A 55106-nucleotide genomic window follows, 5' to 3' on the forward strand; every position below is an offset into this window, starting at 1 on the left:
CGCCGAGAATGCCCTCCTGGCTGTCGAGGAACATCGAATTCCGCACGACGAGGTTGCCCATCTCGGTGCGGATGCCGGCGCCGTTGCCGTCGGACACGCGGATGTTGCGGAACACAAGCCCGTCGACGACCGACGACAGCCCGCGCAGCACCAGCACCGCCTTGCCCTCGCACGCTTCGCCGTCGAAGATCGCGGTACCGGGCTGCGCTGCCTTGAAGGTGATGTTGCCCCCCGCCTGGACCGCGCATTGGCGGTACACGCCGGGCGCGATCAGGATCGTCGCGGTGCCCATGCGGATCGATTGGACCGCGTCGTCGAGGTTGGCGAAGCCCTGGCCGGTTTCCTGCACGGTGAACGGCGCCGAGGCGGACTGCGCGGCAAGCGGCTCGCCGGGGGCGAGGGCGAGGGCGAGCGGCAGCAGAGCGATGAGGGCACGGCGCATGGCGGGTCTCCTTGATCCGGTGCATCGCCGCGCGTCCTCGATGCCGAAAGCCGCATAGACGGTTAATTGCCGTCACCAGGCGCCGATCACCGCTGGCATCGATGAACGCCCTTGCCTTCCGACCCATTCCGGGACGGCCGAGTCGGTTCCCCGAAGGTCACGAAAGTCACGGCACGTGACGATCACATTGCGACGAACCGAGTGGTGGAGGCTCGCCCACATCGACGCGCAAGCAACGTGTCAGGCGAACTCCAACATTGCCAGCCTTTAATCGAGGTTCGGCCGCAGCCAGCGCTTGACCGTTTCCATGTCCGCGCCGCGCCGCGCCGCATAGTCCTGAGCCTGGTCCATCCCGACGCGTGCGACGCCGAAATATTCCGACTGCGGGTGCCCGAAATAGAAGCCGCTGACCGCCGCGGTCGGCAGCATCGCGTAGCTTTCGGTCAGCGAAATGCCCGTCGCGTGGTGCGCGTCGAGCAGTTTGAACAGGGTCGGCTTCAAGCTGTGATCGGGGCAAGCCGGATAGCCCGGCGCGGGGCGGATGCCACGATATTGCTCCTTGATCAGCGCTTCGTTGGTCAGCTGTTCGCCCTCGGCATAGCCCCACAAATTGGTGCGGACGTGCTGGTGCAACCGCTCGGCCATCGCCTCGGCCAATCGGTCGGCGAGCGCCTTGAGCAGGATGTCCGAATAATCGTCGATCGCCGCCTTGAACCGAGCAAGGTGCGGCTCGATGCCGTGGATGCTGACCGCGAACCCGCCGATCCAGTCGCCCGCCGGGTCGATGAAGTCGGCCAGGCACATATTGGCGCGGCCTTCGCGCTTGGCGATCTGCTGGCGGAGGAACGGCAGGCGGACGTGGCTTTCGTCGTCGGGCAGGTTGAGCAGGTCGAAGCTGCGCAACTGGTCGGCGGTCCAGTCGCCCTCGGGCGCGACCACCACGTCGTCCTCGTACCGCGCGCACGGCCACAGCCCGACCACGCCGCGCGCGGTCAGCCATTTCTCGGCGACGATCTTGTCGAGCATCGCATTGGCGTCGGCGAACAGCGACGTCGCGCTCTCGCCGACCAGCTTGTCCTCGAGGATCGCCGGGTACACCCCGGCCAGTTCCCAGGCTCGGAAGAACGGCGTCCAGTCGATCACCTCGCGCAGATCGGCCAGGTCCCAGTCGGCGAAGACGTGACGGCCGGGCTGGCTCGGCGCGGGTGGCTTGAGCGCCATGTCGGCCTTGAAGCCATTGTCGCGCGCGACCTGCAGCGGGATCAGGTCGCTTTGCGACCGGCCGGCGCGGGCGACGCGAACGTCCTCATATTCCTGCGCGATCTTCGCGACGTAGTCGTCGCGGATCGTGTCGCTAACCAAAGTCGTTGCGACCCCCACCGCTCGGCTGGCGTCGAGCACGTGCACCACCGGCCCGTCATAGGCCGGCGCGATGCGCAGCGCGGTGTGCACCTTCGACGTCGTCGCCCCGCCGATCAGCAGCGGCATCGTCATCTTCGACCGCTTCATCTCTTCCGCGACGGTGACCATCTCGTCGAGGCTCGGGGTGATCAGCCCCGACAGCCCGATCATGTCGGCATCGTTCTCGTTCGCCGCCTCGAGGATCTTCGACCACGGCACCATCACGCCGAGATCGACCACTTCGAACCCGTTGCACTGGAGCACGACGCCGACGATGTTCTTGCCGATATCGTGGACGTCGCCCTTGACGGTCGCCATCACGACCTTGCCCTTGCCCTTCGCGCCGGGCTCCTTTTGCGCTTCGATGAAAGGCAGCAGATGCGCCACCGCCTTCTTCATAACGCGAGCGCTTTTAACGACTTGTGGTAGAAACATCTTACCCGATCCGAAGAGATCGCCGACGACGTTCATGCCGTCCATCAACGGGCCTTCGATCACTTCGATCGGGCGCGCGGTGAGCAAGCGGGCTTCCTCGGTATCCTCGACGACGTACTGGTCGAGGCCTTTTACGAGCGCATGTTCGAGCCGCTTGGCCACATCCCAACCGCGCCATTCCTCGGCGGCCTTTTCGGCGGCCACGTCGGTGCCGCGGAAGCGCTCGGCGAGCTCGATCAATCGGTCGGTCGCGTCGGGGCGATTGTCCCAGATGACGTCCTCGCACGCCTGGCGCAATTCGGGGTCGATCTGGTCGTAAATGTCGAGTTGGCCGGCGTTGACGATCGCCATGTCCATCCCGGCGGGGATCGCATAATAGAGGAACACCGAGTGCATCGCGCGACGCACCGGCTCGTTGCCCCGGAACGAGAAGCTCAGGTTGGACAGTCCGCCCGAGATATGGACGTGGGGGCAACGCAACTTGATCTCGCGGCACGCATCGATGAAGTCGACGGCGTAGCGGCGATGCTCGTCGATTCCCGTCGCGATCGCGAACACGTTCGGATCGAAGATGATATCCTCGGGCGGGAAACAGATACCGGTCAGAAGCTTATAGGCTCTTTCGCAGATTTCGACTTTACGTTGCTGCGTATCCGCCTGACCCGTCTCGTCGAACGCCATCACGACGACCGCGGCGCCGTACGCCATGCATTTGCGCGCGTGCTCGAGAAATTGTTCCTCGCCCTCCTTCATGCTGATCGAATTGACGATCGGCTTGCCGGAAACGCACTTCAGCCCCTCCTCGATGACGTGCCATTTCGAGCTGTCGATCATCACCGGCACGCGCGCTATGTCGGGCTCGGCGGCGATCAGCTTGAGGAAGGTGGTCATCGCCTTGACCGCGTCGAGCAGTCCTTCGTCCATGTTGACGTCGATCACCTGCGCGCCGTTCTCGACCTGTTGGCGCGCGACTTCGACGGCTTTCGCATAGTCGCCCGCCATGATCAGCTTCTTGAACGCCGCGGACCCGGTGACGTTGGTGCGCTCACCGATATTGACGAAGGTGGAGGAGGTGTTCTGGGTCATCATGCCTTCTTCTCCCCTCCCTGCTTGCGGGAGGGGTCGGGGGAGGGCCTGTCTTGAGTCCAGCGCTAGGAGGACAGGCCCTCCCCTAGCCCCTCCCGCAAGCGGGAGGGGAATTTACGCCGCCATGAACATCGGCTCGAGCCCCGCCAACCGAGTCCGCACCGCCGGCGTGGGCATCTTGCGAGGCGCCAAGCCCTTCACCGCCTCGGCGATCGCCGCGATGTGCGCAGGCGTCGAACCGCAGCATCCGCCGAGCACGTTGACCTGGCCCGCCTGCGCCCATTCGCCGACCAGCGCGGCCGTCGTCGCCGGCGCCTCGTCATACGCGCCGAGCTCGTTGGGGAGCCCGGCATTGGGATAGACCATGATCAGCGTGTCGGCGATTTCGCTGAGCGTCTTGACGTGCGGGCGAAGCTGCTCAGCGCCGAACGAGCAATTGAGCCCGATCGTCAGCGGCCGTGCGTGGCGCACCGCGTGCCAGAACGCCTCGACCGTGTGCCCCGACAGGTTGCGCCCGCTGAGATCGGTCAGCGTCATCGACAGCATGATCGGCAAGTCGCGGCCGAGCGCCTGCCCCGCTTCGATCGCCGCCATGACGCCAGCCTTGGCGTTGAGCGTGTCGAACACGGTCTCGATCAGCACGAAATCGACCCCCCCCTCGACCAAAGCGTCGATCTGCTCGCGGTACACGTCCTTGAGATAATCGAAGTCGATCTCGCGGTAGCCTGGGTCGTTGACGTCAGGCGATAGCGACAGCGTCTTGTTGGTCGGGCCGATCGCGCCCGCCACGAAGCGCGGCCGGCCGTCCTTCGCTTCGAATTCGTCGGCGACGCACCGCGCCATCCGCGCGCTCTCCAGGTTGATCTCGCGGACCAATGCTTCCGCGCCGTAATCGGCCTGGCTGATGCGGTTGGCGGAGAAGGTGTTGGTCTCCGCGATGTCCGCGCCCGCTTCGAAATAGGCGCGGTGGATGCTCTCGGGCACCTCGGGCTTGGTCAGCGCAAGAATGTCGTTATTGCCCTTCTGATCGTGCGTCAGGCCGAGGTCGCCGGCGTAATCGGCCTCGGCGAGCTTCCAGTTCTGGATCTCGGTCCCGAACGCGCCGTCGGTGACCAGGATTCGCTTCTGCGCTTCCGTGAGCAGTCTTTCTCTAGCCGTCATGTCTCTTCTCAATCCTCCCCGCTTGCGGGGAGGGGAACCGCTCGCAGAGCGGTGGAGGGGGCTCTCCAGTTCGGTTCCGCTAGTGGAGAGCCCCCTCCACCAGCTTCGCTGGTCCCCATCCCCGTAAACGGGGAGGATCTACGCCGCCTCCGCCTTCGCCGCGCCTTTCGGTCGCAGCCCCAGCAGATGACAGATCGCGTAGCTGAGCTCGGCGCGGTTGAGCGTGTAGAAGTGGAAGTTGCGCACCCCGCCCGCATAGAGGCGCCGGCACAGCTCCGCGGCGATCGTCGCGGCGACCAGTTGGCGCGCGGCGGGATGGTCGTCGAGGCCTTCGAACAGATGCCCCATCCACGCTGGCACTTGCGTGCCGCACATCGCGGACATGCGCTGGACGCTGGCGAAGTTCATCACCGGCATGATCCCGGGCACGATCTCGGCGTCGATCCCGGCCGCGGCCACCGCGTCGCGATAGCGGAAGAAGGTCTCCGCCTCATGGAAGAACTGCGTGATCGCGCGGGTCGCGCCGGCGTCGAGCTTGCGCTTGAGATTGTCGATATCCGCCGCCGCATCGAGCGAGTCCGGGTGGCACTCCGGATAGGCCGCGACCGAAATCTCGAATGGGTGGAGCTTGCGCAGACCGGCGACCAAAGCGGCGGCGTTCTCATACCCGCCCGGATGCGTCGCATAGCGCTCGCCCGGGCGCGGGGAGTCGCCGCGCAGCGCGACGATATGCCGCACGCCCGCGTTCCAATATTCGTTCGCGACCGCATCGATCTCGTCCCTCGTCGCCTCGACGCAGGTGAGGTGCGCGGCGGCAGGAATGTCGGTCTCGCGAGCGATCCGCGCCACCGTCGCGTGGGTGCGCTCGCGCGTCGATCCGCCGGCGCCATAGGTCACCGAGACGAAGCGCGGGCCGAGCGGGCGGAGCGTCTGGAGCGACTCCCACAACGTCTCCTCCATCTTCTCGGTCTTGGGCGGGAAGAATTCGAACGACACTTGCGCGTCGCCCGCCACGTCGGCGAACAACGGCGTCGCCAGCGCGCGCCGCGCCTCCGCCATCTGCTTGACCGAAACCATCACGCCGCCTCCACGATACGCACGTTGGGCTCGCCGCTCTTGCGCGCCAGCCACAATTTCACCGTGAGCTCGCCGCCCTCGAGCGTCTCGATCCGCGCCGGGATCAGCCCCGCGGCATCGAACCAGCCGAGCATCTGTTCATCCGAAAAACCGAGCCGCGCATGCGCGTCGCGAGTCCGCAATTCCTCGCGCCCATGCGGCGCGAAGTCGGCGATCAGCAGCCGCCCGCCCGGCCCAAGCACGCGCGCCGCCTCGGCGATCGCGGCATCGGGGGTCTGCGCGAAATGGAGCACATGGTGCAGGATCGCGAGGTCGGCGGCCCCGCTGTCGAGCGGGAGCGCGTAGAGATCGGCCTGGCGCAATTCGGCATGGTCGAGGCCGCGCTCGCTCAGCTTGGCGCGCGCCAGCCGAAGCATTTCGGAGCTGCGGTCGACGCCGAGCGCGTGCGTCGCCTGACCACCGAACAATTCGATCATCCGCCCGGTGCCGGTGCCGATATCGACCAGCCGCTCGACCCCGCCCTCCCCCAGCACCTCGGCCATCGCTGCCTCGACCTGGCTCTCTGCAATATGGAGCGAGCGGATCGCGTCCCACTCGCCGGCATTCACCTCGAACCAGCCCGCCGCATGCGCCGCGCGGTCGGCGCGCACCGCCGCCAAGCGTGCCGCGTCGGCCTCCGCGCGGGCCTGTGCGCGGTCGCCTTCCCACGCGTCGAGCGCAGTGCATAACGGCGCCGTGACATCGGCGGCGCCCATCGCGACGAACACCCACGACCCTTCCTTGCGGCGCTCGACGATCCCGGCATCGGCCAATATCTTCACGTGGCGGCTGACGCGCGGCTGACTCTGCCCCAGCACTTGCGCCAGTTCGCCGACCGACAGCTCCATCGAGCGCACCAGCGCGACGATGCGGAGCCGAGTCGAATCGGCAAGCGCGCGGAAGATGTCGAGCGTGTTCGGCATGTCGCTTATAGATATAAAGATATCTTTATATGCCGTCAACGCGTTGCACGCGGAACCACCGCGCGATAGCGCAGTTGCCAGCCTCGACCTTCAGGAGATTTGCGATGAACAAGGCCTTGATCCCCGCGCTGATCGCGACGCTCGCGCTCGCGGCATGCAGCCACAAGGCGCAGGACGAGCTCGGCCAGGCCGGCAACACGATGTCCGCCGACGCCAATGCGACGATGGCCAAGGCCAGCCGCGACGTCGATGCCGCCGCCGACCAGGCGTTCGGCGCCGCCGAGAACAACATGGACAAGGTCGGCAACGTCGCCGCCGACGCCAAGGACAAGGCCGGCCAGGCGCTGAAGGACACCGGCAACGAGATCCAGGATTGATGCGCCTTCCCCTCGCCCTCACGGCGCTCGCACTGCTCGCGGCGTGCGGGCACAAGGACGATCCGGTCGGCGCCGCCTCCCCCGAGGAAGACCGCATGCTCAACGAAGCGGCGTCGAGCCTCGACGTGACGCCGGATAACGCAGCGATCGACAATACCGCCCAGCCCACCCCGCAAGGAAACGCACAATGACCGAAGTCCGCCGGCTGGGATCGAGCCATCTCAAGACGCCGCGCTTGTGCCTCGGCGGGAACGTGTTCGGCTGGACCGCCGACAAGGCGACCAGCTTCGCGATCCTCGACGCGTTCGCCGACGCCGGCGGGACGCTGGTCGACACCGCCGACGTCTATTCGGCGTGGGTGCCGGGGCACAAAGGCGGCGAGTCGGAGAGCGTGATCGGCGAATGGCTCAAGTCGAGCGGCAAGAAGGTCGGCGTCGCGACCAAGGTCGGCATGCTTCCCGGCGAGGGCGGCGAGAAGCTCGCCCCCGCGCGGATCGCGGCGGCGTGCGACGCGTCGCTCCAGCGGCTCGGGGTCGATCAGATCGCGCTCTATTACGCGCACCAGGACGACGAGGCGACGCCGCAAGAGGCGTATATGGAGGCGTTCGCCAAGCTGGTCGAAGCCGGCAAGGTCGCGACGCTCGGCGCGTCCAATTTCCACGCCGCGCGGCTCAAGTCAGCCAACGATATCGCACGCGCCGCCGGTGGCCCGCATTTCGAGGCGCTCCAGCCCGAATACAATCTCGTCACTCGTCACCGATTCGAGGGCGAGCTCCAAGATTATTGCGTGGAGCACAATATCGGCGTGCTCCCCTATTACGGGCTCGCCTCGGGGTTCCTGACGGGCAAGTACCGCTCGGCCCAGGATTTCGGAAAGAGCGTGCGCGGCGGGCGGATGCAGGCCTATCTCGACGGCAAGGGACCGGCGGTGCTCGCGGCGATGGACGAGGTGGCGGCCGAAACCGGGGCGACGCTCGCGCAGATCGCGCTTGCCTGGCTGGCCGCGCAGCCCGGGGTCACCGCCCCGATCGCAAGCGCGACCAGCGTCAAGCAGCTCGAGGAGTTGCTGCCGGCGATGGACCTCGACCTCACGCCAACGCAGCTCGAGAAGCTCGACGCCGCCGGCGCTTGAGCCTGGCGGTTCAGGTCTCGCCGTTCTTCTTGTCGATCTGATACGAAAGCCAGCGCAACAGCATGCCGGCGATCGATAACGCCATGCCGGCAATCAGGCACACCAGCGTCAGCGGGTGCTCCGACGCACTCTTCCACGCGACGGCACCGAGCAGAATGACGCTGACGGAGGAGATCAGATAGCCACTGGTTTTGACCGCATTCGCTCTGATCATGGCGATCAATCGCATGACGGGCGGGTCGTGTTCCAAACAACCTCTGTCGAGCTGCCGACGAACAAGGCGACGCGTAGAGGTCGCGCAGACTTTGCTGGCGCGCAAGTAGAGCTTTCCGGCTTGTGCCGTAACCACTTAACACACTAGACTGGCCCCGGGTTCGGAAGGGGAACGGCGTGACCGGCGTGCTTGAATTGACCGGCGTCACCAAAAGGTTCGGCGACGTGCTGGCGGTCGACGACCTCAGTTTCGCGGTGGCGCAGGGCGAGGTGTTCGGCTTCCTCGGCGGCAACGGGGCTGGCAAGACGACATCGCTCAGGATGGTGCTCGACATCATCCGCCCGACCAGCGGAAGAATCTCGGTGCTTGGCAAGCCGCCGGGGCGCGAGAATAGCGGCAGCATCGGCTTCCTGCCCGAGGAGCGCGGGCTGTACCGGTCGATGACGGCGCTCGACACGATCACCTATTTCGGGCGGCTCAAGGGGATGACCGCCGCCGACGCGCGGTCGCACGGCCGCGAATTGCTTGCGCGGTTTGGGCTGTCGGGCTCAGAAAAGACCTCGGTCGACAAGCTTTCGAAGGGCATGGCGCAAAAGGTCCAGCTCGCCACCGCGGTGGTCAATCGTCCCCAATTGCTGATCCTCGACGAGCCGTTCTCGGGGCTCGATCCGGTTAATCAGGGCTTGCTCGAGGAAGAGATCAAGCACGCGTCGCGTGACGGCGCGACCGTGGTGTTCTCGACTCACGTCATGCAGCACGCCGAGCGGTTGTGCGACCGGCTGTTGCTGCTCGCGCGCGGGCGCAAGCGCTTCGAGGGGTCGCAGGATGCGGCGCGCGCGACGCTGCCGGTGCGGCTGTCGGTGGTCGCGCGCTCATCGCCTATCGCGCTGGAGGGCGTCACTGCCGCGACCCCGTCGGGCGCCGCGCAGGACGGCTGGCAGGAATGGGATGTCCGGCTCGATCCCGGTGTCGATCCCGGCGACGTGCTGCAACGATGCAGCGAGGGCGGCATCGCTTTGCGCCGTTTCGAAACGCAGCGCGCGACGTTGCACGACGCGTTCATCCATATCGTCGGTCCTGAAGGGGAAACCGCATGATCCGGCACATCCTTCTCGTCGCTGCCCGCGAGTTCCGCCAGATCGCGATGACTCGCAGTTTCTGGATCACGCTGCTGATCCTACCGATCGCGCTCGCCGTCGGCCCGCTGACCCAGCGCTTCATGAGCAAGGACGAGCCCGACCGCGTGATGCTGATCGATCGCACCGGCGGGTCGACCGCGCAGGCGATCCAGCAACGCTTCGAACTCGATCATCAGCGCGACGTGCTTTCCGATTTGTCGCGCTACGTTCAGCGCTATCACCTCGACGCCGCGGCGCCGAATGCGTTGTGGAGCCAGCACGACCGTTGGTTCGCCGATAGCGATGTTGCGCGGTTCGTCGCGGAGGGCGGATTGCCCGCCGCCGAAGCCAAGCTCAAGCCCGCGACCCCGGCCGGAACCCCCGCCTACACCCCGCCCAAGGCGGATTACACGTTCCTGCCAGTGCCGCCCGATGTTGCCGGCGCTAGCGACGCAGCGATCGACGGCAAGCTGCAGGCGTTGCTTCACCCGACGGGCAAGGACACCAAGCCGCTCGACTATGCCGTGCTCATCCCTGCGGGATTCGGCGCCAGCCCAGTGGTGCGGCTTTGGGCGAACGGCGACCCGGCACCCGGTTTTATCGGCGTGCTCCAACCGGTGCTGACGCAGGAATTGCGGTCGCGCTATCTGCAGAGCAACGGCCTCTCGCCCGAAGCGGCTCGCGCCGCGGGAAGCATCGCGCCGGCGCTGTCGATCAGCTCGCCCCCGCCCGGCGGCGGCGCGCGCGAGCGTGTCCTGATCCGCTCGATCCTGCCGCTGGTGGCGGCCTACATGCTGATGATGAGTTTGATGCTGTCGGGCAGCTGGATGCTGCAGGGCACGGTCGAGGAACGGTCGAACAAATTGCTCGAAACCGTGCTCGCCTGCGTCAGCCCCGAGGAGCTCATGTACGGCAAGCTGGTCGGCACGGTCGGGATCGGCCTGTCGATGATCGCGGTGTGGATGCTGTGCGGGATCGGGGCGGGGTACGCGACGCAAGGGTCGATCGCCGACATGATCCGTCCGGCGCTCGAGCCGCTCAACTCGTTCGGCGTGATCGCGACGATGATCTATTTCTTCGTCGCGGGATATGTCGCGATCGCGATGTTCTTCCTCGCGATCGGCGCGATGAGCGATTCGATGCGTGACGCTCAGGGCTATCTGACGCCGGTGTTGATGGCGATCCTGATCCCCATCACCATCCTGATCCAGGCGGTCCTACGCGGCGGCGGCGGGATCGGGATCGAAGTGCTGACCTGGATCCCGATCTACACGCCGTTCGCGGTGCTGGCGCGGCTCGGCACCGGCATCGCGCAGTGGGAAGTGGTCGGCACCGGGCTTTTGCTGGCGGTGTTCATCGCGATCGAGCTGGTCCTGCTCGGGCGGCTGTTCCGGGCGAGTTTGTTGGCGACGGGACAGAAGGCGAGCCTGGCGATGGTCGTGCGCCGGATGCGGCGTCAGAGCGCGAGCTGAGCAAGAGGCTCAGATCTGATCCTTTCCGTTCGTGCTCCGGCGAAGGCCGGAGCCTGGGCGATCGACGGTCGACGCTTGCCAACGCTCCGGCCTGCGCCGGAGCACGGCCGGCGCGCAACTTGACTGAGACACGCTAGCCTTCGCGTCGCGGCAAAGCCGCGTCGTCGGACGGGAGCGGCTCGCCGCCCCGCCGGCCGGGCGTGTCCGTCTCGGGGGCAGCACCGCTGCCCCGTGCGGATCACGCCGCGAACTGATTCATCGTATTCTGCGCGCCGCCGGCCTTCAGCGCCGCCTCGCCCGCGAAATATTCCTTATGGTCGTCGCCGATGTCCGAGCCCGACATGTTCTGGTGCTTCACCGCGGCAATGCCCTGGCGGATTTCCTGCCGCTGGACGTTCTTGACGTACCCCAGCATCCCCTGCTCGCCGAAATATTCGCGCGCGAGGTTGTCGGTCGACAGCGCGGCCGTGTGATAGGTCGGCAATGTGATCAGGTGATGGAAGATGCCCGCGCGCCGCGACGCATCGGCCTGGAACGTGCGGATCCGCTCATCCGCTTCGGCGGCCAGTTCGGTGCCGTCATAGTCGACCGACATCAGCTTGGCGCGATCGTACGCCGAAACGTCCCTCCCCGCTTCCGCCCAGGCGTCGAACACCTGCTGGCGAAAATTGAGCGTCCAGTTGAAGCTGGGCGAATTGTTGTAGACCAGCTTCGCTGTCGGGTGGGCCGCGCGGATGCGGTCGACCATCGACGCGATCTGTTCGATGTGCGGCTTCTCCGTCTCGATCCACAGCAGGTCGGCGCCGTTGTCGAGGCTGGCGATGCAATCCATCACGCAGCGATCCGCCCCCGTCCCTTCGCGGAACTGGAACAGGTTCGACGCCAGCCGCTTGGGGCGCATCATCTTGCCGCCGCGGTTGAGAATGACGTCGCCGTTCTGTGCAGTCGCCGGATCGATCTCCTCGCAGTCGAGGAACGAATTGTATTGGTCGCCGAGGTCACCCGGCGCTTTCGACACCGCGATCTGCTTGGTCAGCCCGGCACCGAGCGAGTCGGTGCGGGTGACGATGATCCCGTCCTCGACGCCGAGTTCGAGAAAGGCGTAACGGCACGCGCGGACCTTCGCGAGAAAGTCTTCGTGCGGGACGGTGACCTTTCCGTCCTGGTGCCCGCATTGCTTCTCGTCACTGACCTGGTTCTCGATCTGCAGCGCACACGCCCCCGCCTCGATCATCTTCTTCGCCAGCAGATACGTCGCCTCGGCATTGCCGAACCCGGCGTCGATATCCGCGATCACCGGGACGACGTGCGTCTGGTGGTTCTCGATTGCGTGGAGGATGCGTTGCTCGGCAAGTTCGTCGCCCGCGTCGCGCGCCGCATCGAGATCGCGAAACATCCCGCCCAGCTCGCGCGCATCCGCCTGCCGCAGGAAGGTGTAGATCTCCTCGATCAGCGACGGGACGCTGGTCTTTTCGTGCATCGACTGGTCGGGCAGCGGCCCGAACTCGCTGCGCAACGCGGCAACCATCCAGCCCGACAGATAGAGGTAGCGGCGCTCGGTCGATCCGAAATGCTTTTTGATGCTGATCATCTTCTGCTGGCCGATGAAACCGTGCCAGCAGCCGAGCGACTGGGTGTAGTTGGCTGGGTCGGCATCGTATGCCGCCATGTCGCGGCGCATGATCGCCGCGGTATAGCGCGCGATGTCGAGCCCGGTCTGGAACCGGTTCTGCAGCCGCATCCGCGCGACCGCTTCCGCGCTGATCCCGTCCCAGGTGCCGCCATGGCTCGCGATGAGCTCGCCGGTTGAAGCGATCGATTGCTGGTAGGTCACGTGGACACCCTTCATTGTGTTGCAGGTGACGAATGTACGCAGGTTTACACATCAAGCAGCCGTACGAGCGCCTCCTAGGCGGGTCGCTATGTCGACAGCGCCGGTTCAAATCATGTCTGCGTGTAAGGTATTTTCAAACCACCCGATTTGCTATTTCGGCCCCGTGCGCGCATATAGGTCGCGCTACAGTCGCATATCGACGGTCTTCGGCGCTTTGCGGCTCCTTCCTCCTTCTTTCCCTGCTTCCCAAAGCACCGAGCCGGCCGGCATGCGGCTGGCTCGTCTGGAAACAAGGACGAACTACAATGGCAATCACCGGCACCGTGAAATTCTTCAACGCCGACAAGGGTTACGGCTTCATCTCGCCCGATGGCGGCGGGCAGGACGCGTTCGTGCACATCAGCGCGCTCGAAGCCGCTGGCATGGGCCCGCTCAACCAGAACGACCGAGTCAGCTACGACCTCGAAGCCGACAAGCGCGGCAAGCAGGCAGCGGCGAACCTCAAGCACGCCGAATAAAACGTTTCGCTGGGGCGGCGCGTTACCACGCGCCGCCCTTGTCCCTCTCTCCAACCCGAAGGAACCAGCGATGGCCGATACCCCCGAACTTTACCGCAACCGCGCCGCCATGGAGCGTGCAAATGCAGACGCTTCGTCGCTCGACAATGTGCGCGATCGTTGCGAGCGCGCCGCGCGCGCCTGGGAAGACATGGCCTCTCGGCTGGAACGCACCGCGGCACTGCGCATCGAGCGCGAAAATGCCAGCGCGGCCACGCACGAACGCATGCTCGTCTCCGCTGGCGAAGCCTAGCCTCAATCCCCCGCAAAGGTGAACGCGCTCAGGCCGCGTTCGCGCTCGTTGATCAGCAAAGCCCGGCCTGCCGGCGGCGCGCTGCGTTGCGGGCAGGCGGGCCGACGGCAAGCGCGGCAGCCTAGGCCGATCGGTGTCGCCTGCCCTTTGAGATCGATACCTCGCGCGGTGGCAAGGCTGCCCGCGAAATCGGCGGCGACGCCTAGCCCGATCGCGAATTCGGCGCGCACCACGCCGTAGGGGCGGCGCTGCGGCGTCACCGCGCGCGACAGCGTTAGCCACCGCGCGCCATCCTCAAGCTCGACCAGTTGCACCGCCAGCTGGGCCGGCCTGTCGAACGCGTGGTGCACGCGCCATAACGGGCAGCGCGAATCGCTCTCGGTCAGCGGCGACCCGCTCGCACCCGAAAACCGCTTCGATGCTTGTCCGGCACGGTCGATCCGCACGAGGAAGAACGGCAGCCCCCGCGCGCCGACTCGCTGCAACGTCGTCAGCCGGTGCGCGACTTGCTCGAACCCGGCGCCGAAGCGCGGCTGGAGCAATTCGAGATCGTATCCCGTCGCCTCGCACGCGCGCAGGAAGCGGGCATAGGGCATCATCACCGCGGCGGCGAAATAGCCGCTCAAATACCGGCGATAAAGGCGTTCCGACGCGCGATCGGCGAACCCCGCGCCCCTTACCAGCGCCTCGATCGCATCGCGCGCTTCGATCTGCGCGAGCTGGTACGCCGCGGCGAAGGTGCGGCTCGCCGGATCGAGCGTTTCGCTTAGCTGTAACTGGCGGGCATGGAGGTCGGTGCGACGCAGCAGGTCGGGCATCACGTCGACGGGCAAGATCCGGATGGTGAGCTGATGCTTGATGCGCAACCGCTCCGCGATCGCGCCGTAGAGGTCGCCGGCACCGAGCCGCAATTCGTCCGCCAGCGCCTCCGCGGCGGTGTCGAGGTCTGCATAATAGCCGCGCCAGCGCTCGATTTCGCGGCGAACCTCGGTCACCGGATCGGACGCCGTTTCGCCCGGCGCCACGCCGCCCACGCCAAGCCGGTCGAACACCCGCGCGAATGCCTCCGCGCCGCCAGGCGCCCCGGCGAGCCATTCCTCAACCTCGTTGCGGTCGATCTCGAGGTCGGCGAACATCGGATCGGCCAGCCGCCGCCGGACCGCCGCGGCGCCGCCTCCGGGCTCGCCGGCCGCCAGCGCGCGCGGATCGAAGTCGAACGTCTCGACGAGCTTGACGAGCAATGACGCCGACACCGGCCTCTGGTTCTTTTCGACGAGGTTGAGATAGGACGGGCTGATCGTCAGCATCTCCGCCATCGCCGCCTGAGTCAGCCCTTCGCGGCGGCGCAGTCGCCGGATCGCATGCCCCGCCAGCAACTTGCGCTCGGCCATCATCGCTCCTGTAAATATCTTACAGTATCACTGATCATACAGCTGGCGTTTGCACAACCCTACCCGTCATATCGCGCACTGTCTGAGCTTTTCGAAGGGGGTGCGCGTATCCCATTCGTCAATGAAGACGCTTCGATTAGCGACAATTGTAAAGGAACCGACATGCCCAACGAACCCCAGCGCGCTCGCGCCGTCTTCTCGACCGAGGATTTCGGGCTGATGAAGGAAGCGGTCGGCGCGTATGTCCGCCAGATCGCCGACGATCCGAAATCGGCGAAATTCTCCAACCTCTACCACCGCCTAGGCCGCGTCGGCTGACGCGGTCGGCCGCGATCACGGCGCCGGAGTTTCTTATTATGCGGGGACGACGTGATCGCGGAACCAGCCGGTCAGCGGCTCTACCGTCAGCTCGCCCGCTGCCAAGCCCAGGAACGTCGTCACCAATTCGACATCGTCGCAGTCGAGCACGAAGCCGTTGAGCACCAGAAAGGTTTCGCTCACCACCGCGGCGGTGCGCTTGTTGCCATCCACGAACGGATGATTGCGCGCGATCCCGAACGCATAGGCCGCAGCGAGATCAGCTATGTCGGGATCGCCGTACGCGACCAGATTGAGCGGCCGCGCCATCGCACTTTCCAGCATGTTGGGGTCGCGCACGCCCGACGCGCCGCCATGCTCGGCGAGTTGTTCGGCATGCGCGGCTAGCGCAACGCTGGTATCGACCCAGATCCACGTCTGCATTTCACTTGGCCAGCTCGCGCAGGGCGTTGCGCCGCCGCTTCATCACGTCACGCGCAACCCGCATCTGCTCTTCGAACCCGGCATCGTGGCGGCGAAGCTCGATGCCCTCGGGCGTATTGGTGATGCTGACCTCCTCCCCCAAAGCGACGCGCAACCGGGCGAGCACGTCCTTGGGCAGGATCACGCCGGTCGAGTTTCCGATCTTGATGAGCTTGAGCGGCTTGTTCATACAGATGTTATAACAGCCGCCGCCGCGATGATCAATCAGGCCGCGGTCCAGCCGCCGTCGACCGACAGATTGGCACCCGTGATCGCCTTCGCTTCGTCGCGGCACAGGAACAGCGCGAGCGCCGCGACCTGTTCGGGCGTCACGAATTCCTTGGTTGGCTGGGCGGCGAGCAGGACGTCGTTCATCACTTGCTCGCGGGTTAGGCCCCGCGCCTTCATCGTATCGGGGATCTGGTTTTCGACCAGCGGCGTCCAGACATAGCCGGGCGAGATGCAATTGGCGGTGATGCCGTGCGTCGCGACTTCGAGCGCCACCGATTTGGTCAACCCCGCGACCCCATGCTTGGCGGCGACATAGGCCGATTTGTTGGGGCTCGCGACCAGGCTGTGCGCCGAGGCGGTCGAAATGATCCGCCCCCAGCGCTTCGCCTTCATGTGCGGGATCGCGGCGTGCATCACATGGAACGCGCTCGACAGGTTGATCGCGATGATCGCGTCCCATTTGTCGGTCGGGAAGTCGTCGACCGGCGAGACGAACTGGATGCCGGCATTGTTGATGACGATGTCGGGGCCGCCCATCTCGTCGTGGCAACGCTCGACCATCGCCGCGATCTGGTCGGGCCTGGTCATGTCGGCGGAATCGTAGAGCGCAGCCGCCCCGCCCGTCTCGGCCAGCGCGGCGCGCTCGACTTCGATCGCGGCCGCGTCGCCGAAGCCGTTGATCATCACCGCCGCGCCCTCGGCCGCCAGCGCCTTGGCATAGGCAAGCCCGATGCCTGACGTGGAACCCGTGACGATCGCGCTCTTGCCCTTGAGGAACATGCCTGACTCCTGTGCGTAAGGATCGGCCAAGAGCGCAACCGGGGCTCGATTGCAACCTGTGGCGGTGCGGCGCATTTGATACGCACCGGCAACGAAGGGGATATCCAAATGCGGCTCGACGATTTCGACCCGAACATCAACGTCGAGGATCAGCGCGGATCGGGTGGCAGCGGGTTCGGGGGCTTTGGTGGCGGCGGTGGCGGCGGGTTGCTGTTCGCGTTCCTGCCGATGATCTTCAACCGCTTCGGCTGCTTCGGCGTGGCGATCGTGCTCGGACTGTTCCTGGTGTTCGGCGGCGGGCTCAACATGCTCGGCGGCGGCGGGCAGATGATCGGTGGGGGATCGGGCGCGCCCACCGCAGCGAGCCGGGCCGGCAGCGACACCAATTCGAGCTGCAACCTCGATGCCGGCAGCAAGGTCGCGTGCAACGCGTTCAGTTCGGCGGACAAGACCTGGGCAGCCTTGTTCGCGAAGGAAGGCCAGCGCTTCGAGGCGCCCAAGCTCGTCTTCTACAATGGCGAGGGCCAGTCGGGCTGCGGCGCGGCGCAGTCGGCGATGGGGCCGTTCTATTGCCCCAACGACCAAGGCATCTATCTCGACACCAGCTTCTTCAATGAACTGTCGCAGAAATTCGGCGCATCGGGCGATTTCGCGCAGGACTACGTCATCGCGCACGAATTCGGCCACCACATCCAGAACCTGCTGGGCATTTCGGATAAGGAATCGGCACTACAGCGCCGCTCCAGCGAGGTCGAAGGCAACCGCCTGTCGGTGATGCTCGAACTCCAGGCCGATTGCTTCGCGGGCGTATGGGCGGCGCAGAACCGCGACCGCATGGACCCGGGCGACCTCCAGGAAGGCATGACCGCCGCGCACGCGATCGGCGACGACACGCTTCAGCAGGAGACGCAGGGCCGCGTGGTGCCCGACAGCTTCACCCACGGCACGTCGCAGCAGCGCATGACCTGGCTCAGGCGGGGAATCGACACTGGCGACTATCGCCAGTGCGACACCTTCCAGGGCACCCTAGGCTAGGCTCGCTACGCCATCCTCGACCCGGATCAGCGACTCGCAGCGTCGGAGGCTCGATTCGCGGTGCGCGACGATCAGGATCGTCGGCCGCGGATCGAGCGTCGCGAGCCGATCGAGCAACGCCGCCTCCCCCGTCTCGTCGATCGCGTTGGTCGCCTCGTCGAGGATCAGCAGCCGCGGCCGGCGCAACAGCGCGCGGGCGATCGCGAGCCGCTGCCGCTCGCCGCCCGACAACAACGCGCCGCGCTCGCCGACGACGCTGTCGAGCCCACGCGGCATCCGCGCGACGATTTCGCTCGCCCCGGCCAGTGCGATCGCTTCGTGCATCGCCGGCTCGCCGATCGTGGAGTCGCCCCAATCCAAGTTCCGTCGCACGGTATCGTGGAACAGGAATCCGTCCTGCGGCACATAGGCGACCGCCCCGCCCCAGCCGCCGGCCAAGGGCTGGCCGCCAACCGTGACGCTCCCCGCCTGCGGCTCGAGCAGCCCGACGATGACGTCGATCAAGGTTGTCTTGCCGCCGCCGCTCGGCCCGGTGATCCCGGTGATCGACCCTTCCGCGATCGTCAGCGTCGCCGATCCCAACCCGCCGCCGTCCGAATGGTGATATGCCACGTGGTCGAGAGCGATCGCGCCCTTGGCCGGGGGGGCGCCGGCGGGCTCGGGCGCGGTGCCGAAGCTGCGCTCCGCCTCCTCGATCGAATCGAATGCGGGCAGGCCATAGGCGATGCTGGCCACCGCCTGCTGGATCCCCTGCAACGGTCCTACCATCCGCGCGAAGATCACCACGACGATGATCAGCCGCGACGGCGCGACACCGAGGAGGCCGACCCCGCCGAGCACGACGATCGCGAGCGCGATCGCCGAGCCGATCGAGAAGCCCAGCCGTGCGCGCGCCTGGCTGCGCTGGAACTGCATGCCCCAGCGGCGAGTCAAAGCCTGCGCCGCGGCGAATTCGGTGACGAAGCTATCGCGCGTTCGCTGGGCCGCCGCGATCTTGAGCCCGCCGAGGAAGCCCGCGGCGTTCGCCATCATCGCACGTCCCGCCTGGACGGTGTCGCGCCCGGTATCGAACGCGCGCTGCTGGGCGGTCGCTAGCACCACCGCGCCAATCGCCAGCGCGACCGCCGCAAGCAAGCCGAGCACCGGCGCCAGCGTCGCGATGACCACGACCAGAACCGCGACCGATATCGTTCCGACAATCACTTGCACGAGCTGCTGCGTCGCGGCGCCGACCCGTCCCATATCGACGCCGATCAAGGTCGTGACTCGCGAATGGTCGATCGCCGCGACTTTCGCCCAGGGCGCGACCGCGAGCGCGCGGAGGATGCGCAGCCGTTGCGTGTCGACGAATCGCAGCTGGAGCGATTGCAGCGTCATGTCGCGCGCGTAGAGCAGCAGCGCGCGCGCGATCATCAGCGCGACGAACGCGACGACCAGCAGCGCCAACAGCCGCGGGGGCGAGTCGAACCCGAACCGCGCGGCCGCCGTCCGAACCCAGCGCAACTCGCCATTTCCGGTGACGACCCCCAGGATCGGCACGAGCAGCAGGATCCCGGCGCCTTCGACGCTGGCGCCGATCAGCGCCAGCGCCAGCGCCAGCACGGCGCGGCGCGGCTGCGTGCGGATCAGCGTGCGCACCGCGGCCAGCGCGGCGCGTCCCGATCGCGAAGTCGACTGTTCCCCCGTCACGCGGTCCTGTTAGTGGCGGATCGAACCGCTGTCACCGGCGACACTAACGCCTCGCCGATAATCGCTACGAATCGTATCGTCGGTATGCGGGGCTTGCGGCCGCCGCCCCGCCGCATCATCTGGAGCCCCATGATGACCGACATGACACCGGCGCAATCGCGCAACCGCTTCTGGATCATCAATGCGTTCCGATTGCTCGGCACGGCCGGCGCGGTGTTCGGCGTGATCCTGGCCGCGCGCGCCGACCAGTGGCCGATCAAGCTGCTCGGCGGCGCGCTCGTGCTGTCCGCGATCTACATGGCGTGGACGATCCCCGCCGCGCTCGCACATCGCTGGCGAACGCCGACTCAGCCGTGAAGCGTTTCTGGCAGGAAGTCAGCGTCGATGCCGAGCGCGGCATTCGGCTTGACGGCAAACCGGTGCGCACGCCCGGGCGACTGCCGCTGGTGTTATCGACCGATGCGCTGGCGGCGGCGGTTGCCGACGAATGGCGCACGGTCGAGGGCGACATCGATTCGCGCCCGATGCCGCTGACCGGCCTCGCCAACGCCGCGATCGAGCGAGTCGCGGCCGACCCCGCGCTGTTCGCCGCCAACATCGCCGCTTATGCCGAGAGCGACCTGCTCTGCTACCGCGCCGCCGAACCGGCCGATCTGGTCGCGCGCCAGGCGGCGTTGTGGGACCCGCCGCTCGCCTGGGCGCGCGAGCGCTACGATGTGCATTTCGAACTCACGGCGGGCGTGATGCACGTGCCCCAACCAGACGCGACGATCGAGCGGCTGGCGGTGGCGGTCGCGGTGCGCGACGCGTTCACGCTCGCCCCGCTGTCGCCGATCGTGACGATTACCGGATCGCTCGTGCTCGGGCTCGCGCTTGCCGAGGCCGCAATGGATGCGGAGGCGGTGTGGACCGCCGCCAACCTCGACGAGGACTGGCAGGCCGAGCAATGGGGCGAGGATTATCTCGCCTTCCAGGCGCGCGAGACTCGACGCCGCGAATACGACGCGGCCGTGCGCTTCCTACATCTCGGGCAAGCGGCGGATGAAGCCGATCATCCCGCGCTGGCGTGATCGCTTGAGGCGCTCCGCGGTCAGGATCGTCTGGACGCACTCGTAGCAATCGTCGAGATCGTCGTTGACCAGGACGTAATCGTAGCCGTCCCAGTGGCTGACCTCCGACGACGCGCGATCCATGCGGCGGTCGATGATCTCCTGGCTGTCGGTCGCACGCTTTTCGAGCCGCGTGCGTAGCGTCTTCAGCCCCGGGGGCAGGATGAACACGCGCACGACATCGCCGCCGGCGAGCTGGAACAATTGCTGCGCGCCCTGCCAGTCGATGTCGAACAAAATGTCGCGGCCGTGCTCGAGGTCCTTGAACACCGTCTCGCGCGGCGTGCCGTAGCGTTCCTCGAACACCCGCGCCCATTCGAGGAACTGATCGTCCTCGACCATCTGCCGAAACTTTTCGGTGCTGACGAAATGATAGTCCTTGCCGTCCACTTCGCCCGCCCGGATCGGCCGAGTGGTGTACGACACCGACATCTTGAGCTTGTTGCGCTCTTCCTTAAGCAAGCGGTTGGCGATCGTCGACTTGCCCGCTCCCGAGGGCGAGGACAGCACGAACATCAGCCCGCGGCGCTTGAAGCTCTTGGGTTGCGACGAGCGATGATCGGCCATGCGCGCTAGTGGCGTGGCCGGGCGGTATGCGTCAAGCCGTTGCGGACGCCGATCCGAACTTGTTGAGCAGGTAGCGCGCGCCGAGTGCGGCGGCGCCGAGCACCATCGCGGCGGGCACGACCTTGCGCGCGACCTTCCACGTCGCGACGCCGGCAAGCGCGCCGAGCGTTCCGCCCTCGCCATCGCGACGGTCGATATTGCGGCCGATCGCGGCGGCGATGAGGTCACCAAGCATAGGAAACTCCCTGAGATTGTCCGGGTATCAAGCGTCGAACGCGCGGGAAGTTCCGTCAGCGTCCGATCATCGCCTCGGGCCGCACCACGCGATCGAAGGTCGCTTCGTCGACCAGGCCGAGTTCGACCCCGGCCTGCTTGAGCGTCAGCCCATGCTCGTGCGCGTGCTTGGCGATCTTGGCGGCGTTGTCATAGCCGATCTCCGGCGCGAGCGCGGTGACGAGCATCAACGACCGGTCAACCAGTTCGGCGATTCGCCGGCGGTCGGGTTCGAGACCATCGACGCAGCGCTCGGCGAAACCTTCCATCCCGATGCTCAACAGGTCGATCGAGCGCAGCACGTTCGCCCCGATCAACGGCTTGAACACGTTGAGCTCGAGATGCCCCTGCATCCCGCCGACGGTCACGGCCGTATGATTGCCGATCACTTGCGCGGCCACCATCGTCAGCATCTCGCACTGCGTCGGGTTGACCTTGCCCGGCATGATCGAGCTGCCCGGTTCGTTGGCGGGCAACGAAAGCTCGCCGATCCCGGAGCGTGGGCCGCTGCCCAACAGGCGGATGTCGTTGGCGATCTTGGTCAGCGCGACCGCCAGGCTGTTGAGGCGGCCGGAGAAATCAACCAGCGTGTCGTTCGACGCCAGCGCCTCGAACTTGTTGGGCGCGGTCTCGAACGCGAAGCCGGTCAGATCGCCGAGCGCCGCCGCCACTTCCTCGGCGAACCCTTTGGGGGCGTTGAGCCCGGTGCCGACCGCGGTGCCGCCCTGCGCGAGCTTCGACAGCCCGTGTTCGACTAACGGCACCAGCCGGGTCCGCACCAGCCGCAGTTGCGCGTAATAACCCGAAAATTCCTGACCCAGCGTGAGGGGCGTCGCGTCCTGCAGGTGTGTGCGGCCGATCTTGACGATGTCGTCCCACGCCTTCGCCTTGGCGAGCAACGCTTGCTCCAACCGCTCCATCGCCGGGATCAATCGCTTGGTCGCCGCCAGCACCGCCGCGACGTGGAGCGCGGTGGGGAAGCTGTCGTTCGACGATTGCGACATGTTGACATCGTCATTGGGATGCACCGGCGCCTTGCCGCCGCGCTTGCCGGTTAGCATCTCATTGGCGCGGCCGGCGATCACTTCGTTGACGTTCATGTTCGACTGGGTGCCCGACCCGGTCTGCCAGATGACGAGCGGGAACTGATCGTCGAGCTTGCCCGCCACGACTTCCTGAGCCGCCGCGTCGATCGCGTCCGCCTTTTCCGCCGACAGGCCATGCGAGCGATTCACCCGCGCCGCCGCTTGCTTGACCAAAGCAAGCGCATGGACGATCGCGATCGGCATCCGCTCGCGCTCGCCGAACGGGAAATTCTCGATCGAGCGCTGCGTCTGCGCGCCCCAATACGCTGGGGCGGGGACCTCGATCGGCCCCAGCGAGTCGGTTTCGGTGCGGGTTTGGTTTTCGCTCATCGCCCCACAACCTCCGTCATGCTGAACTTGTTTCAGCATCCACCGTGCCACGCGAACACATCGCCCGTGAAAAACATGGATCCTGAAACAAGTTCAGGATGACGGTCGCCGAGTCATTTCTTTCGCTTAAAATCCACGCTCACCACGTTGGACCCGTCATCGACTCGCTCGACCGCGTCGTTCTCGGCTTCGTCGTGCGGCTCGGGGCCTTCGGGCTCTTCCTGCGCCTGGAAGCGCAGCTCGAAATTGACCGCGGGATCGTGGAAGCCGGTGATCGCCGAATAGGGGATGTTGAGCGTCGACGGCACCTGGTTGAAGCTCAGCCCCACCGAAAACCGCTCGTCGCCGACGGTCAGGTCCCAATATTTGTTCTGGAGGACGATCGTCATCTCGTCCGGAAACCGCTCGATCAGCCGTTGCGGAATCTCGACCCCGGGTGCCTGAGTCTTGAACGTGATATAGAAATGATGGTCGCCGGGCAGCCCGCCGCCCGCCGCTACCGACCCCAGCACCCGCCCGACCACCGCGCGCAACGCCTCCTGGACGATCTCGTCATAGGGAATCAGGCTATCGGGCAGACCGTCGTTCATGCGCCTTGGGTAGACGATGCTCGGAGCGGGTCAAGATTGCATGGCGGCCACCGCGCTCATAAGGCAACCCGAATGCGCAGTGCGACGATCAGCCGCAAGACCAGCGAGACGAGCATCGACGTCACCGTCGATCTCGACGGCACCGGGGCGTACGCGGTGTCGACCGGGATCGGCTTCTTCGATCATATGCTCGAGCAGCTTAGCCGCCATTCGCTGATCGACCTCGACGTCAAGACTGTGGGCGACCTCCACATCGACCAGCACCACACGGTCGAGGATACCGGGCTGGCGATCGGCGAGGCGGTCGCGAAGGCGCTTGGCGAGAAGCGCGGCATTCGCCGCTATGCCGACGCCTTGTCACCGATGGACGAGACACTGACGCGAGTCGCGCTCGATATTTCGGGGCGGCCGTTCCTGGTGTGGAAGGTTGAGTTCTCGCAAAAGCGCCTCGGTGAAATGGACACCGAGATGTTCGAGCATTTCTTCCACTCGTTCGCGCAGACCGCTGGAATCACGCTGCATATCGAGACGCTGTACGGCAGCAACAATCACCACATCGCCGAAAGCGCGTTCAAGGGACTGGCGCGGGCGTTGCGCGAGGCGGTCGAAGTCGATCCCCGCAAGGCAGGGGCAGTGCCGAGTACGAAGGGGATATTGTGATCCTCGTCATCCCGGCGAAGGCCGGGATCGCCGGCCGTAGCGCGCCATCGCCAGCGACCCCGGCCTTCGCCGGGGTGACGATCAATGGGTAACCTCGCGCTGATCGACTATGGCGCGGGCAATCTTCACTCGGTGGCCAACGCCTTGAGGGTCGCGGGCGCGCGCGATGTCGCGGTGACTGCCGATCCCGACGTCGTCGCGAGCGCAGACCGCATCGTCCTGCCAGGGGTCGGCGCGTTCGGCGCGTGCGCCGCGGCGTTGCGCAGTGTCGACGGCATGGTCGAAGCGCTTGAACAGCGCGTGCGGCGCGACGGCGTGCCGTTCCTCGGCATCTGCGTCGGGATGCAGTTGATGGCGGAGAGCGGTGAAGAGATGGGGACGCATGCAGGCCTCGGCTGGATGCACGGCCGCGTGAAGCATCTTGCACCCTTGGACCGTGCCGCCAAGATCCCCCACATGGGCTGGAACGACGTCCGCCCCACTGCGCCGCATCCGCTGATCGTGCCGGGCGAGGCCTATTTCCTCCACTCCTATGCATTCGAAGGCGACGACGTGATCGCCACCACCGACCACGCCGGCCCCGTCGTCGCGGCAGTCGCGCGCGATAATCTGGCCGGGGTGCAGTTCCACCCGGAAAAGAGCCAGCGTTACGGACTGGACCTGCTCGCGCGCTTCCTAGAATGGCGACCATGAGCCTGATCGTCTTCCCCGCGATCGACTTGAAGGGCGGCCAGGTCGTGCGCCTCGCCGAGGGCGATATGGATCGTGCGACGGTCTATGGCGATGACGCGGTTGCGCAAGCAATGGCATTTGCCGAGGCGGGAGCGCAGCACCTCCACATGGTCGACCTCGACGGCGCGTTCGCCGGACGGTCGGTCAATGGCGACGTGGTTCGCGCGGTGGTCGCGGCGTTTCCCGGTCACGTTCAGCTCGGCGGCGGCATCCGCGACCGCGCGGCGATCGAAGGCTGGTTGGAGGCCGGGGTATCGCGCCTGGTGATCGGCACCGCGGCGCTCGAAAACCCCGATCTGGTGCGAGACGCCGCGCGCGATTTCCCCGGCGGGATCGTCGTCGCCGTCGATGCCAAGGACGGCATGGTCGCGACTCGCGGGTGGGCCGAGGTGTCGAACGTCGAGGTCTACGATCTCGCGCGCCGCTTCGAGGATGCCGGGGTCGCCGCCTTGCTGTTCACCGATGTCGGGCGAGATGGGCTGCTCAAGGGCTGCAACGTCCAGGCGACCGTCGATCTCGCGCGGTCGGTCGACATTCCGGTGATCGCCAGCGGCGGGGTGAGCGGAATCGCCGATATCCACGTCTTGGCGCTCCACGCGCGCGACGGGATCGAGGGGGTGATCACGGGGCGCGCGCTGTACGACGGGCGGCTCGACCTCGCGACGGCGATCGCAGTGGCGGAGGCGGCGTGACCGTCCGCGCGCGTGTCATTCCCTGTCTCGACGTCGCCAACGGACGTGTCGTGAAGGGGGTGACTTTCGTCGATCTGCGCGACGCCGGCGATCCGGTCGAGCAAGCGCAGGCCTATGACGCGGCGGGGGCGGACGAGCTTTGCTTCCTCGACATCACCGCGACCCACGAAGCGCGCGGCACGATCCTCGACGTGGTGCGCCGGACGGCGGCGGTGTGCTTCATGCCGTTGACGGTCGGCGGCGGTGTGCGGTCGGTCGAGGACGCGCGCGCATTGCTGCTGGCGGGCGCCGACAAGGTCGCGGTCAATTCGGCCGCGGTGGCGCGGCCCGAACTGGTCAGCGAAATGGCCGAGCGGTTCGGCAGCCAATGCGTGGTCGCTTCGGTCGACGCTCGGCGAAAGGGCGATGGCTGGGAAGTGTTCACCCATGGCGGACGCCACCCGACCGGGATCGACGCGGTCGAGCACGCGCTGCGGCTCGCCGACCTCGGCGCCGGGGAACTGCTCGTCACCAGCATGGACCGCGACGGCACGCGCGACGGCTACGATCTCAATCTGACGCGCACGATTGCGGATCGGGTGAGCGTGCCGGTGGTGGCGTCGGGCGGGGTCGGCGGCCTCGACGATCTCGTCGCCGGCATCCGCGATGGCCATGCCAGCGCCGTGCTCGCCGCGAGCATCTTCCATTTCGGCGAAGCGAGCATTGCGGATGCGCATCGTGCGCTAGCCGCGGCCGGCATTCCAGTCCGCACAGCCTTATCCTGACCGTCATCCTGAACTTGTTTCAGGATCCATCCATCAACTGGTATGTCGTTGGGCCGTGGTGGATGCTGAAACAAGTTCAGCATGACGGAACGTTAATAGGCACGCACTAAACCCCATTCATGCGTTTCATCCGCGCCCTGCCCCTGATCCTCTTCGCCGTGCCGGCCTTCGCGCAAGTGCCGCCGCACAGTGGCGTCATCCATACGCGCAGCATGCCGGAACTCTCCGACATCGCGCTGTTCGTGATGGCGGTCGCGGGCGTCTGGCTCGCCCGCCGAGCGCTGCGCAAGCGCTTCGCCAAGCCTGCCGACGCTCCCAAGGATTGACGTCGCGCCACCGCGCGGGCAGCGCTGGCGCCATGGCCGACGACATTCTCGACCGCCTCCAGGCGACGATCACCACGCGCCGCGGCGGCGAGGCGGCCGACTCCTACACCGCCAGCCTGTTCGCCAAAGGCCGCGCGCGGATCGCGCAAAAGCTGGGCGAGGAAGCGATCGAGACGGTGATCGCCGCGACGGCGGGCGACGACGCCAAGATCGTCCCCGAGGCCGCAGACTTGCTCTATCACCTGCTCGTCCTGCTCGCCGACGCCGGCCTCACGCTCGACGACGTTCGCGCCGAACTTGCCCGGCGCGAAGGCGTGTCGGGGCATGACGAGAAACACGCGCGGAGCTGACATGCCGATCGACGCCACGCAGCCGTATGACGACCAGAACATCTTCGCGAAGATCCTGCGCGGCGAGATCCCGTCGCGGCGGGTGTATGAGGATGAGTGGGCGGTCGCGTTTCACGATATCGCGCCGCTCGCGCCGGTCCACATCCTGGTGATCCCGCGCGGAGCTTATGTGTCGTGGGACGATTTCAGCGCGAACGCGTCGGCGGAGGAGATTGCCGGGTTCGTCCGCGCGGTGGGCATCGTCGCGCGCGATCTCGGGCTGGTCGCGCCGGGCTATCGCCTGCTCGCCAATGTCGGCGGGCATGGCGGGCAGGAAGTGCCGCACCTCCACGTCCACATGTTCGGCGGTCAGCCCTTGGGAGCGATGCTCGCGCGGTAGCCGGTCGCTTAGGGGATTGCGCCCCCCGCGTTTGTGGTTAGGCTCCGCGCCAATCCAGATCCCAAGGGGGCTTTGTTCATGATTTTCGGGCGCGTTAAACCACTCGACCAGATTCTGGCGACAGCCGAGAAGAAATCTTTGCATCGATCGCTCGGTGCTTTCCAGCTGACCATGCTCGGCATCGGCGCCGTCATTGGCACCGGTATCTTCGTGCTGACCGCCACCGCGGCGCAGAAGGCCGGGCCGGGGATGATGCTGTCGTTCGTCGTCGCCGGCCTGGTCTGCGCGTTCGCAGCGCTTTGCTATTCGGAACTCGCCTCGATGGTGCCGGTGGCGGGGTCGGCCTATACCTATTCCTATGCCGTCATGGGCGAATTGCTCGCGTGGCTGGTCGGCTGGGCGCTCATCCTCGAATATGCTCTGGGAGCCAGCGCGGTCGCGGTCGGCTGGTCGGGGCATATGGTCGGGCTGCTCGATTCATTGGGGCTGCACTTACCGCATGCGCTGACGGTCGGCCCCAAGATCGAATGGGGCATCCTGAAAGGCGGCGAGGTCGGCGGGTTTCTCAACCTGCCGGCGGTGGTTATCACCGCGCTCGTCACCTGGCTGCTGGTGATCGGCACCAAGGAGAGCGCGACGGTCAATGCCGTGCTGGTCGCGATCAAGGTCGCCGCGCTGACGCTGTTTGTCATTGTCACCGTACCGATGATTTCCGGGCACGTTCCAAACTTCCACCCCTTCGTGCCGCGCGGATGGGGCAACCCCTTTGGCGGATCGGGCACCGGCGTGCTCGGTGCGGCGGCGTCGATCTTCTTCGCCTATGTCGGGTTCGACGCGGTCTCGACCGCGGCGGAAGAAACCAAGAACCCGCAACGCAACGTGCCGATCGGCCTGATCGCGTCGTTGGCGATCTGCACTATCTTCTATCTGCTGGTCGCCGGCGGCGTCATCGGTTCGTACGGCGCGCAACCGCTCATGGACCCGACCACGGGCAAGTTCTTCGTCGAAGGATCGCCCGAACTCTATGCCAGCGCGGCCTGCCATGCTGCGCACGCACCGATGGTCTGCTCGAAGGAAGCCTTGGCCTATATCGGACGCGAGGTGTCGTCGCCCATCGTCGGACAATTGATCGGGCTCGCCGCTACGATCGCGCTGCCTTCGGTCGTGCTGCTGATGATGTTCGGCCAGACCCGCATCTTCTTCGTGATGGCTCGCGACGGCCTGCTCCCGAACAAGCTGTCGGCGGTCCACCCGAAGTATCGGACACCGTGGATCGTGACGATCGTGACGGGAACGGTGGTGGCGATCTGCGCCGCCTTCCTGCCGGTCGGGACGCTGGCGGACTATTCCAACTCGGGGACTTTGTTCGCCTTTGCCTGCGTGTCGCTGGGCGTGATGATCCTGCGCGTGACCGACAAGTCGCGACATCGCCCATTCCGCACGCCGTTGCTGTGGGTAATCGCGCCGCTTTCGATCTTCGGCTGCGTCGTGCTGTTTATCAGCCTCAACCGAGCGTCGCAGATGGTGTTCTTCGTTTGGACCGTGATCGGGCTGATCTTTTACTTCCTCTATGGATACCGGAAGAGCCATGTCGGGCGTGGCATCATCGATGTCGTGGACGATCCGGCGATGATGCCGGAAACGGCCAGGCCGCTCGAGTAATCCGGCGTCCGGACAAACAAAAAGGCCGGGGATCGCTCCCCGGCCTTTTTTGTTGTCGGAGGCGAAGGCTCAGCCGAGCTTTTCGGCCACCAGCGCCTTGATGTCCGCGACCGGCCGCGGGCCGATGTGCGAGATGCATTCGGCGGCGCAGATCGCGCCCATGCGCAACGAGGTTTCGAGGTCGCGGCCCTGCGCCTGCCCAGCAAGGAACCCGGCCGCGAACAAGTCGCCCGCACCCGTCGTATCGACCACCTGGTCGATCGCCTCCGCAGGCACGCGGGCGTGCTCGTCGCCCTCGTGCGCCTCGGCGCCAGCCGGTCCATGTGTGCAGACGAGCGTCGGGACGCGCACCGCCAGCGCGGCGACCGCGGCGGCGATATCCTCATTCTGCATCATCGCGCGCACTTCATTGTCGTTGGCGAACAGCAGGTCGATCTGTCCGGCGTCGATCAGCGCGAAGAATTCGTCGCGATGCCCTTCGACGACGAACACATCGGACAATGTCAGCGCGACCTTGCGCCCGGCGTCGCGGGCAATGCCGATCGCGCGCTTCATCGCATCGCGCGATTGCTCGGCGTTCCACAGATAGCCTTCGAGATAGAGGATACCCCCCGCCGCGATGGTCTCGGCATCGACCGCGGCTTCGGGCAGGAACTGCGCGGCGCCAAGGAAGGTGTTCATCGTCCGCTGCCCGTCCGGCGTGATCAGCACGAGACAACGCCCGGTCGGCTCGCCGCCGGTCGCCGCCGGAGTGGTGAAATGCACGCCGAGCGCCTGGACGTCGTGCGCGAAAACCTGGCCCAGCTGATCGTCGGCGACCTGGCCGATGAAACCGCACGGCTGGCCCAGCGCCGCGAGCCCGGCAATGGTGTTCGCCGCCGACCCGCCCGACACTTCGCGCCCCGGCCCCATCCGCGCATAGAGCGCATCGGCGGCGGCGGGATCGAAGATCAGCTGCATCGATCCCTTGGTCATGCCCTCCGCCGCAAGGAACTCGTCGGTCGATTGCGACAGGATATCGACGATCGCATTGCCGATCGCGACCACGTCAAACTTTGGGTTGGTCAAACTGAAGTCTCCGGGAAAAGGGTTGGCCGCCCCCTACGCACCTCGCTACACGCACGCAACGATGATCCGCGCGTTGTTCCTGTCGCTCGGCGACCTCGCCGATCCCGCGATCCTGCGCATCTTCGCCAAGTCGATCGCAGCTACCCTGGTCGTGTTCGTGGCGCTGGGCGCGGGCCTGTGGTTCGCGACGCGCTGGCTGGTGATCGACCAGCTCGACTGGGGAGAGACCGCCGGCACGCTCGCCGCGATCAGCGGTTTTCTGGCGATGCTCCTGTTCGGATGGGTGCTGTTCCGGGCGATTGCGATCGCGGTGATCTGGCTGTTCGGGGACGAGATCGTCGTCGCGGTCGAGCGGCGGCATTACCCGGCGGCGCTGGCGAGCCCGCGCGGTGTGTCGAGGCCGCGGTCGCTTGCGCTGGGCTTGCGCTCCGCGGGTCGGGCCATGATCGTCAACGTGGCGCTCGCGCCGCTATACGTGGTGTTGCTGGTGACGGGGTTCGGCACGCCGTTGCTATTCTATGCGTCAAACGGCTGGCTGCTCGGCGCGGACCTTGGCGAGATGGTCGCGGCGCGGCACATGACGCAGGTCGAGATGAAGGCATGGTACCGGGCTACACGCTGGACGCGCTGGGACTTGGGCGTATTGGTCGCCGCACTGCTCAGCGTGCCGTTGGTAAACTTGATCGCGCCGATCCTGGGCGTGGCGGTGGCGACGCATCTGTTTCACAGGAGGACGGCATGAATCGGGCGATAGTGGCGATGGCGAGCAGCCTGCTACTCGCTGGGTGCGGCGGCACGATGGCGCGGCCGGCGACCCCCGCGACGGCCGCGCGGCCCGCACCGATGAGCAGCGTCGGGCTCGACCGCGTGATGGGGCAGACCGCCACCGAACTGACGCGCACCTTCGGCACGCCCGATGCCGATATCCGCGAGGGCACAGCGCGCAAGCTGCAGTTCCAGGGGCCGATTTGCGTGCTCGATACCTATCTCTATCCCAAGGCGGGGCGTGAGCCCATCGTCACTTACGTCGATGCGCGCCAGCCCGACGGCCGCCCGATCGACCGCGCGAGTTGCGTTGCTGCGCTGTCACGCCGGAACGGCGGAAAGTAGCCGATCGAGCGCCCAGCCCGCCGCGTCGCGTACAACGTCGGACGGGTCGTCGAGCAACCCACGCAGCGTTGGCACGAACCGCGCGTCACCGCTGTTGCCCGCCGCATAGGCGGCGTTGCGCACCATGCGGTCGCGGCCGATGCGCTTGATCGGCGACCCGGCGAAGACCTGGCGGAACCCGGCATCGTCGAGCGCGAGCAAACTGGCGAGATCGGGCGCGACCAGTTCGGCGCGCGGCAGGAAGGCGCGGTTGGCGGCGGCGGCATCGGCGAACTTGTTCCACGGGCACACCGCGAGGCAATCGTCGCAGCCGTAGATTCGGTTGCCGAGCGCGGCGCGAAATTCCTCGGGCACCGGCCCCTTGTGCTCGATCGTCAGATACGAAATGCAGCGCCGCGCATCGAGCCGATACGGCGCGGGAAAGGCATCGGTCGGGCACGCGCGCTGGCAAGCATCGCACGACCCGCAGGTCGAGGTCCGTGCCGGATCGGGCGCGAGGTCGAGCGTCGTGTAGATCGCACCGAGGAACAGCCAGCTGCCATGGGTCCGGCTGACCAGATTGGTGTGCTTGCCCTGCCACCCCAGCCCCGCCGCCTCCGCCAGCGGCTTTTCCATCACCGGTGCGGTATCGACGAACACCTTGAGGTCGCTGCCCGGCGCTTCCGCGACGATCCACCGCGCGAGCGCCTTGAGCGTACGTTTGACCAGATCGTGATAGTCGGACCCTTGCGCATAGACAGAGATCCGCCCGCGATCGCCCTGCCCCTCCAGCGCCAACGGATCGCGCCCGGGCGCATAGCTCATGCCGAGCGCGATCACGCTTTTCACCTCGGGCCAAAGCGCGGCCGGCGCGGCGCGGTGATGCGCGCGATCCTCCATCCAGATCATGTCGCCGTGCGCGCCTTCGGCCAACCATTGCCGCAGCCGCTCGCCAGCCAGCGGCGCGGCGTCGGCGCGCGCGATCCCGGCTGCGGCGAAACCCAGCCTTAACGCCTCCGCCTTCAGTCGGTCCTCGAATGGCTTGTCTTGGTGCACACCGCCCCGCTACCACGATTGGCAAGAACAAGGGGATAGGTCGCGTGTCACAATCTCTGGCGATTAGCGCCACCGGGCTCGTCAAGAAATTCGGCGGGCGGCGAGTGGTCGATGGGGTCGACCTGCAAGTCCCGGCGGGGACGATCTACGGCGTGCTTGGCCCCAACGGCGCTGGCAAGACGACGACGTTGCGCATGCTGCTCGGCATCATCGAGCCCGACGAGGGTAGCCGCAAGCTGTTGGGCTTCGACCATCCGCGCGATGGCAGCGACCAGGTCGGCTACCTGCCCGAAGAACGCGGACTCTATCCGGCGATGAAGGCGCGCGAGGCGATCGCGTTCATGGGCGCGTTGCGCGGGCTGCCCTGGAGTGTCGGGCGCAAGCGTGCGGTGACGCTGATGGAGCAAGCGGGGCTCGGCTATGCGGTCGACAGCAAGATCCGTAAGTTGTCGAAGGGGATGGCGCAGCTCGTCCAATTGCTCGGGTCGGTGGTGCACCAGCCGGACCTTCTGGTGCTCGACGAGCCATTCTCGGGGCTCGACCCGGTCAACCAGGAAAATCTCGAAAAGCTGATCCGCGCCGAGCAAGCGCGCGGTGCGACCGTGCTGTTTTCGACGCACGTCATGGCGCATGCCGAGCGTTTGTGCGACCGGCTGGCGATCATCGCCGGGGGCAAGCGGCGTTTCGAAGGCACCGTCGGCGACGCACGCGGGCGGTTGCCGATGCAGGCGCACTACACGCCCGAACGGGACGACCCGGCGATCGCCGGCATCCTTCCCGGCGAGGCGCGGCATAACGGGCGCGAATGGGTGTTCCCAGTGCCCGATGGCGGGATCGAGGCGATGCTGCGGTTGCTGACTCAATCGGGCTATGGCGTCGCCGGACTGTCGATCGAGCGGCCGAGCCTCCACGACGCGTTCGTCGAGATCGTCGGCGCCAAGGCACTGGCCGACGCCGAAGCCGCAATGCTGACGGAGGCCGCGTGATGACCCTCGGCAAGCTCCGCCGCTCGCTCCGCCAGGCGATGACCGTCGCGCGCCGCGACTTCATGGCAACGGTGTTCGCGCCGACCTTCCTGATCTTCCTCCTTTCGCCGCTGCTCACGATCGGGTTCGGCGCGGCGGGCGGGTTTGGCGCGTCGACGATGGCGCAGAGCGCGATCGAGCGCAGCCGGCTGGTCGTGCTGACCGCGCCCGGCGAAAGCGCACCGATCACCACTGCCGACCAGCAGTTGCGCGGCATGTTCGGCCGCGAAGACGCACCGCCGCCGATCGAGTTTCGCACCCCCGACGCCAACCCCGGCGCGCAAGCGCGCGCGTTGATAGGCAGCCGCGAAGGCAATGTCGACGCCGTGCTCTACGGCCCGCTCGCCAAGCCGCACATCCTCTATGGCAACCATGCCGACAACGAGGCGAATTACCTCGCGACGATCGCGGAGCAAGTTGTGCGCACGCAACGGATCGGATCGTCCGCGCCGCTCAGCGTTCCGATCAAGACCCGGATCGCCCAGACTCAGGTCACCGTTACCGGGCATACCACTGCGGCGATGTTCGCGGTGATGGCGATCTTCCTGCTGACGCTGTTCCTGTCCGGCCTCACGATCGGGACGATGGCAGAGGAGCGCAACAACAAGGTGATCGAGGTGCTCGCCGCCGCCGTGCCGCTCGAATCGGTGTTTCTCGGCAAGCTGATCGGGATGTTTGGGGTGGCGTTGCTGTTCGTCGGCTTCTGGGGAACCGTCGCCAGCCAGATCACCAGCCTCCTGCCCCCAGGCATGGCGGCGGGGCTGGCGCAAGTCGCGCCGGCGGCGGGCAAGCTGATGTTCGCATTACTGTTCCTGATCTATTTCGTGATGTCGTATTTGCTCTTCGGCGCGGCGTATTTGATCCTCGGCGCGCAAGCCTCGACGCAGCGCGAGCTACAGATGATGTCGCTGCCGATGACGCTCGTCCAGATGGGCATGGTCGGGATGTCGACGGCGGCGGCGGCGAGTCCCGGTAGCCCGGTCGCGTGGATCGCTGCGATCTTTCCGTTCAGCTCGCCGATGGCGATGGCGGCACAGGCCGCGAACTCGCCGTCGCTGTGGCCGCATCTGATCGCAATCCTATGGCAGCTGCTTTGGGTGTCGGTCGTGATCTCGCTCGGCGCAAGTTGGTTCCGGCGCGGCGTGCTCAAGTCGGGCGGCGGCCCAAAGCGCCGCCGGTCGCAGCCGGCTACCGCTTGACCGCCGCACTATTGACATCGTTGTAAGTATAGGGTTCGTTGAACCCGAGGGAGAGTGGGCATGGCGACTCAATCGCAGGAATCGATCATGGACCTGGTGGCGAGCGCGCCGGCGATGAAATACGAAGGTCCGGTCGATCCGCTCGATGTCAGCCGCGCCGAGCTCTATCGCGACGACGTGTGGCAGGCGCCATTCAAGCAGCTCCGCGCGACGTCGCCGGTGCACAAGGTCGAGCACTCCGACTTCGGCCCCTATTGGTCGATCTCGACCTACAAGCCGATCCTGGAAGTCGAATCGCTCCCCGAAATCTTCTCGTCCGAAGCGGGCGGCATCACGATCGCCGACTTCCTGCCCGAGAGCGACATCAAGATGCCGATGTTCATCGCGATGGACCGGCCCAAGCATACCGGCCAGCGCCGCACCGTCGCCCCCGCCTTCACGCCGAGCGAGATGGTGCGGATGAAGGAGGACATCGTTCGCCGTACCGCCGAGGTTCTCGACACGCTCGAATATGGCAAGGAATTCGACTGGGTCGACACCGTGTCGATCGAGCTGACCACGCAAATGCTCGCGTTGCTGTTCGACTTTCCGTGGGAAGACCGGCGCAAGCTGACCTTCTGGTCGGACTGGGCAGGCGACATCGAGCTGGTCAAGACGCCCGAGCTTCGCGCCGAGCGGCTGACCCACATGTTCGAATGCGGCGCCTATTTCCAGAAATTGTGGAACGAGAAGGTCGGCAAGGAACCGACCCCCGACCTGATCAGCATGATGATCCATTCGGACGCGATGGCCGAGATGGACCAGTACGAGTTCCTCGGCAATCTCATCCTGCTGATTGTCGGCGGCAACGATACGACGCGCAACTCGATGAGCGCCGCGGCCTACGGCCTCGACCTGTTCCCCGACGAGCGCGCCAAGCTCGAGGCCGACCCGTCGCTGATCCAGAATGCTGTGCAGGAAATCGTCCGCTGGCAGACCCCGCTCGCGCATATGCGGCGCACCGCCACGCAGGATTACGAACTGGGCGGGCAGCAGATCAAGCAAGGAGACAAGCTCGCGCTCTGGTATCTATCGGCCAATCGCGACGAGAGCGTATTCGGCGACGATGCCGACCGGATCGTGGTCGATCGCCCCAATGCGCGGCGTCACCTCTCATTCGGGCACGGCATCCACCGCTGCGTCGGCGCTCGGCTTGCCGAACTGCAGATCAGCGTGCTGCTCGAGGAAATGGCCAAGCGCCGGATGCGGGTCAACGTGGTCGGCGAGCCGACTCGCGTATCGGCCTGCTTCGTCCACGGCTATCGCAAGCTGCCGGTCGAGATCAGCAAGTACTGATCGCCCCTATGGGGTAACCAAATGCATCCGCCGTTCGTATCTAGCGACGACGGAGACCGAGCATGACGAATCGACGCGAATTCCTGACCCTGGCTGGCGCAGGCGCTGCCAGCGTGGTGCTGTTCGGCTGCAGCTCAGCGCCGGCGCAGCCACCCGAAAAGTTCCAGGTGACGATGAGCGACGCGGCGTGGCGCAAGAAATTGGGGCCTGCGTCGTACGAGGTGCTGCGCCACGCCGACACCGAGCGGCCCTATTCGAGCCCGCTCAACGACGAGCACCGCACCGGCATCTTCTCATGCAAGGGCTGCGCGCTGCCGCTCTATTCGTCCAAGACCAAGTTCGACAGCGGCACCGGCTGGCCAAGCTTCTGGGCGCCGCTGCCCAATGCGGTGCGCACGGGGAGCGACGGATCGTTCGGCATGTCGCGCACCGAAGTCCATTGCCGCCGCTGCGGCGGGCATCTCGGCCACGTGTTCGACGACGGCCCGAAGCCGACGGGCAAGCGCTATTGCATGAACGGGCTGGCGATGAATTTCACGCCGGGAAGGGCGTAAGGCCGAAAATCTCTCCCTTGACGGGAGAGGATAGCGAAGCTTGGCAGCTTGCTGCCTAGCGCAGCTTGGAGAGGGTGAGACGCGAGGCGCTTGCTTGACGCTCCACCCTCTCAACTTCGACTAAGCCGCTGCGCGGCAAGTCTACGTATCCTCTCCCGTCAAGGGAGGGGAGTAGATTGTCAGTCCCGCACGCCGATCATCCGGCCGCCGCCGGTCAGGCTCGCCATTTCGACCTTGGGGGCGCTGGCGGCGGCGAACTGGTCGGTGCCGGGCTTGCCGTCGGCGTAGATGAAGCCATTGGTCGGATAGACGGTGGTGCCGAGCCCGCCCTGCGGACCGTACCACACCTTGACCTCACTCCAGTCGCCCGCCGCCGAGACGTCGACCGCACGCGCGCTATATTCGACGCCACCGCGACGCGACCAATTGGCATGGTTGAGCAGGACTTCGCGATCGCTCACCACCGCCGCGACGGTGGCGACATGACCGAGCCGCATATGGCTGCTCGAGCGGAACGACAGCACCGCGCCGACCTCGGGCGTGTTGCCGCGATCGTACTTGCCGGCAGCTTGCGACCACCAGGTATCGGCATTGCCGAAAATCTGGATGCCCGACACTTCGCGGGCATAAGGCGCGCACTGCCAGAACCGCGCTTGCGCGGGAACCACCGTCACCAGGACGCACGACAACACCAGCGCGAATCGCGCTGCGAAAACAACGAATTTCATGGGACCCCCCAAAAGGTCGCTTCGAACTATGGATTGTGCGTTAGGGGGCGAATTCCGGGGTGGAAACCCCAGCGGTAGGACGAATGGAACCTTTCACGACGAACGGTGTTGCCGCGCCGACGAGTGCCCCAAATAGCCGTTAAGCCCAGCCCGCTTCGCCTGTGCTGGGCCGCGAAATCGGTGCCGAATTGCCTCAGTCGGTGATGTGCGGCGCGCCCTCGCGCTCGGCTGCCGCCAGCCCACTCAGCCGCGCCTCATGCTCGGCGCGCCCGAACGGAAACCGCGTGAACATGAACGCCGCCGACATTGCCAGCGCCAGGTAAATGAGGATGAACATCAGGATGAGATTGTCGATCTTGCCCGCAGGCGCGGTCGCGGGATCGATCTTGTCCTGAAGCCCTGCGAGCGCCAGGATGGTGCCGGCGACGGCGATGCCGAGCCCCGACGTGCATTTCTGGACGAAGAACGATCCGGCGAAGAACACGCCTTCGTTGCGGCGCCCGGTGCGCGCCTGCGATTCCTCGACGACATCGGCCATCATCGACGCGCCGAGGATGAACGACGACACGTTGAGCGCGGTCGACAGCGCGAAGATCGGGTAGAGTACCATGACCCGCACGTCACCCGGCGGCGGCAGCACGTGCGCGAACCGCATCACATAGGGCAGCATGTGGAACAGCGTGCCGGCGACGATGAAGGCGCAGGCGGCGCGCGGCTTGCTGGTGTTGCGCCCCAGCCGCGGCGCGACCACGAACGCCGCGCCGGCCCCGACGAACAGCGTTAGCGGCAGCAGCTTGAGCGCGCCCGGCCCGAGCTGCCAGGCATAAGCGTAGAAGTAATTGGCCAGCGCGTAGCTGATCCCCTGATTGGTATAGGCGCACACGCCCGCCAGGATCAGCACCAGGAAGCCGCGATTGTTGATCGTCTGGAACAGCTCGCGCAGAACCGCGCCGATCGATTGCTGCCGGCTCTCGACCTGCGGCAGCCGGCGGATCTCGCCGTGCGTGCCCAGCGCCGAGACCAGGATCGCCGCGACCATCAGCACTGCCGAGGCGATTGCGAGGTTGTGGTAGCCGTTGGGGTTGAACAGTCCGTTGGGATAATCGGGCCGCGCCGTCAGCAGCACGCCGTAAGCGAGAAGCACAATGCTCAGCCCCCCTGCCCAGCCGAACAGATAGCGGTAGGCGGTGACTCGCGTGCGCTCGTCATAGTCGGTGGTCAGCTCAGGCGTCAGCGCCTGGCTCGGCACTTCGAAGCAGCTCACCGCGCTGCGCACGATCACCGCGGTCACGAACAGCCAGCCGAGCCGGAAGGCTTCGCTCCCCGCGGGCGGGTTCCATAACAGCAGCCACCCGATCGCGATCGGCAACGCGGACGCGTACATCCATGGGTGCCGCCGTCCCCAGCGGCTGCGCGTGCGATCGGACAGCACGCCGACCATCGGATCGATGAAGGCGTCGAGCACCAACGCGGCCATGATCACCAACCCGACCCTGAACGAATTCAGGCCGAGCACTTGGTTGTAATAGATCAGCAGAAAGGTACCGAACGCCGCATCCTTCGCGCCATAGGCGACCGACCCGAACCCGTAAGCGAGCGTGACCGCGTTCGACAGCCGCCGCCGGACCGGAACGACGATCCCGCTCATGCCGACGCCGCCTGCAGCGCATCGAACAGCCCCGGCACCTGCTCGTCCCAGCTTGCGCGCGTGCCGATCAGCATCCCCCCGTCAACCAGGATGTGCGTGCCGGTCACGAAGGCCGCCTCCTCGCTGGCGAGGAAGGCCACCGCCGCGGCGATGTCCTCCGGCCGGCCGGCGCGCTGCACCGGCTGCGCCTTGGCAGCGGTCGCTGCGATCATCGCGTTGGCCTGGTCGCGCACTGCCCCCTCCAGCCCGAGCGCGGAGGTGAAGATGTTGGTGGTGATGAACCCCGGCACCACGGCGTTGACGCGGATCTTGTGCCTAGCAAGGTCGGCAGCGGCCATCTTGGTGAGGTGGAGCACGCCGGCCTTGGCGGTCGAATAAGCGGTCGGCGCGTAGCCCGACCCGAGCGCCGACACCGACGAGGTGTTGACGATCGCGCCGCCCCCGCGCTTCGCGATGAGCGGCGCGGCATACCGGATGCCGAGCGCGACCGACCGCAGTAGCAGCGCCATCGTGCGGTCCCAGTCGTCGGGCGAAATCTCGTCGATCTTGTCGCGCGATCCCGCGGCGCCGGCATTGTTGAACACCACGTCGAGGCCGCCTGCGGCGTCGGCGGCAGCCATCAAGGCCTCGATCTCGGCGGCTTGAGTCACGTCGGTACGTTGGAAGCGGATCCGGCCGTTGGAGGTTTCGGCGAGCGCCTGGCCACCCGCCACATCCAGGTCCCCGACCAGGACTTCGGCGCCTTCCTCGGCGAGCCGAAGCGCGGTCGCGCGGCCGATGCCCGACGCGCCGCCGGTGACGACCGCACGCTTGCCCTGGAAACGCATTCAACTCTCCCGCCCGGATTTTTTTGGCAGCATAGAGGGGGTGGAAACCGGGTCAATCGGACTTTTCGAATTTCGGGTTTGGAAGCGCTTGCCGCGGAAGCGTTGCCAATCTACCAAATCGCCGCACCGGTCTCAGGAGATTAGGATGGCGCTCGACGCCGAAACCTTCGACGCGCTGATCGATACCGTCCGCCGGTTCGTCGCGGGACGGCTCCGCCCGCTCGAGGCGGAGGTCGAGGCGAACGATGCGATTCCCGACGACGTGGTGCGCGAAATGCGTGAGATGGGGCTGTTCGGCCTTTCCATCGGTGAGGATTATGGCGGGCTCGGGCTGACGATGCTCGAGGAGGCGAAGGTCGCGATCGAGCTCGGCCGCACCACGCCTGCTTTCCGATCGACCTTCGGCACCAATGTCGGGATCGGCAGCCAGGGCCTCGTGATGGCCGGCAACGACGCGCAGAAGGCCGAATGGCTGCCCCGGATCGCGAGCGGCGAGGTGATCACAAGCTTCGCGCTCACCGAGCCCGACGTCGGCAGCGATTCCGGCGCGGTGAAGACCAAGGCGGTGTGGGACGGGCAGGCCTACCGACTGTCGGGCACCAAGCGCTTCATCACCAACGCCGACAAGGCCGACCTGTTCACCGTGATGGCGCGCACGGGCGACGATCCCGGCGCGCGCGGCGTCTCCGCCTTCCTCGTCCCGCGCGACCTGGCCGGCGTGTCGATCGGCGAGCCCGAGAAGAAGATGGGGCAGAAGGGCGCGAAGGTCGCCGACGTGATCTTCGACGACGTGATCGTGCCGGTCGAGAACCGGCTTGGCGCCGAGGGCGAAGGCTTCAAGATCGCGATGCGTGTGCTCGACCGCGGGCGGCTGCACATCAGTGCGGTGTGCGTCGGCGTCGCGGAGCGGCTGATCGCCGACTGCGTGGTGTATGCGACCGAGCGCAAGCAGTTCGGAAAAGCCATCGCCGAGCATCAGCTGATCCAGGGCATGATCGCCGATTCGAAGACCGAAGCTTTGGTCGCGCGCGCGATGGTGCTGCAGACTGCGGCGGCCAAGGATGCCGGCAAGGATGTCGTGCTCGAATCCGCCGCCGCGAAGTATTTCGCCAGCGAGATGGTCGGCCGAGTCGCGGACCGCGCGGTGCAAATCTATGGCGGCGCCGGCTATATCGCCGATTACGGGATCGAACGGCTGTACCGCGACGTCCGATTGTTCCGCATCTACGAAGGCACCAGCCAGATCCAGCAGATCATCATCGCCCGCGAGACGATCAAGCGGGGTGGATAATCATCGGGAGTAAGATATGGACACGAGCAAGCTTTTCAGCCTCGAAGGGCGCGTCGCGCTCATCACCGGCGGGTCGCGTGGCATCGGCAAGATGATCGCCGAAGGCTATATCGCCCAGGGCGCCAAGGTCTACATCTCGTCGCGCAAGGCGCCTGCATGCGAAGAGACCGCGGCCGAGCTCGGCCCCAATTGCATTCCGCTTCCCGAAGACGTTTCGACCGTCGAGGGATGCCGCTCGCTCGCCGCGAAGATGGCAGAGCACGAGGACCACCTCGACATCCTCGTCAACAATGCCGGCGCGGCGTGGGGCGTGCCGTTCGAGGAATTCCCCGAAAGCGGTTGGGACAAGGTGATGAACCTCAACGTCAAATCGCCGTTCTTCCTGACCCAGGCGCTACACGGCATGCTCAAACAGCGGGCGAGCTACGATGCGCCGTCCAAGGTCATCAACATCACTTCGATCGACGGCTTGCGGCTGAATCCATGGGAGACGTACAGCTATCACGCCTCCAAGTCGGCGCTGATCTATCTCACCAAGCGGATGGCGGCGCGGCTGATCGAGGACGGCATCATCGTGACGAGCCTCGCCCCCGGCGCGTTCGCCAGCGAGATGAACCGCGCCGCGCGCGACCATGGCGACGAGGTTGCCAAGGGCATCCCGATGCGCCGCATCGGCACGCCTGAAGACATGGCGGGCGCCGCGATCTTCCTCGCATCCCGCGCGTCGGACTATGTCGTCGGCGACACGCTGGTGGTCGATGGCGGGCTGGTCAACGCACAAGTCGGAACGTCGATCGACGCCTAGCTGGCGGATTGCGGGTGGTTGGGCGTCAGGATCAGCGTCCGCCCTTCGACTCGCCAGCTCTTGAGCCGCGACAGGAAGTTCATCCCGACGACGTCCATGTCGCCAAACGCCGGCGAGGTGACGATCGGCAAGTCGCGCGCGACGATGTTGCCGATGCGCAGTTCGGGCACCGTCGCGGTCTGCGCGCGGATCGACCCGTTGGCGGTCTGGATGATCATCGGGAACGGGCTGTTGGCGGCTTCGATCCCCGCCGCGCTCGCGGTCTCGGTCGACAAAGCGGTGACGGTCGCGCCGCTGTCGACCAGCATCCGCCGCTCGACCTGACCGAACTTGACGGCGACCCAGAAATGGCCATCGCTCGCCATCGGGATCCGCGTCTCCTTGCCGACCACGGCCTGATCCTGATCGAGGTGGAGGAACTTGGCGACTCGCGCGAACGCCGGATCGAACCGCCCGCGCTCGCCGATCAGCATCACCGCCAGCCCGATCCCGCCGACCATCAGCGCAAACGAGACGATCTGCCCCACCAAGCGAAACCGCCGCGCGAGCAGCAGCACCACGACGACGCCCGCGATCAGCAGATAGAGCGGCACCGATCCCGCGAACCCGTCAGCCATGCGCCTGCCCTGCCATGCCGCAGATGTATGGCGGCTGACGCGGTTTCGCCAGAGGCCGGGCTAGCGCGCGATGCCGCCCGCCGCGAGCACCGCCAGCGTCACCAGTTCGCTCGCGGTGCTCGTCATCGGGGCGATCTGGACGGGCTTTTCCATCCCCACCAGCATCGGCCCGATCACCGCGTCGCCGCCGAGCTCACGCAACAGCTTGGCCGAGATGTTGGCGCTTTGCAGCCCCGGCATGATCAGCACATTGGCTGGGCCGGAGAGCCGCGCGAAGGGATAATTGGCAAGCTGCCGGGGATTGAGCGCGACGTCGGGCGCCATCTCGCCTTCATATTCGAAATTCACCCCGCGCTTGTCGAGCACGCCGACCGCATCGCGCAGGTTCTCGAGCCACTTGCCCTCGGGATTACCAAAGGTCGAATAGCTGAGGAACGCCACGCGCGGCTCGTGCCCCATACGGCGCGCGACCGCGGCGGTCTGTTCGGCGATGTCGGCGAGTTCTTCGGGCGACGGGCGTTCGTTGACCGTGGTGTCGGCCATGAACACGGTGTGGCTCTGCCCGACCATGACGTGGATGCCGAACGCGGTGCGTCCCGGCTCGATGTCGATCACGCGGCGGACCTCGCGCATCGTCTGGGCGTAGGTGCGGGTGATGCCGGTGATCATCGCATCGGCCTCGCCGAGCTGGAGCATCGTCGCGCCGAAGGTATTGCGGTCCTGGTTGATCATCCGCTCGACATCGCGGCGCAGATAGCCGCGGCGCTGAAGCCGCAAATAGAGGAAGTCGACCATTCGCGGGACGAGCGTCGAGGTGCGGCTGTTGTGCACTTCATATTGCTCGACATCGCGGACGCCGAGCGCGCGCAAGCGGTCGTGGACGTCGTCTCGCCCGACCAGCACCGGGGTGCCGTAGCCGCCTTCCTTGAAGGCGACCGCGGCGCGCAGCACGACCTCTTCCTCGCCCTCGGCGAACAGTACGCGCTTGGGCCGAGCGCGCGCGCCTTCGTACGCGAGCGTGAGCACCGAGGTGGTCGGGTTGAGCCGCCCGCGCAGTTTCTGGCGATAGGCGGCCATGTCGAGGATTGGCTTGGTCGCGACGCCCGAATCCATCGCCGCCTTGGCAACCGCCGCGGGCACCATTTCCATCAGCCGCGGATCGAACGGCGCCGGGATGATGTAATCGGGGCCGAACGAGTGGCGCACGCCGTACGCCACCGCAACCTCCTCGGGCACTTGCTCGCGCGCGAGTTCGGCGATCGCGTTCGCTGCGGCGATCTTCATCTCCTCGTTGATCCCGGTCGCGCGAACGTCGAGCGCGCCGCGGAAGATGAACGGGAAGCCGAGCACATTGTTGACCTGGTTGGGATAGTCCGAGCGCCCGGTGGCGATGATCGCGTCGGGGCGTGCTTCCTTCGCCAATTCGGGGAGGATCTCCGGCACCGGGTTGGCCATCGCGAAGATGATCGGGGCCTTGGCCATGTTCTTGACCATTTCGGGCGTCACCGCGCCCGCCGCGGACAGCCCCAGAAACACGTCGGCGCCGTCGAGCGCCTCCTGCAATGTGCGCTTGTCGGTCTTGACCGCATGGGCGGACTTCCACTGGTCCATCCCGGTTTCGCGGCCTTGGTAGATCACGCCCACACGGTCGCACATGATGACATGGTCGTGGCGGACACCCATCGCCTTGATCAGCTCGGTGCACGCGATCGCCGCCGCACCCGCGCCGTTCACCGCGATCTTGATCTCCGAAAGATGCCGCCCTGTCAGCAGGCAGGCGTTGATCAGCCCGGCGGCGGTGATGATCGCGGTGCCGTGCTGATCATCGTGGAACACCGGGATGTTCATCCGCTCGCGCAGCGTCTGCTCGATGATGAAGCACTCTGGGGCCTTGATGTCCTCGAGGTTGATCCCGCCGAACGACGGCTCGAGCAATTCGACGCAATTGATGAAGGCGTCGACATCCTCGGTCTTCACTTCGAGGTCGATCGAATCGACGTCGGCGAAGCGCTTGAACAGCACCGCCTTGCCTTCCATCACCGGCTTCGACGCCAGCGCGCCGAGGTTGCCCATGCCGAGGATCGCGGTGCCGTTCGAGATGACTGCGACGAGATTGCCCTTGGTGGTGTAATCGTACGCGGTGGCCGGATCGTCGGCGATCGCCTGGACCGGCACCGCGACACCGGGCGAATAGGCCAGCGCGAGGTCGCGCTGAGTCGCCATCGGCTTCGACGCGACGATCTCGATCTTGCCGGGCCGCCCCTCCGAATGGAACAGCAGCGCCTCGCGGTCGGAGAATTGGGCGGACTTTTCTTCGGTCATTCGGCGGCAACCTCTCTGTTGCGTTTGCCTTAGGACAATCCTCGCCCGCCCGTCACCCCGCACTTGTTGCGCGCTCTGGCGACGCCCGAGGCGATTTTGCTTGTGGATAAGTGGAGACCGGAACACGTCCGGCATGACGCCTGTGATTTTTGGCGCTAGCTCCCGACCATGGCCGACGTCGCCCCAACCCCGATGATGGCGCAATATCTCGCGCTCAAGGCGGAAGCCGGCGATTGCCTTTTATTCTATCGCATGGGTGATTTCTTCGAATTGTTCTTCGAGGATGCCAAGGTCGCGAGCGCGGTGCTCGACATCGCGCTGACCGCGCGCGGCGAGCATGAAGGCGAGAAGATCCCGATGTGCGGCGTGCCAGCGCATGCCGCGGTCGGATACCTCGAGCGACTGATCAAGGCGGGGCATCGCGTCGCGATTGCCGACCAGACGGAGAGCCCCGCGGAGGCGAAGAAGCGCGGCGGGTCGAAGGCGCTGGTCGCGCGTGCGATCATTCGCGTGGTGACCGCGGGGACGCTGACCGAAGAGGCACTGCTCGACGCGCGGACGGCGAACTGGTGCGTCGCGATCGGCGAAGCGGCAGGCGGCGTTGCGGTGGCGGCGGCCGATGTGTCAACCGGGCGCTTCGAACTGGTCGAGACCGATGCCGGCGGGCTCTCCGCCGAACTCGCGCGGCTGAGCGGCGCCGAAGTGCTGGCGTGCGAGGGCAGCGCTTTCGTCCAGCATGCGACCGCAGAACGCCCGCGTGGAGAGTTCGATTCGACCGCCGCCGAAACACGGCTCAAGCGAGTCTACGGCGTCGCGACACTCGACGGGTTCGGGCAAATGAGCCGCGCGGGGCTCGCGGCGGCGGGCGGTTTGGTCGCCTATCTCGAACATACCGCGAAGGGCGCGCTGCCTTTCCTGCGCGCGCCACGCATCGCCAGCGCGGCGCAGTCGATGGCGATCGATGCCGCGACCCGCGACAGCCTGGAACTGACTCAGACTCAGACCGGGCAACGCAAAGGCAGCTTGCTCGACGCGATCGACCGTACGGTGACCGGCGCCGGTGCGCGGTTGCTCGCGGCGGATGTCGGCGCGCCGTTGATGGACCGCGCGGCAATCGAGGCGCGGCTCGATCTGGTGCAGCGGCTCCACGACGATGGGGCTCTGCGCGAGAGCTTGCGCGCGACCTTGCGCAGCCTGCCCGACATCGGCCGCGCGATCGGGCGGATCGCCGCGGGGCGCGGCAGCCCACGCGACCTCGGCCAGTTGCGCGACGGACTCGACGGCGCATGGCTGCTCGGTGAGCGGATCGACGGCCTCGCCGCGCCGCCGCCGCTGCTCCAGGAGATCGTGCCCCGGCTGCGCGGCCACGGCGCGCTGATCGACCTGCTCAAGCGAGCGCTCGTTCTGACGCCACCGATCGACGCGTCGGACGGCGGCTATATCGCCGAAGGCTACGATTCCGCGCTCGACGATCTGCGCGATGTCGGCGCCGGCGGCCGGCGCGCGATCGCCGCGCTCGAGGCCGAATACCGCGCCCGCACCGGGACGACCGCGCTGAAGATCCGCCACAACGGCGTGCTGGGCTATCATGTCGAAGTGCCCGCACGCGCCGCCGACGCGCTGATGGCGCCCGAGAGCGGCTTCACCCATCGCCAGACGCTCGCCGGCGTGGTGCGTTTCAATGCGCCCGAGTTGCACGAGCTGGCGATGGAGGTGACCCAAGCGGGCAGCCACGCGCTCGCCGCGGAGGCCGCGCACCTCGAGGAGCTGACGGCGGCCGCGCTCGCCAGCCGCGAGGCGATCGCCGCGACCGCCGACGCGCTCGCTCGGCTCGACGTCTCGGCGGGCCTCGCCGAACGCGCCGCAGAGGACGGCTGGGCGCGGCCCGCCTTGGTCGATCACGCCTGTTTCGAAGTCGAAGCGGGGCGACACCCGGTGGTCGAAGAAGCGGTCAAGCGCAGCGGCGAGCGGTTCGTCGCTAATGACTGCGTTCTGTCGGAAAACAACCGGCTATGGCTCGTCACCGGCCCCAACATGGGCGGCAAGTCGACCTTCCTGCGCCAGAACGCGCTGATCGCGGTGCTCGCCCAGGCCGGCAGCTTCGTGCCCGCGACGCGCGCCAAGCTCGGCTTGGTCGATCGTCTGTTCAGCCGCGTCGGCGCGTCGGACAATCTCGCCCGCGGGCGTTCGACCTTCATGGTCGAGATGGTCGAAACCGCCGCGATCCTGGCGCAGGCGACGCCGCAGTCTTTCGTGATCCTCGACGAAGTCGGGCGCGGCACGTCTACGTACGACGGCCTCGCCATCGCCTGGGCAGTGGTCGAGGCGATCCACGAGGACAATCGCTGCCGCTGTCTGTTCGCGACGCATTACCACGAGCTGACTCGCCTCGCCGAACGCTGCGACGCGCTCACGCTGCACCACGTTCGCGCTCGCGAATGGAAGGGCGACCTGGTCCTGCTCCACGAAGTCGCCGACGGCCCCGCCGACCGCAGCTACGGCATCGCGGTCGCTCGGCTCGCCGGAATGCCGCCCGCCGCAGTGTCGCGCGCCAAGGCGGTGCTCGCCAAGCTCGAGGCCGGCCGCGCCAAGACCGGCGGGCTGGCAGCGGGACTGGACGATCTGCCACTGTTCGCCGCGGCGGTCGAGGCCGAGGAGGAGCAATGCGATGCGATCCGGCGCGAGGTCGAAACGCTAGACATCGACGCGCTCACCCCCCGCGACGCGCTTGAGGTGCTGTACCGCCTGAAGACGCTGGCGCGCGAGGCGTGACGCGACAGTCAGCGTCGCCTATCTAAGGCGCATGTCCTCGCGCTTCGCCCATTTGCCGCACCGCCGCGCGATCATCGATCGGCGCGGGGTGGCCGAAACACTGGCGGCGGTCGAGGGAAGCGACATCGCGAAGCTGCGCAAGGCGGCGACCGCGTTGCTCAACACCGCGCTCGCCGATGGTCGCGCCGAGATCGAGCGGCGGTTGCTCGCGCATCCGTCGCGCGGCCTCGAGATCGCGAACAGCCAAGCATTCCTGATCGATCAGATCCTGCGGCTGCTCTACGATTTCACCGTCCAGCGGCTTTATCCGCGCAGCAACCCGACCGCCGCCGAGCGGCTGACCTTGCTTGCGGTCGGCGGGTATGGGCGCGGCGAGATGGCGCCCCATTCCGACGTCGATCTCGCCTTCCTGACGCCGTGGAAGGAAACGCCGTGGCACGAGCAAGTCGTCGAGACGATGCTCTACGCCTTGTGGGACCTGGGCCTGAAGGTGGGCCAGTCGACGCGCGGGCTCGATGAGATGGTGCGCCAGGCCAAGGGCGACGTGACGATCCGCACCGCCTTGCTCGAAGCGCGCTACGTGTGGGGCGACGAGCAACTCTACGAAGACGCGCAGCGCCGCTTCAAGGCGGAGGTACAGTCGGCAGCGGCGCGCGAATTCGTCGCCGAAAAGCTCGCCGAGCGCGAAGCGCGGCACAAAAGGATGGGCGACTCGCGCTATGTTGTCGAACCCAACGTCAAGGAGGGCAAAGGCGGGCTGCGCGATCTTCACACGCTGTTCTGGATCGGCAAGTACGTCCACAACGTCCAGGGTGCGGCGCAGTTGGTCGACGCCGGCCTGTTCACGCCTTCCGAATATGCCCGCTTCCACCGCGCCGACAATTTCCTGTGGGCGGTGCGTTGTCACCTTCACGCGATCACCGGTCGCGCCGAGGACCGGTTGACCTTCGATGTCCAGCGCGATCTCGCCGAGCGGATGCGGTTCGCGGACCGGCCCGGCAAGTCGCGGGTCGAACGCTTCATGCAATATTACTTCCTCCAGGCGAAAGCCGTGGGCGACTTGACCGGCGTGTTCCTGGCGCATCTCGACGACGCCTTTGCAGCGCGTGGGCGGCGGTTCGGGCTGCCGACGATCCGGCGGCGGCCAGTCAAGCTCAACGGCTTCGTGCTCGACCGCGGGCGACTGGCGCTGCCGCGCGACACCTTCTTCGCCGAGAAGCCCACCCGGCTGATCGAGATGTTCGCGCTTGCCGACCGGCATGGCTTGCAAATCCACCCGCTGGCGATGCGCGCCGCCGCGCGCGACGCGAAGCTGGTCGATGACATCCGCCGCTCGCCGGACGCCAATGCGCTGTTCCTCGACGTGCTGACCAGCCCGCATCATCCCGAAACGGCGTTGCGCTGGATGAACGAGGCGGGCGTGTTCGGCCGCTTCGTGCCCGATTTTGGCCGAGTCGTCGCGCAGATGCAATTCGACATGTACCATCACTTCACGGTCGACGAGCACACGATCCACGCAATCGGGTTGCTCAGCCGGATCGAGAAAGGCGACCTCAACGACGATCATCCGTTGAGCCATGCGATCATGAAGCAGATCGCCTCGCGCCGCGTGCTCTACGCTGCGGTGCTGCTCCACGACATCGCCAAGGGGCGCGGCGGCGACCATTCGGTGCTGGGCGCCGAGGTTGCGCGGCGGCTGTGCCCGCGCTTCGGGCTCAGCGCGGCGGAAACCGAAATGGTCGCGTGGCTGGTGCGGCATCACCTGCTGATGTCGGCAACGGCATTCAAGCGCGATCTGTCGGACTTCAAGACGATCCTCGACTTCTGCGAGATCGTACAGAGTCCCGAGCGGCTGCGGCTGTTGCTCACGCTCACCGTGGTCGACATCCGCGCGGTTGGGCCTGGGGTATGGAACGGGTGGAAACGGCAATTGCTGACCGATCTGTTCGAAGCAGCCGAAGAAGTGCTGCGGCTCGGCCATAAACAGAAGGGACGAAACGAGCGGATCGCCGCCAAGCAAGAAACGGTCGCCAACGCGCTCGGTTGGGCTGACGCGGCGTTCGCAAAGGTGGTGAAGCGGCTGCCCGAGGCCTATTGGATCGCCGAACCCGAGGACGCACTGGTCGCCAACCTCAGGCTGATCGCCGACGCCGGCACCGAGCCGCTGTCGATAGCGGCCGCGGTCGATCGGGACCGCGGCGCGACGCTCGTCACGATCTATGCCGCCGACCATCCCGGGCTGTTCTATCGGATCGCCGGCGCGATCAGCGTGGCGGGCGGCAACATCATCGACGCGCGCATCCACACCACTCGCGACGGCATGGCGCTCGACAATTTCCTGGTGCAGGATCCGATCGGGCGGCCGTTCGACGACGCACGGCAGCTCGCGCGGCTCAAACGCGCGATCGAGGATTCGCTCGCCAACCGCACGCGGCTGGCCGACCGGCTCCGCGCCAAGCCGCTCCCTCGCCCGCGCGCCGAAGCGTTCGACATCAGCCCTGCCGCGTTCATCGACAACCACGCATCGAGCCGCTTCACCGTCGTCGAGGTCAATGCGCGCGACCGGCCGGCGTTGCTGTCGAGCCTAGCCCACGCGCTGTTCCAATCGAAGGTGACGATTCACTCGGCGCACGTCGCGACCTATGGGGAACGCGCGGTCGATACCTTCTATGTGACCGACCTGACGGGCGACAAGATCGACACCCCGGCACGAGTCAGGACGCTCGAACGCCGGCTGGTCGAGGCCGCGTCGGGCAAGATTGCTCAAGAGATCGAAGCGGATTCGCGAAAATCACCCGTTCGGGCGATAGTGTAGCGCCCGCCGGGTGCGATCATCGCGCGGCAGACAAGAGGGAGATCGACGATGCCGGTATTGGGGATTGGCGGATTGTTCTTTCGCGCGGCCGACCCGGACGCGCTCAACGCCTGGTACCGCGAGCATCTCGGCGTTGGCGCGGGATGCGCCGCCGAGGATACCGGGCCGGTCGACGAATGGAGCTGGAACACGCAGGGCGGACCCGTCGTATTCTCGCCGTTCAAGGCGGGGACGGATTATTGGGCGGCGGAGAACCAATATATGCTCAACTTGCGCGTGAGCGACATCGACGGGCTGATCGCCAGCCTGACCGGCAGCGGGATCGAGGTGACCACCAAACCCGAGTGGAACGACCCGTCGGTCGGCAAGTTCGCGCGCATCCACGATCCTGAGGGTAACGCGATCGAATTGTGGGAGCCGCCGGCAGCCTGATCTGATCGGAGGCGGCACGGAGTGAATCCGCGCCGTCGGCCGGCGCTCCGCGCCGCCGGCCGGTGTCGCCGACGAGACGTGAAACAGCTTTCGCTATTTCACTTCGGCGACAGCACCATCAGCATTTGCCGACCTTCCATTCGCGGATAGGATTCGACCTTGGCGTCCTCGACCGTGTCTTCCTGCACGCGCTTCAACAGGTTCATGCCAAGCTGGCCGTGGCTCAGCTCGCGACCGCGGAATCGCAAGGTGATCTTGACCTTGTCGCCCTCGCCGATGAACTTGTGCACCGCCTTCATCTTCGTCTCATAATCATGATCGTCGATGTTGGGACGCATCTTGATCTCCTTGATCTCCTGCGTCTTCTGGCTCTTGCGGGCGAGATTGGCCTTTTTCTGCGCCTCGTACTTGAACTTGCCGACGTCGAGGAACTTGGCGACCGGCGGATCGGCGTTGGGCGACACTTCGACGAGGTCGAGACCCAGTTCGCGCGCCTGCTCCATCGCTTCGCGCGTGTACATCACGCCCAGATTCTCGCCCTCGTGATCGATCACGCGGACCTTGGGCGACTGGATGAATTCGTTGAATCGGGGGCCGTTCATCGGCGGCGTCTGCAGCGGACGGCGCATATTGGGCGGTGGGATAGGTGTAGCTCCTGTGATCGTTGGACGGTCGATATAGTGAATTACGCGGGCAAGCGAAAGCGCCCGCGGTCGATTCAGGCGAGATCGGGCGGCAGCGCGTCCTTGGCGAGCTGCGCAGTGACCTCCGCCAGGCTCAGCACCTGCTGCCGATCGGACCCGAGCTGGCGCAGCGCGACGGTGCCTTCATCGGCCTCGCGCTTGCCGACGACGAGCAGGTTGGGGACCTTGGCGAGGCTGTGCTCGCGCACCTTGTAATTGATCTTTTCGTTGCGCAGGTCGGTCTCGACGCGCAGCCCCGCCTTGCGCAACTCGGCCGCGACCTGTTCGGCATAGTCGTCCGCGTCGGACACGATCGTCGCCACCACCGCCTGCGTCGGCGCCAGCCACAGCGGGAAGCGCCCGGCATGATGCTCGATCAAGATGCCGATGAAGCGCTCGAACGTGCCGAGGATGGCGCGGTGGAGCATCACCGGGCGGTGGCGCTCGCCATCGTCGCCGACATAGCTCGCGTCGAGCCGCTCGGGCAGCACGCGGTCCGATTGGATCGTCCCGACCTGCCACGTCCGCCCGATCGCGTCCGTCAGGTGGAACTCGAGCTTCGGCGCGTAAAACGCGCCCTCGCCCGGCAATTCCTCGAACTTGGCCTTGATCGAATCGTTGAGGCTCGACGACAGCACCGCTTCGCGCAGCTCGGCCTCGGCTTTGTCCCACATCTCATCGCTGCCGAAGCGCTGGTCGGGCCGCAAAGCCAGCTTGACCGCGTAATCCTCGAAGCCGAGGTCGTGATAGACACTGTCGAGCAACTCGCAGAACGCGCGGACTTCCTCGACGAGTTGGTCCTCGCGCACAAAGATATGCGCGTCGTCCTGCGTGAACTGGCGGACTCGCATGATACCGTGGAGCGCACCGTGCGGCTCATTGCGGTGGCAACACCCGAACTCCGCCATCCGGATCGGCAAGTCGCGGTAACTCTTGATTCCCTGCTTGAAGATCAGGACATGCGCGGGGCAGTTCATCGGCTTCAACGCCATCAGGTCGGCCTTGCCCGACAGCACCGGCGCCTCGTCGTCGACACTCGGGATCTCGTCGGGAACGACGAACATGTTCTCGCGATACTTGCCCCAATGGCCGGACTGCTCCCATTGGCGCGCATCCATCAGCTGCGGCGTCTTGACCTCGGCATAGCCCGCCGCGTCCAGCCGGCGGCGCATATAGGCTTCGAGCTGGCGCCACAGGATGAAGCCTTGCGAATGCCAGAACACGGAACCCTGTGCTTCGGCCTGCAGATGGAACAGGTCCATTTCCTGCCCGATCTTGCGGTGATCGCGCTTCGCCGCTTCCTCGAGCCGAAACAGGTGCTGGTCGAGTTGCTTCTTGTTGAGCCAGCCGGTGCCGTAAATGCGGCTCAGCATCGCGTTGTTCTGGTCGCCGCGCCAATAGGCGCCGGAGACTCGCGTCAGCTTGAAGGCGGCCGGATCGAGCTTACCGGTCGAGGCCAGGTGCGGCCCGCGACACATGTCGAGCCAGGCATCTTCGCCCTTACCGGCGCGGTACACCGTCAATTCCTCGCCCTCGGGCAGTTCCGCGGCCCATTCGGCCTTGAAGCTCTCGCCGTTGTTCCGCCAACGCGCGATCAGGTCGGCGCGGCTCCATACCTCACGGATCAGCGGCTCGTCCCTAGCGATGATCCGCCGCATCTCGGATTCGATCGCGGGCAAGTCTTCCTCGGTGAACGGCCGGTCCTTGGGCGCGAAGTCGTAATAAAAGCCGTCGTCCGTCGACGGACCGAACGTGATCTGCGTGCCGGGGAACAGGTTCTGCACGGCCTCCGCCAGCACGTGCGCGAAATCGTGGCGAGCGAGTTCGAGCGCGTCCTTTTCGTCGCGGCTCGTCACCAGTGCGAGGTTGGCGTCGGCCTCCAGCGGCCGGCCGATGTCGCGCAGCTCGCCATCGACCCGCGCGGCGATCGCCGCCTTGGCGAGGCCCGGCCCAATCGCCGCGGCGATGTCGGCCGGGGTCGTGCCGGGCGCGACCTCACGAACCGAGCCGTCGGGGAGCGTGATCGAGAGCATTTCCATGGGTCTTCCTGTCCGTTGCGCGCGCCTATGCACGGGCTGGCGTCCGAGGGAAAGACTGGAACGGGAGAGCAGACGCCGGCCTCACCCGTTCCCGGGCGAAGTCCTCGGCGTCGCGGTCAGATGCGCGCGCCGAACACTCCCCGGGGACCCGGGATGGTGGTAGTGGTGGTCGAGGCGAACGCGCGGTTCATGAGCATGGATATAGGCAAGACCGGTCGCGAAGGCCAGTCAGCCCTTCGCCTCCGCAACGCGCTGCTGCAATTGCCACTCGATCGATCCCCAAATCTGTTCCGTATGCCGGGCGACGGCGTCGCGCATCGCCTTGTCGTTGGGAAGCGACGCCTCGATCTGGTCGACCGCGGCGACATTGGCGCGCTTGAGCACATCGACGGTCGTGACGGGATCGGGGTCGTTGCTGAGCAGCGACAGCCACGTGCCCTCGACCGCCATGCGCAAGGTGATGATCTGCGCCTGCAGGTCGGCAATATCGTCCATCGTGGCAATTCCTCGTTGAGTCAGCGGCGGCGCATAGCCGAGCGGCCGCGCGCCCTCAAGCAGCCGAGCGTGCGGTCAGGCCGCGAGCGCACCGACGGTGCCGACGCGGCGCGCCATCAGCGCAGCATGCTCGGCAGGGCTGAGGTCGGGCGACATCAGCTGGCGGACGTCGGCGATGTGCTTGCGCACGCGGGCGTTGAACCACGCGACCTTGGCGGCGGTCGCCGGCCAATCGAGCGGCGCTTCGTCGGCGAGGAAATCGCGGACGTTGAAGCGCAAATCCTCGGTCAGCGCGATGCACTCGACCTTGACCTCGTTGACTCGCGCGCGGAGCGCCGGGTCGCCGCGTTCGAGCAACGGCACGAACACCTGGCGGTGGACGAACAACTGGTACGACGCGATCAGCAAGGTCGCTTCGGCGATGCGTCGCTTGACCTGCCGGGCCGTCGAAGGGTCGCGGGCCGCCATGGCGATATCGCCCTCGGCCATCATGGCCTCGATCTGGTCGTGATAGTCTTCCAGAGTCTGCGGCACACTCGTCTCCCGGACGTGTCTCGCTAGGGCCAATTGGTTAGCAATCGGTTGGGGATCGCGCCCTCCTGACCCAAAATGGGCAGTCAATCCTTCGGGATCACTTGTCCGAACGGCACGACATGGTTGTTCGAATCGTGCCCGATCATCGCGCGGCCTTCATAGGGCACTTTCATCAGCTTCGACCAATCCCACGCGATCTGGTCGGGCGTGTGCCCGAAATCGGCCTGGCCGTCGGCCTTGGGCAAGCTCACCGTGCCGAGGCGGAGCGAGGCGATGCCCGCGAGTTGCGTCGAGTTGGCGACGTGGAACATCATCCGATCGACGCGGTAGAGATGCTCGTCGACCTCCTCGACCAGCAGATCGTGGTCGGCGAGATCGGGCAGCCATTTGGTGCCGATGATCGAATCTAGGATCGACAGGTTGAACGCCGCCGCCGGCCGTCCGGTGCCGATGATGCCCGGCTCCAACGCGCTCTTGTCGCCGCGCGTCAGCCACGCCAGCGACCGCGCGCAGCATTCGCGCCCGCCGACCTTGCGGTTGATGTCGACCGGCATCGGCCCGTGGATCGGCTTGCCGATCTTCTTCGCGTAGAGCGCGCCGAGCATGAACCCCATGTCCGAATAGCCGATATAGGCCTTGTGCCGCGCGGGCTCCTCGAGGTGCGGGAAGATCAGCGGGAACAGCCGGTTCGATCCATACCCGCCGCGCGCGAACCAGATCGCGTGATAGCTCGGATCGTTGGCGTATTTGAGGAAGGTGTCGGCGCGATACTGGTCCGGCCCCGCCCAGGTATGCCCGCCCCCGCTCGCCCAGCTTTGCGGATCGA

The 55106-nt window shown here is 66.3% G+C and carries 58 protein-coding genes (2 of these 58 cut by a window edge); 30 read left to right on the top strand and 28 right to left on the bottom strand.

From position 1 onward, the window contains the following. The 5 genes from VH326_RS01575 to VH326_RS01595 all read right to left on the bottom strand — a co-directional run. Nucleotides 1–442: the 5' end (the start) of a right-handed parallel beta-helix repeat-containing protein gene (locus VH326_RS01575; RefSeq protein WP_329630034.1), read on the bottom strand. The gene continues 506 nt to the left of window position 1, outside the view; 442 of the gene's 948 nt are visible here — the first part of the coding sequence; it begins with the start codon at nt 440–442; its stop codon lies beyond the left edge, outside the window. A gap of 267 nt (nt 443–709) precedes the next feature. Next, nucleotides 710–3367, bottom strand: coding sequence for a methionine synthase (gene metH / locus VH326_RS01580; protein WP_414714236.1), 2658 nt, complete (start codon nt 3365–3367; stop codon nt 710–712). Nucleotides 3368–3478: 111 nt separating this feature from the next. Continuing rightward, entirely contained in the window at nt 3479–4525 is a 1047-nt protein-coding gene (locus tag VH326_RS01585) for a homocysteine S-methyltransferase family protein (RefSeq protein WP_329630036.1), read from the bottom strand. 138 nt (nt 4526–4663) lie between these two features. Continuing rightward, nucleotides 4664–5605, bottom strand: a complete 942-nt coding sequence (gene metF / locus VH326_RS01590; RefSeq protein WP_329630037.1) for a methylenetetrahydrofolate reductase — start codon at nt 5603–5605, stop codon at nt 4664–4666. Continuing rightward, entirely contained in the window at nt 5602–6564 is a 963-nt protein-coding gene (locus tag VH326_RS01595; RefSeq protein WP_329630038.1) for a metalloregulator ArsR/SmtB family transcription factor, read from the bottom strand. Before VH326_RS01595 ends, metF begins: the two co-directional genes overlap by 4 nt. Nucleotides 6565–6668: 104 nt before the next feature. On the opposite strand from VH326_RS01595, the gene VH326_RS01600 reads away from it, so the two are divergent. The 3 genes from VH326_RS01600 to VH326_RS01610 are packed head-to-tail and all read left to right on the top strand — an operon-like array spanning nt 6669 to nt 8073. Continuing rightward, nucleotides 6669–6941 (top strand): hypothetical protein, encoded by a 273-nt coding sequence (locus VH326_RS01600; protein WP_329630039.1) that lies wholly within the window; start codon nt 6669–6671, stop codon nt 6939–6941. Then, the gene (locus tag VH326_RS01605; RefSeq protein WP_329630040.1) at nt 6941–7132 is read left to right on the top strand and encodes a hypothetical protein; all 192 of its coding nucleotides are present in this window, start codon (nt 6941–6943) and stop codon (nt 7130–7132) included. The genes VH326_RS01600 and VH326_RS01605 overlap by 1 nt, the downstream gene beginning before the upstream one ends. Continuing rightward, complete coding sequence (locus VH326_RS01610) at nt 7129–8073, top strand: aldo/keto reductase (RefSeq protein ID WP_329630041.1); 945 nt, start codon at nt 7129–7131, stop codon at nt 8071–8073. Before VH326_RS01605 ends, VH326_RS01610 begins: the two co-directional genes overlap by 4 nt. Nucleotides 8074–8083: 10 nt before the next feature. Here the strand turns inward: VH326_RS01610 and VH326_RS01615 are convergent, their stop codons facing one another. Continuing rightward, nucleotides 8084–8302: a hypothetical protein gene (locus tag VH326_RS01615; RefSeq protein ID WP_329630042.1), complete on the bottom strand. Its 219-nt coding sequence runs from the start codon at nt 8300–8302 to the stop codon at nt 8084–8086. A 161-nt stretch (nt 8303–8463) separates the two neighbouring features. On the opposite strand from VH326_RS01615, the gene VH326_RS01620 reads away from it, so the two are divergent. After that, nucleotides 8464–9384 carry an ABC transporter ATP-binding protein gene (locus VH326_RS01620; protein WP_329630043.1) on the top strand — a complete coding sequence of 307 codons (921 nt, stop codon included), beginning with the start codon at nt 8464–8466 and terminating at the stop codon, nt 9382–9384. Beyond that, entirely contained in the window at nt 9381–10877 is a 1497-nt protein-coding gene (locus VH326_RS01625; protein ID WP_329630044.1) for an ABC transporter permease, read from the top strand. Before VH326_RS01620 ends, VH326_RS01625 begins: the two co-directional genes overlap by 4 nt. 238 nt (nt 10878–11115) lie before the next feature. Here VH326_RS01625 and VH326_RS01630 read toward each other — a convergent pair whose 3' ends face one another. Further along, nucleotides 11116–12711: an isocitrate lyase gene (locus VH326_RS01630; RefSeq protein WP_329630174.1), complete on the bottom strand. Its 1596-nt coding sequence runs from the start codon at nt 12709–12711 to the stop codon at nt 11116–11118. A gap of 305 nt (nt 12712–13016) precedes the next feature. On the opposite strand from VH326_RS01630, the gene VH326_RS01635 reads away from it, so the two are divergent. Beyond that, nucleotides 13017–13229: a cold-shock protein gene (locus VH326_RS01635; RefSeq protein WP_329630045.1), complete on the top strand. Its 213-nt coding sequence runs from the start codon at nt 13017–13019 to the stop codon at nt 13227–13229. A gap of 70 nt (nt 13230–13299) precedes the next feature. Beyond that, on the top strand, nt 13300–13521 hold the full coding sequence (locus VH326_RS01640; protein ID WP_329630046.1) for a hypothetical protein: 222 nt from the start codon (nt 13300–13302) through the stop codon (nt 13519–13521). Nucleotides 13522–13523: 2 nt separating this feature from the next. Here VH326_RS01640 and VH326_RS01645 read toward each other — a convergent pair whose 3' ends face one another. Continuing rightward, nucleotides 13524–14912: a helix-turn-helix domain-containing protein gene (locus VH326_RS01645; protein WP_329630047.1), complete on the bottom strand. Its 1389-nt coding sequence runs from the start codon at nt 14910–14912 to the stop codon at nt 13524–13526. Between the two features lie 162 nt (nt 14913–15074). On the opposite strand from VH326_RS01645, the gene VH326_RS01650 reads away from it, so the two are divergent. Next, a complete protein-coding gene (locus VH326_RS01650) occupies nt 15075–15230 on the top strand; it encodes a hypothetical protein (protein WP_329630048.1) in 156 nt (51 codons plus the stop codon). Between the two features lie 36 nt (nt 15231–15266). Here VH326_RS01650 and VH326_RS01655 read toward each other — a convergent pair whose 3' ends face one another. Genes VH326_RS01655 through VH326_RS01665 form a run of 3 tightly spaced genes read right to left on the bottom strand, consistent with a single transcriptional unit; the run spans nt 15267 to nt 16703 of the window. Further along, nucleotides 15267–15653 carry a type II toxin-antitoxin system death-on-curing family toxin gene (locus tag VH326_RS01655; protein ID WP_329630049.1) on the bottom strand — a complete coding sequence of 129 codons (387 nt, stop codon included), beginning with the start codon at nt 15651–15653 and terminating at the stop codon, nt 15267–15269. Nucleotide 15654: 1 nt separating this feature from the next. Further along, nucleotides 15655–15882 (bottom strand): AbrB/MazE/SpoVT family DNA-binding domain-containing protein, encoded by a 228-nt coding sequence (locus VH326_RS01660; RefSeq protein ID WP_329630050.1) that lies wholly within the window; start codon nt 15880–15882, stop codon nt 15655–15657. Nucleotides 15883–15917: 35 nt separating this feature from the next. After that, nucleotides 15918–16703, bottom strand: a complete 786-nt coding sequence (locus VH326_RS01665; protein WP_329630051.1) for a 3-hydroxybutyrate dehydrogenase — start codon at nt 16701–16703, stop codon at nt 15918–15920. Nucleotides 16704–16811: 108 nt separating this feature from the next. Between VH326_RS01665 and ypfJ the strand changes: the two genes are divergently transcribed. Then, the gene (ypfJ, locus tag VH326_RS01670; RefSeq protein ID WP_329630052.1) at nt 16812–17738 is read left to right on the top strand and encodes a KPN_02809 family neutral zinc metallopeptidase; all 927 of its coding nucleotides are present in this window, start codon (nt 16812–16814) and stop codon (nt 17736–17738) included. Here the strand turns inward: ypfJ and VH326_RS01675 are convergent. Beyond that, nucleotides 17730–19427: an ABC transporter ATP-binding protein gene (locus tag VH326_RS01675; protein WP_329630053.1), complete on the bottom strand. Its 1698-nt coding sequence runs from the start codon at nt 19425–19427 to the stop codon at nt 17730–17732. The two genes, ypfJ and VH326_RS01675, sit on opposite strands and share 9 nt — an antisense overlap. Before the next feature lie 132 nt (nt 19428–19559). On the opposite strand from VH326_RS01675, the gene VH326_RS01680 reads away from it, so the two are divergent. Beyond that, a complete protein-coding gene (locus tag VH326_RS01680; RefSeq protein ID WP_329630054.1) occupies nt 19560–19784 on the top strand; it encodes a hypothetical protein in 225 nt (74 codons plus the stop codon). Further along, nucleotides 19781–20497, top strand: a complete 717-nt coding sequence (locus tag VH326_RS01685; protein WP_329630055.1) for an ATP12 family chaperone protein — start codon at nt 19781–19783, stop codon at nt 20495–20497. Before VH326_RS01680 ends, VH326_RS01685 begins: the two co-directional genes overlap by 4 nt. Here the strand turns inward: VH326_RS01685 and gmk are convergent. From gmk to VH326_RS01705, 4 genes are all read right to left on the bottom strand, one after another. After that, a complete protein-coding gene (gene gmk / locus VH326_RS01690) occupies nt 20447–21103 on the bottom strand; it encodes a guanylate kinase (protein ID WP_329630056.1) in 657 nt (218 codons plus the stop codon). The two genes, VH326_RS01685 and gmk, sit on opposite strands and share 51 nt — an antisense overlap. A gap of 31 nt (nt 21104–21134) precedes the next feature. Continuing rightward, nucleotides 21135–21338, bottom strand: a complete 204-nt coding sequence (locus VH326_RS01695; RefSeq protein WP_329630057.1) for a hypothetical protein — start codon at nt 21336–21338, stop codon at nt 21135–21137. A gap of 55 nt (nt 21339–21393) precedes the next feature. Continuing rightward, a complete protein-coding gene (fumC, locus tag VH326_RS01700; RefSeq protein WP_329630058.1) occupies nt 21394–22791 on the bottom strand; it encodes a class II fumarate hydratase in 1398 nt (465 codons plus the stop codon). A 113-nt stretch (nt 22792–22904) separates the two neighbouring features. Next, entirely contained in the window at nt 22905–23381 is a 477-nt protein-coding gene (locus tag VH326_RS01705; RefSeq protein WP_329630059.1) for an SspB family protein, read from the bottom strand. Between the two features lie 72 nt (nt 23382–23453). Here VH326_RS01705 and hisB point away from each other — a divergent pair, with 72 nt between their 5' ends. From hisB to VH326_RS01745, 8 genes are all read left to right on the top strand, one after another. Then, complete coding sequence (hisB, locus tag VH326_RS01710; protein ID WP_329630060.1) at nt 23454–24041, top strand: imidazoleglycerol-phosphate dehydratase HisB; 588 nt, start codon at nt 23454–23456, stop codon at nt 24039–24041. An 84-nt stretch (nt 24042–24125) separates the two neighbouring features. Then, nucleotides 24126–24734, top strand: coding sequence for an imidazole glycerol phosphate synthase subunit HisH (gene hisH, locus VH326_RS01715; RefSeq protein ID WP_329630061.1), 609 nt, complete (start codon nt 24126–24128; stop codon nt 24732–24734). Then, nucleotides 24731–25465 (top strand): 1-(5-phosphoribosyl)-5-[(5-phosphoribosylamino)methylideneamino]imidazole-4-carboxamide isomerase, encoded by a 735-nt coding sequence (gene hisA, locus VH326_RS01720; protein ID WP_329630175.1) that lies wholly within the window; start codon nt 24731–24733, stop codon nt 25463–25465. Before hisH ends, hisA begins: the two co-directional genes overlap by 4 nt. Further along, on the top strand, nt 25462–26229 hold the full coding sequence (gene hisF / locus VH326_RS01725; RefSeq protein ID WP_329630062.1) for an imidazole glycerol phosphate synthase subunit HisF: 768 nt from the start codon (nt 25462–25464) through the stop codon (nt 26227–26229). The genes hisA and hisF overlap by 4 nt, the downstream gene beginning before the upstream one ends. 119 nt (nt 26230–26348) lie before the next feature. Beyond that, a complete protein-coding gene (locus VH326_RS01730; protein WP_329630063.1) occupies nt 26349–26555 on the top strand; it encodes a hypothetical protein in 207 nt (68 codons plus the stop codon). 32 nt (nt 26556–26587) lie between these two features. Further along, on the top strand, nt 26588–26905 hold the full coding sequence (locus VH326_RS01735; RefSeq protein ID WP_329630064.1) for a phosphoribosyl-ATP diphosphatase: 318 nt from the start codon (nt 26588–26590) through the stop codon (nt 26903–26905). Nucleotide 26906: 1 nt separating this feature from the next. After that, on the top strand, nt 26907–27284 hold the full coding sequence (locus VH326_RS01740; RefSeq protein ID WP_329630065.1) for a histidine triad nucleotide-binding protein: 378 nt from the start codon (nt 26907–26909) through the stop codon (nt 27282–27284). Nucleotides 27285–27362: 78 nt separating this feature from the next. Next, nucleotides 27363–28946 carry an amino acid permease gene (locus tag VH326_RS01745; protein WP_329630176.1) on the top strand — a complete coding sequence of 528 codons (1584 nt, stop codon included), beginning with the start codon at nt 27363–27365 and terminating at the stop codon, nt 28944–28946. Nucleotides 28947–29015: 69 nt separating this feature from the next. Here VH326_RS01745 and VH326_RS01750 read toward each other — a convergent pair whose 3' ends face one another. Then, nucleotides 29016–30014, bottom strand: coding sequence for an adenosine kinase (locus VH326_RS01750; protein WP_329630066.1), 999 nt, complete (start codon nt 30012–30014; stop codon nt 29016–29018). A 61-nt stretch (nt 30015–30075) separates the two neighbouring features. Between VH326_RS01750 and VH326_RS01755 the strand changes: the two genes are divergently transcribed. Then, complete coding sequence (locus VH326_RS01755) at nt 30076–30756, top strand: EI24 domain-containing protein (RefSeq protein WP_329630067.1); 681 nt, start codon at nt 30076–30078, stop codon at nt 30754–30756. Continuing rightward, a complete protein-coding gene (locus tag VH326_RS01760) occupies nt 30753–31124 on the top strand; it encodes a hypothetical protein (protein WP_329630068.1) in 372 nt (123 codons plus the stop codon). Before VH326_RS01755 ends, VH326_RS01760 begins: the two co-directional genes overlap by 4 nt. Here the strand turns inward: VH326_RS01760 and queG are convergent. Further along, nucleotides 31101–32159, bottom strand: coding sequence for a tRNA epoxyqueuosine(34) reductase QueG (gene queG, locus VH326_RS01765; RefSeq protein WP_329630069.1), 1059 nt, complete (start codon nt 32157–32159; stop codon nt 31101–31103). The genes VH326_RS01760 and queG overlap by 24 nt on opposite strands. Before the next feature lie 44 nt (nt 32160–32203). Between queG and VH326_RS01770 the strand changes: the two genes are divergently transcribed. The 4 genes from VH326_RS01770 (at nt 32204) to msrB (ending at nt 36272) form a co-directional block, all read left to right on the top strand. Next, nucleotides 32204–33145, top strand: a complete 942-nt coding sequence (locus tag VH326_RS01770) for an ABC transporter ATP-binding protein (RefSeq protein WP_329630070.1) — start codon at nt 32204–32206, stop codon at nt 33143–33145. Next, nucleotides 33145–34383 carry an ABC transporter permease gene (locus VH326_RS01775; protein ID WP_329630071.1) on the top strand — a complete coding sequence of 413 codons (1239 nt, stop codon included), beginning with the start codon at nt 33145–33147 and terminating at the stop codon, nt 34381–34383. Before VH326_RS01770 ends, VH326_RS01775 begins: the two co-directional genes overlap by 1 nt. Before the next feature lie 87 nt (nt 34384–34470). After that, nucleotides 34471–35718, top strand: coding sequence for a cytochrome P450 (locus VH326_RS01780; protein WP_414714240.1), 1248 nt, complete (start codon nt 34471–34473; stop codon nt 35716–35718). 62 nt (nt 35719–35780) lie between these two features. Next, nucleotides 35781–36272 (top strand): peptide-methionine (R)-S-oxide reductase MsrB, encoded by a 492-nt coding sequence (msrB, locus tag VH326_RS01785; protein WP_329630072.1) that lies wholly within the window; start codon nt 35781–35783, stop codon nt 36270–36272. A 179-nt stretch (nt 36273–36451) separates the two neighbouring features. Here msrB and VH326_RS01790 read toward each other — a convergent pair whose 3' ends face one another. The 3 genes from VH326_RS01790 to VH326_RS01800 all read right to left on the bottom strand — a co-directional run bounded on the left by VH326_RS01790 (nt 36452) and on the right by VH326_RS01800 (nt 39475). Continuing rightward, complete coding sequence (locus VH326_RS01790) at nt 36452–37000, bottom strand: CHAP domain-containing protein (RefSeq protein WP_329630073.1); 549 nt, start codon at nt 36998–37000, stop codon at nt 36452–36454. A gap of 193 nt (nt 37001–37193) precedes the next feature. Continuing rightward, complete coding sequence (locus VH326_RS01795; RefSeq protein ID WP_329630074.1) at nt 37194–38648, bottom strand: MFS transporter; 1455 nt, start codon at nt 38646–38648, stop codon at nt 37194–37196. After that, nucleotides 38645–39475, bottom strand: a complete 831-nt coding sequence (locus VH326_RS01800) for an SDR family NAD(P)-dependent oxidoreductase (protein ID WP_329630075.1) — start codon at nt 39473–39475, stop codon at nt 38645–38647. The genes VH326_RS01795 and VH326_RS01800 overlap by 4 nt, the downstream gene beginning before the upstream one ends. Nucleotides 39476–39620: 145 nt before the next feature. On the opposite strand from VH326_RS01800, the gene VH326_RS01805 reads away from it, so the two are divergent. Both VH326_RS01805 and VH326_RS01810 read left to right on the top strand, forming a co-directional pair. Continuing rightward, nucleotides 39621–40766 (top strand): acyl-CoA dehydrogenase family protein, encoded by a 1146-nt coding sequence (locus VH326_RS01805; protein WP_329630076.1) that lies wholly within the window; start codon nt 39621–39623, stop codon nt 40764–40766. A 16-nt stretch (nt 40767–40782) separates the two neighbouring features. After that, on the top strand, nt 40783–41571 hold the full coding sequence (locus VH326_RS01810; RefSeq protein WP_329630077.1) for an SDR family oxidoreductase: 789 nt from the start codon (nt 40783–40785) through the stop codon (nt 41569–41571). Here VH326_RS01810 and VH326_RS01815 read toward each other — a convergent pair. Both VH326_RS01815 and VH326_RS01820 read right to left on the bottom strand, forming a co-directional pair. Beyond that, nucleotides 41568–42188, bottom strand: a complete 621-nt coding sequence (locus VH326_RS01815) for a retropepsin-like aspartic protease family protein (RefSeq protein ID WP_329630078.1) — start codon at nt 42186–42188, stop codon at nt 41568–41570. The genes VH326_RS01810 and VH326_RS01815 overlap by 4 nt on opposite strands. A gap of 60 nt (nt 42189–42248) precedes the next feature. Continuing rightward, a complete protein-coding gene (locus VH326_RS01820) occupies nt 42249–44510 on the bottom strand; it encodes an NADP-dependent malic enzyme (RefSeq protein WP_329630079.1) in 2262 nt (753 codons plus the stop codon). 192 nt (nt 44511–44702) lie between these two features. On the opposite strand from VH326_RS01820, the gene mutS reads away from it, so the two are divergent. The 3 genes from mutS to VH326_RS01835 are packed head-to-tail and all read left to right on the top strand — an operon-like array spanning nt 44703 to nt 50529. Further along, nucleotides 44703–47282, top strand: coding sequence for a DNA mismatch repair protein MutS (gene mutS, locus VH326_RS01825; protein ID WP_329630178.1), 2580 nt, complete (start codon nt 44703–44705; stop codon nt 47280–47282). Nucleotides 47283–47313: 31 nt separating this feature from the next. Continuing rightward, complete coding sequence (locus VH326_RS01830; RefSeq protein WP_329630080.1) at nt 47314–50097, top strand: [protein-PII] uridylyltransferase; 2784 nt, start codon at nt 47314–47316, stop codon at nt 50095–50097. 48 nt (nt 50098–50145) lie between these two features. After that, complete coding sequence (locus tag VH326_RS01835; protein WP_329630081.1) at nt 50146–50529, top strand: VOC family protein; 384 nt, start codon at nt 50146–50148, stop codon at nt 50527–50529. A gap of 98 nt (nt 50530–50627) precedes the next feature. Here the strand turns inward: VH326_RS01835 and infC are convergent, their stop codons facing one another. The 5 genes from infC to VH326_RS01860 form a co-directional block, all read right to left on the bottom strand. Beyond that, on the bottom strand, nt 50628–51158 hold the full coding sequence (gene infC, locus VH326_RS01840; RefSeq protein WP_329630082.1) for a translation initiation factor IF-3: 531 nt from the start codon (nt 51156–51158) through the stop codon (nt 50628–50630). 89 nt (nt 51159–51247) lie between these two features. Beyond that, nucleotides 51248–53245, bottom strand: a complete 1998-nt coding sequence (gene thrS / locus VH326_RS01845; RefSeq protein WP_329630179.1) for a threonine--tRNA ligase — start codon at nt 53243–53245, stop codon at nt 51248–51250. Between the two features lie 234 nt (nt 53246–53479). After that, on the bottom strand, nt 53480–53746 hold the full coding sequence (locus tag VH326_RS01850; RefSeq protein WP_329630083.1) for a hypothetical protein: 267 nt from the start codon (nt 53744–53746) through the stop codon (nt 53480–53482). Between the two features lie 75 nt (nt 53747–53821). Next, a complete protein-coding gene (locus tag VH326_RS01855; protein ID WP_329630084.1) occupies nt 53822–54280 on the bottom strand; it encodes a hypothetical protein in 459 nt (152 codons plus the stop codon). A gap of 83 nt (nt 54281–54363) precedes the next feature. Next, on the bottom strand, nt 54364–55106 hold the 3' portion of the coding sequence (locus VH326_RS01860; RefSeq protein WP_329630085.1) for an LD-carboxypeptidase. Its footprint extends 97 nt past the window's final position; 743 of the gene's 840 nt are visible here — the last part of the coding sequence; its start codon lies off the right edge, out of view; it ends in the stop codon at nt 54364–54366.

It is taken from the genome of Sphingomonas sp. (assembly GCF_036269755.1).
GTDB lineage: Bacteria > Pseudomonadota > Alphaproteobacteria > Sphingomonadales > Sphingomonadaceae > Sphingomonas.

Excerpts from the sequence above, each read along its gene's own strand:
- metH (WP_414714236.1), bottom strand. The coding sequence starts at position 3,367 with ATGATGACCCAGAACACCTCCTCCACCTTCGTCAATATCGGTGAGCGC.
- VH326_RS01585 (WP_329630036.1), bottom strand. The coding sequence starts at position 4,525 with ATGACGGCTAGAGAAAGACTGCTCACGGAAGCGCAGAAGCGAATCCTG.
- VH326_RS01595 (WP_329630038.1), bottom strand. The coding sequence starts at position 6,564 with ATGCCGAACACGCTCGACATCTTCCGCGCGCTTGCCGATTCGACTCGG.
- VH326_RS01600 (WP_329630039.1), top strand. The coding sequence starts at position 6,669 with ATGAACAAGGCCTTGATCCCCGCGCTGATCGCGACGCTCGCGCTCGCG.
- VH326_RS01605 (WP_329630040.1), top strand. The coding sequence starts at position 6,941 with ATGCGCCTTCCCCTCGCCCTCACGGCGCTCGCACTGCTCGCGGCGTGC.
- VH326_RS01610 (WP_329630041.1), top strand. The coding sequence starts at position 7,129 with ATGACCGAAGTCCGCCGGCTGGGATCGAGCCATCTCAAGACGCCGCGC.
- VH326_RS01615 (WP_329630042.1), bottom strand. The coding sequence starts at position 8,302 with ATGCGATTGATCGCCATGATCAGAGCGAATGCGGTCAAAACCAGTGGC.
- VH326_RS01625 (WP_329630044.1), top strand. The coding sequence starts at position 9,381 with ATGATCCGGCACATCCTTCTCGTCGCTGCCCGCGAGTTCCGCCAGATC.
- VH326_RS01635 (WP_329630045.1), top strand. The coding sequence starts at position 13,017 with ATGGCAATCACCGGCACCGTGAAATTCTTCAACGCCGACAAGGGTTAC.
- VH326_RS01640 (WP_329630046.1), top strand. The coding sequence starts at position 13,300 with ATGGCCGATACCCCCGAACTTTACCGCAACCGCGCCGCCATGGAGCGT.
- VH326_RS01645 (WP_329630047.1), bottom strand. The coding sequence starts at position 14,912 with ATGGCCGAGCGCAAGTTGCTGGCGGGGCATGCGATCCGGCGACTGCGC.
- VH326_RS01650 (WP_329630048.1), top strand. The coding sequence starts at position 15,075 with ATGCCCAACGAACCCCAGCGCGCTCGCGCCGTCTTCTCGACCGAGGAT.
- VH326_RS01655 (WP_329630049.1), bottom strand. The coding sequence starts at position 15,653 with ATGCAGACGTGGATCTGGGTCGATACCAGCGTTGCGCTAGCCGCGCAT.
- VH326_RS01660 (WP_329630050.1), bottom strand. The coding sequence starts at position 15,882 with ATGAACAAGCCGCTCAAGCTCATCAAGATCGGAAACTCGACCGGCGTG.
- VH326_RS01665 (WP_329630051.1), bottom strand. The coding sequence starts at position 16,703 with ATGTTCCTCAAGGGCAAGAGCGCGATCGTCACGGGTTCCACGTCAGGC.
- ypfJ (WP_329630052.1), top strand. The coding sequence starts at position 16,812 with ATGCGGCTCGACGATTTCGACCCGAACATCAACGTCGAGGATCAGCGC.
- VH326_RS01680 (WP_329630054.1), top strand. The coding sequence starts at position 19,560 with ATGACCGACATGACACCGGCGCAATCGCGCAACCGCTTCTGGATCATC.
- gmk (WP_329630056.1), bottom strand. The coding sequence starts at position 21,103 with ATGGCCGATCATCGCTCGTCGCAACCCAAGAGCTTCAAGCGCCGCGGG.
- VH326_RS01695 (WP_329630057.1), bottom strand. The coding sequence starts at position 21,338 with ATGCTTGGTGACCTCATCGCCGCCGCGATCGGCCGCAATATCGACCGT.
- fumC (WP_329630058.1), bottom strand. The coding sequence starts at position 22,791 with ATGAGCGAAAACCAAACCCGCACCGAAACCGACTCGCTGGGGCCGATC.
- VH326_RS01705 (WP_329630059.1), bottom strand. The coding sequence starts at position 23,381 with ATGAACGACGGTCTGCCCGATAGCCTGATTCCCTATGACGAGATCGTC.
- hisB (WP_329630060.1), top strand. The coding sequence starts at position 23,454 with ATGCGCAGTGCGACGATCAGCCGCAAGACCAGCGAGACGAGCATCGAC.
- hisH (WP_329630061.1), top strand. The coding sequence starts at position 24,126 with ATGGGTAACCTCGCGCTGATCGACTATGGCGCGGGCAATCTTCACTCG.
- hisA (WP_329630175.1), top strand. The coding sequence starts at position 24,731 with ATGAGCCTGATCGTCTTCCCCGCGATCGACTTGAAGGGCGGCCAGGTC.
- VH326_RS01730 (WP_329630063.1), top strand. The coding sequence starts at position 26,349 with ATGCGTTTCATCCGCGCCCTGCCCCTGATCCTCTTCGCCGTGCCGGCC.
- VH326_RS01735 (WP_329630064.1), top strand. The coding sequence starts at position 26,588 with ATGGCCGACGACATTCTCGACCGCCTCCAGGCGACGATCACCACGCGC.
- VH326_RS01740 (WP_329630065.1), top strand. The coding sequence starts at position 26,907 with ATGCCGATCGACGCCACGCAGCCGTATGACGACCAGAACATCTTCGCG.
- VH326_RS01745 (WP_329630176.1), top strand. The coding sequence starts at position 27,363 with ATGATTTTCGGGCGCGTTAAACCACTCGACCAGATTCTGGCGACAGCC.
- VH326_RS01755 (WP_329630067.1), top strand. The coding sequence starts at position 30,076 with ATGATCCGCGCGTTGTTCCTGTCGCTCGGCGACCTCGCCGATCCCGCG.
- VH326_RS01760 (WP_329630068.1), top strand. The coding sequence starts at position 30,753 with ATGAATCGGGCGATAGTGGCGATGGCGAGCAGCCTGCTACTCGCTGGG.
- VH326_RS01775 (WP_329630071.1), top strand. The coding sequence starts at position 33,145 with ATGACCCTCGGCAAGCTCCGCCGCTCGCTCCGCCAGGCGATGACCGTC.
- VH326_RS01780 (WP_414714240.1), top strand. The coding sequence starts at position 34,471 with ATGGACCTGGTGGCGAGCGCGCCGGCGATGAAATACGAAGGTCCGGTC.
- msrB (WP_329630072.1), top strand. The coding sequence starts at position 35,781 with ATGACGAATCGACGCGAATTCCTGACCCTGGCTGGCGCAGGCGCTGCC.
- VH326_RS01790 (WP_329630073.1), bottom strand. The coding sequence starts at position 37,000 with ATGAAATTCGTTGTTTTCGCAGCGCGATTCGCGCTGGTGTTGTCGTGC.
- VH326_RS01795 (WP_329630074.1), bottom strand. The coding sequence starts at position 38,648 with ATGAGCGGGATCGTCGTTCCGGTCCGGCGGCGGCTGTCGAACGCGGTC.
- VH326_RS01800 (WP_329630075.1), bottom strand. The coding sequence starts at position 39,475 with ATGCGTTTCCAGGGCAAGCGTGCGGTCGTCACCGGCGGCGCGTCGGGC.
- VH326_RS01805 (WP_329630076.1), top strand. The coding sequence starts at position 39,621 with ATGGCGCTCGACGCCGAAACCTTCGACGCGCTGATCGATACCGTCCGC.
- VH326_RS01810 (WP_329630077.1), top strand. The coding sequence starts at position 40,783 with ATGGACACGAGCAAGCTTTTCAGCCTCGAAGGGCGCGTCGCGCTCATC.
- VH326_RS01815 (WP_329630078.1), bottom strand. The coding sequence starts at position 42,188 with ATGGCTGACGGGTTCGCGGGATCGGTGCCGCTCTATCTGCTGATCGCG.
- VH326_RS01820 (WP_329630079.1), bottom strand. The coding sequence starts at position 44,510 with ATGACCGAAGAAAAGTCCGCCCAATTCTCCGACCGCGAGGCGCTGCTG.
- mutS (WP_329630178.1), top strand. The coding sequence starts at position 44,703 with ATGATGGCGCAATATCTCGCGCTCAAGGCGGAAGCCGGCGATTGCCTT.
- VH326_RS01830 (WP_329630080.1), top strand. The coding sequence starts at position 47,314 with ATGTCCTCGCGCTTCGCCCATTTGCCGCACCGCCGCGCGATCATCGAT.
- VH326_RS01835 (WP_329630081.1), top strand. The coding sequence starts at position 50,146 with ATGCCGGTATTGGGGATTGGCGGATTGTTCTTTCGCGCGGCCGACCCG.
- infC (WP_329630082.1), bottom strand. The coding sequence starts at position 51,158 with ATGCGCCGTCCGCTGCAGACGCCGCCGATGAACGGCCCCCGATTCAAC.
- thrS (WP_329630179.1), bottom strand. The coding sequence starts at position 53,245 with ATGCTCTCGATCACGCTCCCCGACGGCTCGGTTCGTGAGGTCGCGCCC.
- VH326_RS01850 (WP_329630083.1), bottom strand. The coding sequence starts at position 53,746 with ATGGACGATATTGCCGACCTGCAGGCGCAGATCATCACCTTGCGCATG.